Here is a 51,199-nt window from a genome sequence, read left to right on the forward strand (position 1 = left end):
AAACTATACTTTGCATCGTAGTGACCTCCTATTGTCATTGGGTAAGGGCTTTTATTGTTCTGACAAACGATATTATGCCTCCGAATCCCAGGCCTGACAATCTAGGAGGTCACTTCATATTATCTAAATTCAGAGCCAGGCGCTCGCTTTGCTCACTGGCCCGTCTCTGAATTTGCCGCGATCAGCACAGCGAACCAAGCACAACCCGCTTGTTTCACTGTGCTGATTGTTTCACGGCCTGACCGTCTGGTTGGCCCCACGCACCTGCGCAACACCAGTCCTACATCGTTTGTTTCAGGATAATGTATCGGTCGGCGTCAAAATTGGAACGTTCTGGGCGAATGGCGTCAGTAAGGGTGAAGTGCTGCAACAATGTTGGATGGCTGAGGCCTGCACGGATTAGCAATTTTCTTGCCCGAAACCGTGAACTGAATATATTTCGTATCGATATTGGCTCAGTGACGACAAGGTCTTTGGCGATGTAATTAATGAAACCAGGGTCGATTGTGGCCTGAAAATTAAGTAGGTTAATTTCATTCCCTAGGGTCAAGCAAGTGAGCGCTTGAATCCGCTTAGTGCGTTGCCGCTTAGGCAGTTGACTAGTATACTAAATACCAGACAGCCGTTGCGCCGTGCAGCGGATCAAGACGAGAAGGGGTTAACACCACATGACTATTCATTTATCCAAACGCTTGGCGGCCATCGCCGGCTTCGTTGAACCGCAAGCGCGCATCGCCGATATCGGCACCGACCATGCCTACATTCCGATTTACTTGGCACAAACTGACGTCATTGAATTTGCTGTGGCCAGCGACATCGGCGCCGGGCCTTGTCAAATTGCGCGGCAAAACATTGCCGCGCACGATGTTGCTGATCGCATCGTGGTGCGCCAAGCCGATGGATTAGCCGGTATTCAAGCCGACGACGACTTGGATACCATCATCATTGCCGGCATGGGCGGGCAGTTAATGGTGGAGATCTTAGAAGCTGGGATGGATCGTCTGGATGGTACCGAAAGCTTGATTCTGGCACCAAATCGCGACGATTACACCGTGCGCGCTTGGTTGGCCCAACATGAATTTGGAATTCTGGATGAAGCACTGTTAGAAGATGAAGGCCATGTGTACCCGATCATTGTAGCTGGGCAAACCCGGCCGGAAGTGCCTTATACTGAAGCGGATTTGGTGTTGGGCCCGGTATTGCGCAAACAACGCAGTGAATTATTCTTGCGCGAACTTGACCGCGCCATTGCCACGGCCAAGCGCGTGGTGGCCGGTTTGCAACAAGCCAAAACCCAAGATGCAGCTAAACTGGCGCAAGAACAAGCGCACTTAACCCTGCTTGAGGAGGCGCGCGATGCAAGGTAGCGAGCTGATTGCGCGGTTTGAAACTTTTGCCCCGAGATCCTTGGCGGTGCCAGGGGATCCAATCGGTGTGCAAATCGGAGATCCTGCTCGTGACGTGCACAAGGTGTTGGTGACGCTGGATGTGCGGCCAGAAGTCGTGCAAGAAGCGATCGCTGGCGGGTATGATATGATCTTCGCGCATCATCCGGCGGTGTTTCGCCCGGTGCGCAATCTGAACACGCAAGACCCGCAAATCGCCATGTACGCCGCCTGCCTCAAGCATGACTTATTGGTGTATGCCGCCCACACCAACCTTGATACTGCCGTGGGCGGGATGAATGATTGGTTGGCTGAGGCCTTGGGCTTGGGTCAGGTGCGGCCATTTATTGAAGCTGGCGATGAAGCGCACATGGGCCGCATCGGCAGCTTGCCTGCGCCAGTGGCGTTGCAAGATTATGTGCAACAAGTCAAGCGCATTTTTCACTTGCAAGGTTTGCGGGTGATCGCCAATGATCTCAACCGTTCGGTGCAAAAGGTTGCGGTATTAGGCGGCGACGGCGGCAAGTTCTTCAAAGACGCCAAGTTAGCTGGTGCCGATGTGTATGTGACAGGCGACGTGTATTATCATGTCGGCCATGACATGTTGGCGGCTGACATGCCGGTGATCGACCCAGGCCACCACATCGAAAGTATCATGAAAGCCAAAGTTGCAGACTTGCTGACGCAGTGGTTTGGGGCCAGCTTGCAGGTGCAAGCTTCGGCGTTAAACACAGACCCTTATACCTTCATGTAAAAGGAGCGCATCATGACGAAAGCCTTGATCTTAAAAGTCACCATTGAACACCGGCGGCCGCTGACTTGGCGGCGGCTGGCTGTGGCGCCTGAAACCACTTATACGCAGCTGCATCAGATCATTCAAGCGGCTTTTGGCTGGGAAAATCGGCATCTTTATGCGTTCTATCCGGCATGGGATCGCAGTTTGGTTTATGAAGATGTGCAAGCAGACGATGAAGCATTTGGCCTTGATGCCCGCCGCTATCAAGTGCTGCCTGATCTCAAGCAAGGCACCATCCTTTATGAATATGATTTCGGCGCGTCTTGGGAACATCGCATCAAATTAGAAGCGACCAAAGAACTGCCTTTGCAGCTGCCGCAGTGCCTGGATTTGCGTGGTGGGGGATTTTATGAAGACAGCGATGACCCCATCAAAGATGAAGTGACTGTCGAGTCGATCAACCAAGACCTGGCAGATCTGAAGCTAAGCCAACCGGCAGCGCAAGCGCCGATCAGCCCGGAAAATCAGGCCATCCAGCAACAGTTGGAAAGCGTCGTGACTACCCAGCTGAAACAAGCCTGGACGCTGTATCGTCGCTCGCCTCAACGTGCGGAAGTCGCTGCTTACCCGGATAGTTTCATCATGGCGATTTTGGGGATGTTTGCTTCGGTGGCCATGCGCGGCAAGCCAGCAGCCAGCTGGAGCATGAAGCAAATCGAAGCGGGGCTTGTTGAAGCGCTAACATATTTTAAAGCAGACGAAGATACCCAAGCGGCGACGCTGATGATCGTCGGTGATTTCTTGTATGTCAGTGCGTCAAACAAGCTGCTGCCAGTTACGCCAGCGGCACTAGAGCCGTTGTATGGCAGGTTGGTTCAACAGTTTGATTTAATTGATGACGACGATGATGATGATTTCAGTGATGATCCAGCCGGTGACACCGCCTTGGCTGAATATGGTGAAGCTATCAACGCATTCTTGACCAGTCTGCAATGGACCAAACTGCGCGGGTATGATCGACAATTGGCTGCCGATTTGCTGCTGGGTTTTATCGCGAACTTGTATGAGCAAACCGGCCGCTTGATTGCAGAATGGCAGCCGGCAGACATTGACGCGGCGTTCTTGGATCTCTATCCGCGCCAGATCCTGCTGCAAGAAGCCGAGTGGCCGATGGTGCCTAAGCTGTTAGATGCGTTCATTGCTTATCTGCAAGTGCAACATGCCTTGCCGGCAAAAGTCGCCAAGCGCCTGCGCGCAACGATCAAAGCCGACACACCGCAGATGTTAGCCATGAATGCGGATCACAACAATTGGGCGGCTAACAAGCAACTCGCCCAACAAATGCAAGACGACGGTGTGGATCTCAATGATGATGCGGCGATCCAAGCCTATGTCACCGCGCATCCAAGCCTTGGTATTGGCAGCGACTCACCATATGTGCCGCCAATCACGGCTAAAGCGCATGTGGCTCAAGTCGCAGACAAAACTTGGCGGCAGGCAACTGCTACTCGCGTGCACAACAACGCTGCAGATGTGATGCATAAACTGCCATTAGGTGAGTTGCATCCGGCAGTGGACATGGTATGCGACTTTGTCGACGACATGTATGCCACGACTTTGCAGACGCCATTGCAATGGCAGCCAGCAGCACTCGCAAAAGCTTGGCAGGCGCATCTTGACTTGCTGCAAGCAGACGCGCGCCGCCAGCATACCCAATGGCTGGCAGCTTATTGTACGGCGTTAGGGGCATATACGTCATTAAGCCAGAACCAAGCCGGCAAGCTTGTTGCCGCGGTGCACCAAGCGTTTAATGCCACACCGCGTCAAGCTGCGGCTGAAAGTCGTGCCACTAAGTCAAATGTTGTGCCGTTTCGTAAGCGTACGCGCAGCTGAAGCGAGTTGATACCCGACGTGTTTGATGCGTGGGGTATTTTTTCACCCCAAAGCGCAGCGAGGCGATTTTAGCGAATCAGTTAGCCTAGCCAGCAGGCTTGAGGCGCTGTTTGCCTCGAGTTTGCTGGCGTAGCTAACTGGATTCGCGTTGCCTCGCGCAGCTGGACGAAAAAACCAAAGCGCAGCGAGGCGGTTTTAGCGAATCAGTTAGCCTAGCCAGCGGGCTTGAGGCGCTGTTTGCCTCGAGTTTGCTGGCGTAGCTAACTGGATTCGCGTTGCCTCGCGTAGCTGGACGAAAAAAGCGCAGCAAAGCGATTTAGCGAAGCAGTTAGCGCAACCCGCAAGTTCGACCAACGAATGCCACAGTTTGACCACTTGGCCAAAATCGGCGGCAGGTAGATAATGACCAAGAAAGAAGGGACGACATATGCAACAACAACGCGGCGTGGTGATGCTGGCTGTATTTATTGCAACGTTTATGACTTCGGTGGAAGTGACGATCGTGACCACGGCTTTGCCGGCGATCATCGCTGCTTTACACGGGCTGGCATATCAAAGCTGGATCATGGCTGCATACTTATTGACAACGGCGATCACCACGCCCATCTATGGCAAGCTTTGTGACGCGTATGGCCGCAAAGGCATTTTCACTTGGGGCGTGGCGGTATTTACGCTGGGGTCGTTTGCCAGCGGGTTGGCGCCAAGCATTGGCTGGTTGATCTTGGCGCGCGCGGTGCAAGGCATCGGTGCCGGGGCCGTGATGCCGCTGACTTTTACCATCATTGCCGATTTCTTTGATTACACCAAGCGCGCACGGATGTTGGCCTTTAACAACACCGCTTGGGGGTTATCGGCATTGATTGGCCCGCTATTAGGTGGCTTTTTGGTGGATCGCTTGTCTTGGCATTGGGTATTTTTCGTGAATGTACCGTTAGGCGCGATCGTGTTGGTCTTGATTAGCTTGGGCTATCATCAAACTTGGCAACAGCGGCCGATCCAACTCGACTATCCCGGAATCGCCTGGCTGGCAGCCACGCTGCTATCAGGCTTGTTGGCGGTGCAGTGGCTGCAATCACGACCGCTTGCCGCAGCCGGGTTGGCGGTGGTGGCAGCAATCAGTTTGCGGTTATTCGTGCGCCAAGAACACCGCGCCAAAGATCCGCTGATCGCACCAAGCTTGGTGAAAACCCCTGGCTTTGCCACGCAGATCTTAACCGCGGCGATTTTAAGCGGCGTCTTGATCGCCTATCAAGTGTATTTTCCCATTTGGCTGCAAGGGCTCTATCATCTTGCCGCGACGCAAGCGGGTTTGGCCGTGTCGTCAAGTTCCGTGATGTGGCTGATGGCGAGCTTTTGTGTCGGGACGATCCTAGCACGCTTTAGTCCTAGGCGCACGACGCTGTTGGTGGTGGCGATCCAGTGGCTGTTTTATGCCGCATTGGTCGTTTCCGGCCGCGCGTTTCCAGCATGGGGTTTCTATGTGGTGGCGGCGGTCAACGGCGCTGGGATGGGAATCGTGATTTCGATGAACACGATTTTGGCCCAGCAGCTGGCGCCTAAGCGCTGGCTTGGGGCGGCGACGGCATTGTTTACGCTCGGGCGCAGCTTGGGCCAGACGGTGATGACTGGCGTGTATGGTGCGGTATTAAATCTCGTATTGAATGCCCGCCGCGGCCAGGTCAGCTTTGCGACATTAAATTCAGCCGTGGCCGGTCATGCAGTGCCACAAGCCGCTTCAGGGGTCTTGCTAAGCGGCTTGCATGCGGTGTTTCTCGGCGTTTTGGCGTTATTGATCGTGGTGTGGGTGCTGAATTTCGTTGACCATCCCACAAAAAAACGCTTAGCCCGACGAAGCAGGACTAAGCGCAGTTGATCATAAGTTGGCATCGGTGTTGAAATTCAGCGGCGAAAAGCCGGTGCTTTCAACCAGTAAGCGCATGGTGAAAGCTTGCCAGGCTTGACTGGCCAAGGTGGCCGCTTCAGCAGAAGCTTCAGTTGCCAAAGTCGCAAGCGCCGCGGCATCAAGTTCGCTGCTTGCGGCATCAGTGCGCGCAATCAGGCTAAGCAATTGTTGATGGGTGGCTTGTTGGACGTCAGCTAAAGCGCGGGCATAATGGTTATAATGCGCATCCACCAACACGCCAGCCAGCTTGTACTGCCAATAAGCCGAATCCAAACTGGCCGGCAAGCCGCCTTTGGCATAGCTGTCAGGAAACGCGCTGGCCCCGGCGAAGAATGGGACAAATTGGCTTTCTGCCGCAATCCCCATGGCCAGCCAATGGATATCGGCAATGGCTTGCGGCAATTTGGGCCGCAATTGCAGCACATGGGCTTCTTGCGTTTTGGCCAAGCTGATCGGGCGATAGCGCCTTGGCTGGCTGGCAGTTGGGTCAGCTGGATCGTAAGGGGTTTCTTGATAATGGCTGCCGAGTACCGCGAAGGCGTCATCGACAAACAAGGGCCGATCAGCTTGTTGGTTGAATGGCAAAGCGCTTGATTCAGGATCTTGCTTGACACTTGGCGTCAAGCGGCGCTGGCCGTCCCACACGCGCGGTGTGTTGTAGGTGCGATCAAAGGCTGAATCAGTGCCGAAGATCTGGCGGAAGTTAAACGGTGTGCCAACCTGCCACAAGTCGTGGCTTGCGGCAAATTCTTGCAAGTCAGGGCTAAACATGAAGTCTGGCGAGTCAAAAGCGACTTCTTGAATCGCCAATTGATTGGCCACCACCGCGTAGCCGTCATCTGGAATGCGTTGGGCGACAAAGCGGTGGCCGGTGGCGATTTCCATATACCACGCTTCATTATGGTCGGCAAACAAGACGCCATTGGCTTCACCGGTGCCGTATTTGGCGATCAAATCGCCTAAGCGCTGGACGCCTTGGCGCGCTGAAGTCACATAAGGCAACACGACTGTCACCATGGCTTCTTCAAAGATCCCGCTGGCGACAAACGGGTCATGGGCCAACACCCGCGCGTTGGCATAAGCACTTTCAGTGGCACTCATGGCCACGCCGGCTTCGTTGATGCCGGCTTCTTCAAAGACGCCGTATTGATCTGTCCACTCAGGCGTGGCGGTGTAAGCTAAGGCGTGGGTGGGCAAATCGATGCTCACCCCAGAATCTTTAGAAACAAAAGGCGTTTGAACAGTTTGGGCGGGGTGTTTGATCAAGTGCTTAGGCCAAGCGCTTTTGGCGTCTTCGTTTCTGCCGATCATCACCGAGCCATCGGCACTGGCGCGCTTGCCGATCAAGATACTGGTACAAGAACTGCGATTTTGCAAAGCGATCCCTCCATTTGGCTTTATTATAGCGTATAACAGGTTGGCTTGCCTGGTTCAAAAAGTTGCACAGATGTGAGATAATAAGGCCAAGCGGTTTGCAGCGCCAAACCAGACTCGACACAAGGAGAATTTATTATGCCATTAGTACACATTGACTTGATCGAAGGCCGCAGCGCAGAACAGTTGCGCGGTATGGTCAAAGACGTCACCGATGCCATTGCCAAAAACACCGGCGCCCCCAAGGAACATATCCACGTGGTGCTTAACGAAATGGCCAAAGAACATTATGCCGTTGGCGGCGTACTCAAAAGCGACGAACAGTAATCAGCCTAGGAGGCGGTAGCATGGCTCAAGAAACGCAAAGTGCCTATTATGACCAGATGAAAACCAAGATCCTTGAAGCGTTGGAAACCGTCATCGATCCGGAACTGGGCATCGATTTGATCAACTTGGGCTTGATTTATGGCGTTGATCTTGATGAAGACGGCAATTGCTCAGTTGAAATGACCTTGACCACCATGGGCTGCCCGTTGACAGATATCTTGGATGAAGACATTCACCGTGCCTTGTTAGGCATCGACGGCATTAAGTCCGTTGAGATCCACTTGGTGTGGTACCCGGCATGGGGCCCTGAACGGATGAGCCGCTATGCCAGAATGGCATTAGGGATCCACTAAACCGCCCTTGGGCGGTTTTTGCGTGATGAGGGGAGAATCGATTGGATTATTGGCAGACCTTGACTACCTTAGATGCGCGCTTGGCGCTGAACGGCGTCCATCAACAAGTCACCGCCATGGCGGCGTGGCGCCAGGCGCTGGGTGAATCTCTGGTGCCTAAGCAGCCGTTAATGCGGCTGGGCGTGGATGAAAGCTTGTATCTTGAGGGCCTGCTGCAAGGCATTACCCCTAAGGACTTGCACACCGTTGACGCATTGTTGCGCAACTTTCGCCAGTATTGTGCTTATCACTTCGGGATGTGGGCGGCGGTCAATCAACAACTGTTTGCGACTTGGACGCGGCTGTTTGGTCCGCTGCGTTATTTAGAAGTCGCTGCTGGCAATGGTTATGTGTCTGCTGGGTTGCAAGCTGCCGGCAATGCGGTGATCACCACCGATCCGCTTTCTTGGACCAAAGAAAACGCCACCGGCCGCAAGCCGCTGGTGCCAGTTTTGCCATACACCGCCACGACAGCGTTATGGCGCTACGGGTCGCAAGTTGATGCGGTGGTGATGGCTTGGAGCCCGGACCGAGATCCTAACGATGCGCATTTTCTGCAGGTGTTGCGGCAACATTATCCCAACTTGTTGTTTTTTGTGATCGGCGAGCGCAATGGGGCGACTAACAGCCGCTTGTTTTGGTCGCAGGCGCAATTTGTGCCTGAGCGCCGTTTGTTGGCGTTAAATCGGGCTTTTCCCCAGTATGACGCGATCAATGAGCGGATCTATTTAATGCGCTGAGAGGATTATAGCGATGAAGAAATTATTCCTGATCGATCTGTTGATGCTGGCCTTGGTGATCGTCGCCGGGCTGACTTGGTCGATCCATGATCAATCAGAATATGCCGATCGCTTGGATCACTATGGGTTAAGCGAAACCACGGTGCGCGTCAAAACCGCGACTGCCATGACACCGGCCCAAGCGGCGCAAGCGTTGAGCAGCACCAAGCTGCAAGATGTCCAAGTGCAAATCCAAAGCGGGTCTACCGTTTATTTGTGGGGCAAAGGCAATTATGCCAGCTTGCCGTTAACGTCTGGCAGCTGGTTTTCTGATGCCGATTTGGCTTCGCCGCTGCCTACAGCTGTGGTTGGGCAAGCATTAGAAGCCAAGCTGCACCTTGGCAGCAATCAGCGCTATTTGCCGCTTGGGACCAACTATATTCCTGTGTTGGGAGTCGTGGCCAGCCGTCAAGCCAAGGCGTTAGATCAGGTGACTTTCATCAACGCCGCTTCAGCCAAAGCCGGCCCTGCCTTAAAGAATGTGCGGGTCTTGGCTGACGGGCCGCAAATCGACGAGCAGCTTGGCTTGTTGACTCGCGCGCTTAAAGCCAAGCAAACCACGCCTTATACTTTCTCCACCAGCACGCAGCGCGGCGATTGGTGGACGCGCAATCGGACTTTGGTGTTGGCAGGGGTGGCATTGGTGATCGCCGCTTTGACTTTAGGCTTCTTGGCGGCGCATATCGCCCCGCTGCAAGCCGCTGGCGGCTTGGATCCGGCGATGCAAGACACTTTCTTGCAAGGCTGGTGGCGTTCTGCCGTGGCCCAAGCCGCAGTGGCGACTGCCATTGGCGCCGCAGTGGCTTGGTGGCAGTTTTATTTCACCAATGTGCTTGAGATGTTAGGTTTTGCCGTTGCTTTATTGGCGGTTTATGGGGTGTTTGGCTTTATCAGCTTAGCCCGCCGCTTCAAACAAGAAAGGATAACCAACTGATGCAGCTTCCAGAAGGCTTTGCAGCCAAGTATCAACAATTATTAGGCCCAGACGCGGCGGCGTTTTTGGCGACTTATGACCAACCGGCGCATGCGGGGTTTCGCACCAACCCGTTGCGTCCAGCCGTGCCCACGCTTGACGGCGAGGCGGTGCCTTGGAGTCAATGGGGCCATTATGGCAAAGTTGCCGGCAACAGCATTGATCATGTTTCCGGTTATGTTTACAGCCAAGAGCCCAGTGCGCAATTCGTGGCCACGGTGCTTGCGCCTGAGCCTGGCGAAGTGGTGTTGGATCTGTGCGCTGCGCCTGGTGGCAAAACGACGCACATCGCCAGTTTCATGCAAGGCCAAGGGGTGGTGGTGACCAACGAGATCAACCGCAGCCGCGCCAAAGTCTTGGCTTCTAATGTCGAGCGCTTCGGCGTGACCAACGCTTTGATCACCAATAACGACCCGGCCAGTTTGGCCAAGGCTTGGCCGGAACAATTCGATCGCATCTTGGTGGATGCGCCGTGTTCTGGCGAAGGCATGTTTCGCAAAGACCCTGACGCCACGGCGTATTGGACGCCGGATTACCCAGCCGCTTGTGCCAAGCGCCAACGCGAGATCTTAACTGAAGCCGTCAAGATGTTGCGGCCAGGCGGCACCTTGGTGTATTCGACATGTACCTTTGCGCCAGAAGAAGACGAGCAAATCGCCAGCTGGGCCAATCGTGAATTGCCGCTGGACTTGGTGCCAATCGCCAAAATCGCCGGCATCGCCGATGGCCGGCCAGCCTGGGCAAATGACGATCCTGCCGTGGCCATGACCGCGCGTTTATGGCCGCAGAATTTGGCTGGGGAAGGCCATTATGTTGCGCGTTTTGTCAAAGCAGGGGATGCGCCGATTCGCCAAACGCACCCGGCGATCAGCCGCTTATCCGTTGAGCAACGCCGCGACTTCACGAATTTCGTTCAAACCAGTTTGACTGCGGTGCCGACTGGGGAATTATTGGCTGTCAAAGACCAGCTTTATGCTGTTCCTGCCGGCTGTCCAGATTGGCGCCAGGTCCGCGTGGTGCGCGCCGGCGTGCATTTGGGCACTTTCAAGAAGAATCGCTTTGAAGCCAGCCACAGCCTGGCCACAGCGCTTGCGCCAAGCGCGTTTCAAACTGTGGTACCAGTCAGCGCTGACGAATACGCCAGCTATCGCCATGGCGAATTGCTGCACCGCGACTTGCCAGGCAAGCAATATGTCTTGTTGACCCACGCCGATAAAGGCTTTGCGATCGGCAAACTGGTGAATCACACGATCAAAAACGTGTATCCTAAAGGACTGCGCATATAACCACACAAATAGGACCTGCTCATTGAGCAGGCCCTATTTGTGTGGTTATGGCATGGTCAAGCCGCGCTGCTTGGCGTAATTGATCAATTCTGCACTGTAAATCACTGGCACGTCGCGCAATGCGGTGAGGTCTTTGGCACCCAGCATGGCCAACAAGCGCGGCAAGGCGGCTTGCCACGCCTGCAAGCGCGCAATGGCTTGGGCTTCGCCGTCTTGGATCAGCCAGTGCAGCACCAATCCGCTGATGCCCACCGCCGTTGCTCCTAGGCGCAAGGCTTTAAGCACATCAAGCGGGGTGCGGATGCCGCCGGTGGCAAAAATCGTCGCTTGAGCCCCTGAAGCTTCCAGCAAGGATTCTACTGTCGTTTGACCAAAATCGGCCAGATCTGCAAACACGCTGGGATCTGTGGTGCGGGCATTCTCAATTTGGCCAAAGCTGGTGCCGCCATGGCCGCCGATATCGATGTAGCCAACGCCGCGTTTCACCAAGGCGGCAATGGCTGATTTGGTAAAGCCGTTGCCGACTTCTTTGACGACGACTGGCACGCTTAAGTGAGCGGCCAGCTGCTGAATTTGATCAAGCCAGATAAAGGCGCGGTCGCCTTCTGGCATGACAGTTTCTTGCACGGCGTTGAGATGAAGCTCCAAGGCGTTGGCGTCAAGCATCTTGATCGCCGTTTGCGCTTGGGTCAGCGTGGCATTGGCGCCGAGATTGGCGAAGATGAAGCCGCTGGGGTCATTATCCCGCAAGCCGGTGAAAGTCGCGGCCAACTCCGGCTCGCGCAAAGCCACAGATTGAGAGCCGCTGGCGATGGCCACGCCGCAAGCGGCAGCGATGCGGCCTAAGGCTTGATTATATTGCCCGGTTTGCTTTGAGCCGCCAGTCATGGCGTTGATATAAATCGGCCATCGCCAGTCGAAGACGCCAGGGGCGACATTCACTTCTGCCACAGTGGTTTCCGGCAGCGGATTGTGAATGAAGCGCACCTGCTCAAAGCCAGCTTGGGCATGCGGCTGAAAATACTTCTCTGCTAAGAACACATGCTCATCTTTGCGATGGGATTGAATCGATTCAGACATCGGCTTCCTCCTTGAGCACCTGCGCACCAGGCCCTGGCAACGCCACTAACACGCGATTTGGGAAAGCAGCTGCTAAAGCTGCTTGGACTTTAGCCGCGGCTTCTTGGGTGGTTAAGACCTTGACATTAGGCCCGGCATCCATTGTGGCATAAGCCGGCAAGCCGCTTTGCCGCAGTTGGCGCACGATCGCCCAAGCCTGCAAGGTTTCTGGCTGCCAGTAGGTAAAAGCCGGGTCGCTGGCTAAGATGGCCGCGTGCATTTGCATGCTGCTTTGTTCGGTGAGGTGACCGACTTGTGCCATGTCGCCGGCTGCCAGTGCCGCCACCATTTGGCCGGCCGCTTCTTGGTTGTGGCTGACCCAAGCTGGATAATAAGGGGAAGTCGCCACGGTGTTGGCCATTAAAGCGCGTGAAGACACGCTTTTGGCGGCTTTTGAAATCATCACCACCACCATGGCCAAGGCCAATGGCGTGGCCGGCAAGGCTTGAGCATAAGACGTTGCGTCATCAACGCCGCGATGCCAAATCGCCAAACCCCCATAAATGCTGCGGGTGGCTGACCCTGAACCGCGCCGCGCCAACCGCGACAGCGCTTGAGGCGCCAGTTGCAAGCCGGCGGCGCGACTGGCGGCCAAAGCCAAAGCGGCATACGCCGAGGCGGAACTGGCCAATCCAGCCGCAGTGGGCACGTGATTATTAGAACTGATCTTAGCAAAGGCGGCAATGCCGGCTTGTTTGCGCACTTGATCCATGAAGCGGCTGACTTTGCCGGCTGGCTGGACTTGGCCGTTTAAACTAAAGACATCAGCAGTTAAACTGGCATCAAAGCCCACAGTGGTGTCGGTATAGAAATCAGCCAGCGTCAACGAAACACTGTCAGTATATGGCAGCATCAGCTGCGGGTCTTTCTTGCCCCAGTATTTGATCAAGGCGATATTGGTGTGAGCGCGAGCGGTGATCGTTTGCATTAATGTCCTCCTGTTGAAAAGTCATATTGCCAAGTGGCAGCGGCACCGGCAGCTTGTAAGGCCAAGCGGATCTGTTGGGCCTGGGCAGCCGAATCGGCTAAAGCGATCATACACCCGCCTAAACCAGATCCGGTCAGCTTTGCGCCTAATGCGCCGGCAGCCATGGCGGCTTGGATCAAATGATCCAATTGGGCATTAGATACCCCTAAGGCGCGAAGTTGTACTTGCGCTTTGGTCAATTGGGCCCCTAATGCCGGCAAGTCGTCTGCCAATAGGGCGGCTTTGGCTAAGGCGACAGCTTGGCCGATGGCTTTGATTTGTGCATCAACAGTGGCAGGATCTTGCGCCCGGCGCGTGGCCACTGCTTGGACAGCTTCTTTGGTTTGACCCATGATGCCGGTGTCAGCGATCACCAAGCTGCCGTTGGTGGGAAACACGATTGGCACAATTGGGGTGGTTTTGGTAAACCACAGCGGGGTGTCAGCGCTGGTGGTGGCCGCGTCTAAGCCGCTGGGATTGCCGTGGATCGCCTTTTCTGAACGCGCCGTCCATTGCAACAAGGTGCGCTGGGTAAGCGCCGTATCAAACGCCGCATAGAAGGCCCGCACCACCGCTGTGGCAGTGGCTGCTGAGCTGCCCATGCCGCGCTCTGGCGGCAAGGCGCTGACGATACGCAAGGTGAAGCCGGCTTGTTCAGCGTGAAAATACGCCAACAGTGCAGCGATCAAATCGGCGATCCCGGCAAAATCCGTGGCGGCTGCTGCTTGCAAGGGGCCTTGGTAGAATTTGGAATCGATCATTTGCTGTTTTCGGGGGTTGACGATGATGGTGGCGGTCAGCTTGATGGCTTTGACTGGCAAGGCAATGGCCGGCTGGCCATAAACCACCGCGTGTTCGCCGATCAAGATGATCTTGGCGCAACTGGAACCAGATGCGGAATGCATTGAAAAAACGCTCCTTTTAGACGCTAATAATTATCTTAACTATACCGTAACCTAGCGGCGAGCGCATGGGATTTTGTGATAGACTGACAGTATCTTAAACACTGCGGAGGCTGCTATGCCATTACAATTTATCTTAGGTGCTGCAAGCGCCGACCATAAACTTGCTGTTACGCAAGCCATCAAGGCCACTTTACAAGCCGATGCGCAAGCTGAGGTTTTCTATTTGGTGCCGAATCACTTGAAGTTTGAAGCCGAAGTCAGCTTATTGCAGGCGTTGCGCGATGATTCGCCGATTGTGGCGCAAAGTCGGGTGCAGACGTTCTCATTCACGCGCTTGGCTTGGTATTATCTCAAAGACACGCCGCTTTACGCCCAGCCGCGCTTAGACACAGCAGCCAATGCCATGCTCACTGCTCGGCTGGTGGCAGAGCATGTCCAAGAATTGCGCTTGTTTGCCGGCTTGGCGCATTCGGCAGGTTTCATCACCAAGTTAGCCGCGCAGTTAAGTGAGTTGCTAGCAGGCAAAATCGACGCGCAAACGCTGGCTGCTGCGGCAGATCAATTGCCTGGCAATGACCGCCATCGCGCCAAATTACAAGACTTGGTCGTGATGCTGGATGCTTATGAAGAAGCGGTGGGGCCTTTTGCCACCAATGCCAGCTTGTTGGCGGCGTTAAGCAATCACTTGCTAGAAGCCGACTTAAGCCACACCTATTTCTATTTAAACCACTTCAACGACTTGGCCGCCAGTGAAATGGCGTTGGTGGCCACGATGATGCAGCGCGGGGCCAAGCTGGTGGTGTGCTTGACGATGCCTGATGAAACCCCGCAACAAGCACCGAGTTTATTCATCCCCGCGCAGCGTTTGCATCGCCGCTTATTGCAGTCAGCTAAACAGCTGCATGTTGCGGTGCAACCCGCTGTGTTTGCGCCGCAACGCGCGGGTTTGTCGCCGAGTATGCACACCGTGGAGCGCTTCTTTGTCGCCGACACCCAAATGGCGCAGCTAGACGCCAGCGGCATGGCAGTTGATCAAATCACCTTGGCCCAAGCGGATTCCGTTTATTCGGAATTACGGCATGTGGCCCAAGCCATCAACGCTGGCGTCCATGCCGGCGGGCGCTATCGGGATTACTTGGTGATTGCGCGGCACTTGGATCCATATGCGGATCTGATCGCGCCGGTGTTTGCCCAATATCAAATCCCAGTGTTTACCGATCGTGAACACCCCATGCAGCAACATCCTTTAGTGGCGCTGTTGGAAAGCCTATTTGCCATTAAGCGGCATCATTATCAATATAACGACGTGATGCGCTTCTTGCGCACCGGCTTGGTGGTGCCTGAAAGCATGACGCAAGACGCTTATCAAGACGCGGTGGATGTGTGCGATAACCACCTGTTGCGTACCGGCATCACCGGCAGCTATTGGACCAACGGCAAGCCTTGGCAGTATTTGAGAAGGCGCGTGCAAGACGACACGATCGATCGCGATGTTGACAAAACCGCGCAGATCAATGCGATCCGCGAATTTGTTTCGGCCTGCTTGCCGCCGTTATTTGCCCAACTTGATGAAGCTGCCACTGGAGCTGATGCCGCCAAAGCGCTATATGCTTGGCTTGACGGTCAACACGTGGTGGCGCGTTTGGATGAATGGCGCCAAGCGGCAATCGACCGCGGCGATTTGACTGACAGCCATGCCGGCGAACAAGCCTGGCAGACGCTGATCGATTTGCTGGATCATTTTGTCACGATCTTAGGCCAGGCGCCTTGTGATCTGCAACAATTCAGCGATTTGCTGGAAGCCGGGTTTGCCAGTGCCACTTACACCCAGATCCCTTCGACCTTGGATCAAGTGGTGGTGTCAGAAACGGCCTTGACGCGCTTGAGCAAATTCAAGCATGTCTTTGTCATCGGCGCCACCAGCTTGGTGATGCCTGATGTGCTAAGTGATAGCGGGTTGTTGTCGGCTGAAGACCGCGAGCAATTGCAAGCTTTATTGCCGGATTCGGCGTGGCTGGCGGTGTCCGGTCCGCAATCAGCGTTAAGCGACCCGTTTATCAATTATGTGGGGATGTTAGCCGCCAGTACCAGCTTGACCATGAGCTATCCGGCCTTTGGCGAGCGGGAATTACACCCGTCGCCTTATTTCACGCGCATGCAACAAGCTTTGCACCTGACACCAGTAGCTTGGGGCCCGACGACGCTTTGTGCCAGTGTCAAAACTTTAGCCGGCAGCCCGCGGGCCTTCTTGGCAGATCTAGTGGCGGTGATGCGCCAAAGCAAAGACGCCAAGTTGCCGTTAAGCCCTGCTTGGCAAGCCGTCGCCGCCCAGCTTAAACAAAGTCCTTTGGCACCTTTAGCCGCCCGCTTGATCGCCAGTGTCGATTACACCAACGCCGTTGGGCACTTGGCGCCAAGTTTGGCGCAAGCGCTGTATGGCAAGCACTTGAATGTGTCGGTGTCGCGCTTGGAAACCTTCTGGAAGAATCCTTATGAGTATTTCTTAAAATACGGCTTGCGCTTGCAGCCGCGGCCGGAATTTGCCTTGACGCCGGCTGATACCGGCAGTTTGTATCATGCTACGCTTGATCAAGTGTTTACCAAACTGTTAGATCAAGGCCAGCAGCTGGCTGACGTGGACCGCAGCGCCATTGCGCCGTTAGTGCAAGAAGTGCTGGCACAACTAGCCCAAGCGCCAGGCTTTGAGATCTTAACGACGTCACAGCAAATGCAATATGTCCGCCGCAAAGCCGCTTTAATGCTCAATGATGTGTTAGTGGCGATCCATGACCAGCAGCATCGCGGGCAATTCCGCACCAAAGCCACCGAAGTCGCTTTTGGCGCCGGCCGTGATCAACATGCGCTGCCGGCGCTGGTGTTGCCGCTGGCAGGTCAGCAAAGCGTCACTGTGCGCGGCAAAATCGACCGCTTAGACACGGCTTTAGTTGATGGTGAAGAATATTTCCTGATCGTCGATTACAAATCCAGCCAGCGCCGCTTCAAGCCAGTGGAAGCTTATTATGGGGTGGCGTTGCAGCTGTTAACGTATATCGACGCCGCCCAGCATGGTTTGGCTCAACAAGGCGAAACTGCCCAAGCCGCAGGGGCATTGTACATGCAGCTCAAGCGCCCGGCAGTGAATTATGCGCCTAGTTTGGATGTTGCCCAAGAGCGCTTTAAAGCCTTCAAGTTATACGGCGTGTTGGTGCTGCCAGAAGATCTTGATCAAGCCCAAAGCGTCGCTTCCGTCTTTGACAGCAGCTTGTTGACTGAAGCCGGCGCCAGTCCGGTGGTGCAAATCGGCACCACCAGCAAAGGGGCTTTTGCCAAAACCAGCACCAAGACCATCACGCCAGAAGAATTGACGCTGTATTTGGCGCATAATCGCCAAGAGATCACCAAAGCCGCCCAAGCGATTTTGACTGGGGAAATTGCCTTGGCCCCGATCCAGTTTGGCCAAGAAGCCACCACGATCACCAACTCTGATTATCAAAGCATCATGTGCTTTGACCCAGCCACCGGCTTTGACCGCTATCGGCGCGTGGAAGCTTTGGATCAAGCCGCCATCATCGCCAAGCTCAAGGAGGAACACGATGCCTAAGTATACCGAAAATCAACAACGCGCCATCACCCATGGCGGCCATGATGTGCTGGTTTCTGCCAGTGCCGGATCTGGGAAAACCACGGTGTTAGTCCAGCGCATCATGCATCAACTCACTGCCAAGGTACCGCTGGCCAAGATGTTGATCGTGACTTTTACCACGGCGGCAACAGCTGATATGAAACTTAAGATCCAAAAGAAACTCAAACAAGCCATTGATGCGCGGCCAGAAGATGACATCCGCCGCTTTATGGTGACGCAATTGGCCTTGTCTAATGCAGCGCCGATCATGACGCTGGATGCCTTTTGCTTGCAAGTGGTGCAGCAATATTATTACGCCATTGACTTGGATCCTGGCTTTCGCATGCTTAGCGATGTCGTTGAGCGCAGCTTATTAGCCGAGAATGTTTGGGCAGACTTAGCCGAAGTGCTTTACGCCGGCGAGCACGCCCAGGCTTTCACTGCCTTAGCCGACAATTTCAGCCAAGGCGTCGATGACCGGGGATTGGCAGAAACGGTGTTTGCTTTAGTTGATTACGCCAATACCACCACCGACCCCAAAGCGTGGCTGCAAGCTTTGGCAAAGCCTTATGCGCCGGCAAACTTCGCGGCAGACTTTGCCGCCAGGATTTGGCCGCCGCTTCAGCGCGGGATCATGGCGCTGATCGGCCAGCTTCAGGCGCTTAAAACCCCGCTTGATCCCGCCGATATTGGGCTTAACGCTGCCATGATGGCCATAGATGAAACCATTGGCGGCTTGCAGGCTGCTGTTGAATTAACGGCGCCAGATTATGCGACGGTGTTTAACACCTTAGCCAATGTGACTTGGCCAACTTGGCCGCGCACCAAAGCCCAAGACCCAGACGCTGTGGCGTTGAAATCCGCAACCAACGATCAGCGCAAAGCCTTGCAAAAGCAGTTTGAAGCGCAGCTGCTGGCGCAGGTCAATATTGCCCCGGCGGATCTGGCAACAGCGCTTGAACACGCGTATCCCATGATGCAAACCTTGCAAATGGTATGTGAAGAATTCCGCTTGGCCTTTGACGCAGAAAAACAAGCGCGTCATGTGCAAGACTTCGGGGATGTGGCGCATCACGCCTTGACGATTTTGAAGACCTTAGATCCGCAAACCAATCGACCGATCGCCGAGAATTTCCAAGCCGGCTTTGACCAAGTGTTTGTCGATGAATACCAAGACATCAATCCGCTGCAAGAAGCGCTGCTGGATGAAATCAGCCAACCAGACCCAGGCAACCGCTTTATGGTCGGCGATATCAAGCAAAGTATTTACGGTTTCCGCTTGGCTGATCCGACGTTGTTCTTAAACAAATACAAGCGCTTTGGCGACCCCGCTGTCAGCGGCGAACGGTTGGTGTTAGCCGAGAACTTCCGCTCATCGCGCAATGTCTTGGACTTTACGAATTTGGTGTTTTCGCAAATCATGGATGAAGCGGTGGGGGACATGGCATATGACAAAGATGCCCAGCTTAAGCGCGCCACCTTCATGGCCCCGCCTGACTTTGCGCCAACCACCGAATTGCTGTTAAATGTCGCGCCGGACTTGGATCCTGAAGCAGCAGAAGAAAGTGATGATGACCTAGACAAAACCGTGCTTGAAACCCGCTTGGTGATCAAGCGGATCAAAGCACTGTTAGCCGATGAATCAGCATATATTTATACCGGCCAAGATCAAGCTGGCAATTGGCAGAAACACCGCATCCGCTACCGCGATATCACCTTGTTGGTACGCAGCCGCAGTCAAAACATCACCATTCAAAGCGAATTCTCCCGCGCCAATGTGCCCATCAAGGTGTTAGACGCCCAGAATTACTTCAAAACCACCGAACTCATGACCATGTTGGCGTTGTTGCGCTTGATCGACAACCCGCGCCAAGAAGTGGCTTTAGTGGCGGTATTGCGCTCACCGTTAGTGGGGCTGTCTGCAGACAGCTTGGCCTTGATCCGGTTGGCTAAGCCTGAAGCCAGCTTTGATGATGCTTGGCGCGAATTCTTAACGCAGCCTGCCACCACCGATTTGCAAGCAGCCACGCTGCAACAAGCACAGGCTTTTGCTGAACAGTTGGCGCAGTTGCGGGTTTTTGCGCGGGAACATGAATTGGTAGATTTGATTTGGCATATTTATGATGTCTTTGGGTATTTGGATTTTGTCGGCGGCCTGCCTGGTGGCAAGCAGCGTCAAGCCAACTTGCGCGCTTTAGCCAGCCGTGCGGCCAGTTATGAAGCCGGGGGCTTTCAAGGTTTATTTGCCTTCATTCACTTCATTGAACTCATGCAAAAGCGCGACAAAGACCTCGCCACCCCAGTCACTGTCGACCCGGATGCCGATGCGGTGTCCTTGATGACCATTCATGGCAGCAAAGGCTTGGAGTTCCCGGTGGTGTTTCTGGTAGGCGCCGACAAGCGCTTCAACCTGCAAGATCTCAATCAACGCCAGATCCTCAGCCAACAAGGTGCTGGGATCCAGTGGCTGGATCCGCAAACGCAAGTCAATTACGCTTTGCCGCAATACAACCAAGCGCGCGCCTTGAAACAGCGGCAACTGCTGGCAGAAGAAATGCGCTTGTTGTATGTGGCTTTGACGCGGGCGGAACAATATTTGTTTGTGGTCGCTAACGTCCAAGATGTTGACCAAGTCTTCTTGAAGTGGGCCCAGGCCCAAGAAACCAGCGGCCAAGTGCTGCCAGAAAGTCTGCGCGCCAGTGCCCGTTCTTATTTGGATTGGATCGCCATGGCGTTGGTACGCCATCCGGACTTTGAAAGCCAACAAGTGATCCAAAGCTTCGGCGCCAAAGTGGCAGTACATACCACCGTGGCGGATACCCAAACTGCCCAACTTGCTGCTGCGCCAATGACCCAACCGGCGTTAGATTTGGATCTTGATGACTGGTTTGCTTGGCAATATCCTTACCAGCGCGCCACTGCCACCACCGGCTTTCAAAGTGTGACTGAAATCAAGCGCGCCCAGAATGAAGACCCGGACAACACCGAATTGGTCCGTGCCAATCGCTTAGGCAGCCGCTATACCAGCGATTTTGCTCAACCACAATTTCTCACCACAGCCCAAACTGAATCCGCCACCGCCATTGGGACGGCCACGCATTTGGTGTTGCAGCGCATCGATTGGACCTTGCCGGCGCAAGCGGCGATCAGCCAAGCCAAAGCGAAGCTTGTGGCAGGCGGCCAGCTTAGCCAAGCGGTGGCTGAGCGCATTGATGACGCACATTTGGTCGCCTTTTGCACAGGGCCGTTGGGGCAGTTGATCAAGACTTATGCGCCGAGTTTAAAGCGTGAAGTGGCGTTTTCACTGTTGCTGCCGGCTAAGCGGGTGTTTAAAGATATGGACGATCCGGATGCCGACATCTTGGTGCATGGGATCATCGACGGCTACATCGACACGCCTGAAGGGTTAGTGGTGTTTGATTACAAAACCGACCACGTCAGCGATGCCCAAGCGCTGCTTGCGCGCTACACCACGCAGCTGCAATTATACGCAGAAGCGCTGGCGCATTTGCAAAGCCGGCCGATCGCCAAGCGCTACTTGGTGGCCTTGGCAGTCAACGAACTGGCAGAGGTAGCCAAGGGGCCGGATGAATAGTAGAATGAGAAGCAGATTGTAATGAAACGAGTGAGCAAATGAATCCCGACACCATTTACGCGGTGCTAGATCTCGAAACCACTGGCACCAGTGTGACCAATGGTGACCGCATCATCCAAATCGGCTGTGCGTTCTTGCAGCATGGGCAAGTCATTGACACCTACAGCCAACTGATCAACCCCAACCGCGATGTGCCAGCGGCCATCAGCGCGTTGACGCATATCCATGCTGCAGACCTGGTGGCGGCACCATATTTTGAAGCGGTTGCCCCAGCGCTTTATACGCGCTTGCAAGAAACGGTGATCGTCGCACATAACGTGAATTTCGATTATCCTTTTCTCAGTGCGGAATTTGAACGCGTGGGCTTTGCGGCGCTGACCAATCCGGCAGTTGATACAGTCGAACTTGCGCAGATCCTGCTGCCAACGGCTGAAAGCTTTCGCTTGAAAGACTTGACCCAACGCTTGCACATTGACCATGCCCATCCGCATCGCGCCGATTCAGACGCGGTATCCACAGCCAATTTATTAATGGCGTTGACCAAACGTTTCCAGGCTTTGCCTAGTGTAACGCAAGCGCGCTTAGTGCATTTAGGCGACCACTTGACCCGCCAAACTGCGGCATTTCTAACGGCGCATGAACGAAGCGGCGTGCCGGTTGGCCAAGCACAAGTGGTGGTTGACGACTTGGTGCTGCAGCAATTGCCAACGGCGTCTAAAGCCGAAGCCGCCCCGCGCTATTATCCGCTGACAGACAAGGCCAAGCGGGCCTTGCTGGCACCAAATTACACCTTGCGCCGCGGCCAAGCCAAGCTGATGGATGCGTTGTATCACAATGCCACTGTGGCCAAAGCCCCGATGATGATCGAAGCCGGCACCGGCTTGGGCAAGACACTGGCTTATTTGTTGAGTTATGCTTATGTATGCGACGCCGATCACCAATTGGTTGTTGCCACGACCACCACAGTGTTGCAAGCGCAGTTGGTGCAACAGGTGCAAGCCGTGGCTGCGCTAATGGCCAAGCCGCTGCCTTGTGTGGTGGTGCAAAGCCCGCGGCATTATCTCAACCTCGATGCTTTTGTGGCCAGCTTGGCGATGCCAGAAGCCGATCGTCTCACGCGGCTGTTGCAAATGAAATTGGTGGTGTGGCTTTGTGAAACCACCACCGGCGACTTGGCTGAGCTGCATTTGACCAATTATAAAGCCCCGTTATTTGCCCGCATCCGCGCCAGTGAAACGCCAGGGGCATTTGGCGAATATGACTTCATTGCCCGACTCAAACAAGCCAAGCAACAAGCCACGGTGATCATTACCAACCATGCTTATTTGGCCCATCATGCTGAGGCGTTAAGTCAAGGCCGGCCGTATTTGATCGTTGATGAAGCGCATCGCTTCGCCGATAATGTCGCAGGAGCCAATTCGCAAACCTTGCCTTTGGCCAAGCTGCGCCAGCTGTTGCAGCACTTGGTGAAGCTGGTGGCGCATCCGGATAAACATGACCTGACCAAAGCCTATGCTGATAACGCCTTGAAACGCTATCAATTGCAAAGCCTCAAAGCCACCGTCGCCAGTGCGATCGGCACCATTGAAGCCTTGCAGCTGATGGTTTATAAACGCTACATTGGCCATGGTACCAGCGGCCGCATGGCCCAAGCTTTGCCAGCAGGGGATGCAGCCTGGGCCAAGGCCAGCTTGCAAGCGCCAATTGACAAGCTGCGCCGCCAGCTTGATGCTGTCGGCGGGGTTTGTGATCAGCTGATCGCCGATTTTCAAGCGCACAAGGCGCATTTTGGCAAAGCTGATGGGAGCTTGTTTCAAGCCTTGATGGCCATTGTTGCCACCTTGCATCAGCGCAGCAATGACTGTGGGGACTTCGCGACACTGCAGCTCAGCGACCAAGCCGCCGGGATCATGCAGCTGACGCTGAGCAATGGCTTGGATCCTTTGGCCTTGTCTGTGGAGTGGGAACGCTTTGCGGCCCCTAAGCACAGTGCTGCAGTGCTGCAGCGCTTCACAGCACCGGTATTGTTGTCGGCGACTTTGATGGTGCAGCGCAGCTTTGCTTATGCCTTAACGCAAGTCGGCTTGCCGGAAGCTTCTGCCACCTTGCAGATCCGCAGTCCGTTTCATTATAAAGAACAAGCCCAAGTCTTCGTTGATCCGCAAGCGCCGCTGCCCAATGGTGAAAGCGACGTGTATTATGATTATTTGGCCAAAGCCATTCAAGTTTTGGCTGGCGGGCCGCACCAAACCTTGGTGTTGTTTACGTCATTATCAGCGATCCAAGCGGTTTATGCGCGCTTGAATAACACCGCCCTGGCCAATCACAAAGAAGTCCTGGCCCAAGGGGTCAACGGCTCTGCAGCCAAGTTGGCCAAGCGTTTCTTATTAGGGGATAACAGCTTAGTGTTAGGGGCAGCGAGCTTTTTTGAAGGGATCGATTATCCAGCCAAGCTGTTGGAAATGGTGATCTTGACGCGCCTGCCTTTTGCCTCACCGACGCAGCCGCTTAATGCCGCCAAAGCCGCTTATATCACTGCACATGGCGGCGATCCGTTTGCGCAAAGCGCCTTGCCGGAAGCGACTTTGCGCCTGCGGCAAGGCTTTGGCCGCTTGATTCGCACCAGTGAAGACCGCGGGGTGTTTGTGTGCTTGGATCCGCGCTTGGTGTCGACCAAATACGGCCGCCAAATGCAACACGCCTTGCCTAATCTTAAACCCATGCAGCTTGCGTTAAGCGACATCGCCGCGTACAGCCAAGCATGGTTATCGCATCGCCCATTACAATTGAAGAAGGAGGGAGCTCATGCGTCGCGCTAATCGTAATAACTGGCACAAAACCGCTTGGGTCGTGGCTGGATTGGCTTTGATCGTGATCGTGTTAGGCATTTATGCCCGCGCCTTGCGCCCATTGCATCAAGTGCGCACCCAAGCCATCAACATCGCCGAAAAGCAAGCCAAAGTCACGACGGTTTCGCATTTCTATTGGGATCGCCAGCGTGAATCCTACCTGACTGTGGCAGGTACCACCAAAGCCAACAAGCCGGTGTATGTGGTGATCCGCCAAGCCAGCGGCCATGTTTCAGTGGTCGACCAGAAAGCCGGCATTACCGCCCAACAAGCCGCGCAAAAGGCCATTGATACCTATGCACCCAAGAAAATCGTCTCAGTGGGGTTAAGCATTCGGGCAAAGAAATTTGTTTGGGATGTTGGCTACCGCGCAAAGTCTGGTAAACTAGGCTATGTGACCTATGATTTTAAGAGTGGCGATTCAGTGTTCGCTGTTTTTAACCTGTAGTAACTAATTGGGAGTGAGAGAATATGCATTTAGCAAAGCGCATCATCAACGTGGCCCCCAGTGCCACATTAGCCGTATCAAACCTCACCAAGCAAATGAAGGCCCGTGGGGAAGATGTGATCGATTTATCCATTGGCCAGCCGGACTTTGAAACGCCTAAGCACATCGAACAAGCCGCCATTGAAGCGATCAACAATAATTTAACCAGCTTCTACACCCCGGCTTCAGGGATCTTGCCGTTGCGTGAGGCGATTTCCGCCCATATTGAGCAGCAAACGGCGGTGCATTATGATCCCAAGCAAATCGTGGTGACCACCGGGGCGAAATTCGCGTTGTATGCGCTGATGCAAGTGTTGATCGACCCAGGCGAAGAAGTGCTGGTGCCGATCCCAGGGTGGGTCAGCTATGTTGAACAGATCCGCTTAGCCGGCGGGGTACCGCGCGAAGTCGTGGCGCATGCCAACTTCAAGGTGACCGTCGATGAGCTGGAAGCGCAACGCACCAAGAAGACGCGCGCGGTGATCATTAATTCGCCGCAAAATCCTACCGGTGCTGTCTACACTCGCCAAGAGCTGACTTTGATCGGCAATTGGGCATTGAAGCATGATATCTTGGTGATCGCCGATGATATTTACCGCGATTTGATCTATAACGGCACCACTTATGCGTCGATGATCGAAATCGATCCGCAAATCACCGCCAACACCGTGCTGATTTCCGGCGTGTCCAAGACTTACGCCATGACCGGCTGGCGCATTGGCTATATGGCTGGCCCGGATAAGATCATCACCGCTGTGGCGACGATGTTAGGCCATGCCACTGGCAACGCAACTGCCGTGGCGCAATATGCCGCCTTGGCTGCGTTAACGGAAACCCAAGCGCCGGTGGAAACCATGCGCCAAGCCTTTGAAGAACGGCTGAATGCCGTGTACGATCGCTTAGTCAAGATCCCAGGCTTTGTGCTGGACACCAAGCCGCAAGGGGCCTTCTACTTATTCCCGAATGTGCGCCGCGCTGCGCAATTGACCAACTACAGTTCCGTTGACGATTTCGTTGGGGCACTGCTTGAAGAAACCGGCGTTGCGCTGGTGCCAGGCCGCGCCTTTGGCATGCCGGAGCACGCGCGCTTAAGCTATTCCAAAGACATGGCCAGCTTGATGGAAGCGTTAGATCGCATCGAAGCTTTCGTCGGCAACAACTGATTATTTAGACAGGAGAATTTACACCACATGACTACCTCAATTCGTATCAAAGACGCCCGCCAACACGTTGATGAAGAAGTGACCATCAACGCCTGGCTGACTGACAAACGCTCCAGCGGCAAGATCGCCTTCTTGCAGCTGCGTGACGGTTCGGCATATTTTCAAGGCGTGGTCTTGAAAAACGCCGTGTCTGAAGAGATTTTTGCCACTGCCAAAGAATTGCGTCAAGAAACCAGCATGACCATTACTGGTGTGATCCATGAAGATAAGCGCAGCCATTTTGGCTACGAAATCGAAGTTCATGACATCACCGTGATCGGCGATTCTGAAGACTACCCAATCACGCCTAAAGAACACGGCATCGAGTTCTTGTTGGATCACCGTCATTTATGGCTGCGTTCCAAGCGTCAATTTGCGATCCAAAAGATCAGAAACGAAATCATTCGCGCCACTTATGAATTCTTCAACAACGAAGGCTTCATCAAGATGGATGCGCCGATCTTGACTGGTTCGGCTCCTGAAGGCACTACCGAATTGTTCGAAACTGAATATTTCGATAAACCCGCTTACCTCAGTCAATCTGGCCAGTTATACGCTGAAGCCGGCGCCATGGCTTATGGCAAAGTCTTCACCTTCGGCCCGGTATTCCGTGCTGAAAAAAGTAAGACCCGCCGCCATTTGACGGAATTCTGGATGATCGAACCAGAAATGGCCTTCACCCATCAAGCCGAAAGCCTAGAAGTGCAAGAACGCTACATCGCTTTCTTGGTTCAAAACGTGATCGACCACTGCGAATACGAATTGAAGCTGATCGATCGTGATGTGGATCAACTTAAGAAGTACACCAAGCTGCCTTATCCGCGCATTCGCTACGATGAAGCCATTGACATGTTGCAAAAAGCCGACTTTGATGTAAAGTGGGGCGATGACTTCGGTTCACCGGAAGAAACATACTTATCCGATCAATTCGAACAACCTGTCTTCATCTTAAACTACCCCAAGAGCATCAAGCCTTTCTACATGCTGCCAGAAGAAGGCCGCGACGATACTTATGTCTGCGCCGACTTGTTGGCGCCTGAAGGTTATGGCGAAATCATCGGCGGGTCTGAGCGTGAAGTCGACTATGCCAAGCTTAAAGCGGCCATTGAGAAGAAGGGCCTGGATCTAAGCGAATACGAATGGTACTTGGATCTGCGCAAATACGGCAGTGTGCCGCATTCAGGCTTTGGTTTAGGCTTAGAGCGCGCGTTAACTTGGATCTGTCATTTGGATCATTTGCGTGAAACCATTCCGTTCCCACGCATGATCAACCGCATCAAGCCGTAATGGCATAAGGCCTGCGAAACCTCTGGTTTCACAGGCCTTTGGTCTAGGGAGGAAGTTATGTCTGACGCATTGAACAGTTTCATGCAAACGTCGCAAATCAGCTTCAGCGACGCGGTGTTTGCCCATTATGCCCAAAGCGATTTGACGCACAGCGAATTGATCGTTTACTTATTCTTATCGCGCTGGGGCCAACAACACCAAGAAGCCCCAGCGCCAGATGCCTTAGCCCAAGCCGTCAAAATGACCCCGGCAGCGGTATATCAAACCATCAACAGCCTGCTAAAGAAACAAGCCGTGGCATTGGTTTCCGTGCAAGATAACGCCGGGCACAGTGTTGATCAATATGACGTGACGCCGCTGTTGCGCCGGCTGTTGGCAGCGCCGCAAACGACGGTGGTCAACACGCAGCAGCCTGATGATGATGTCACGGTGTTTAATCAAATCGAAATCGAATTTGGCCGGCCGCTGTCGCCAATCGAACAACAAACGATCAGCGACTGGTTGAACATTGACCACTATGACCCGGCCATCATCTTGTTGGCGTTGCGCGAAGCGGTGATCAATCAGAAATATTCGCTGCGCTATATCGACCGCATCCTGATTGCTTGGGAGAAGCAGCACCTGACCACGCCGCAACAAGTGCGCGATTATCAAGAACGCCGCAACCGACTGTAGGAGGGGGACTGGATGACAGACGAGCAAGCCCGCGAATTCTTATTTGCCGTGGTGGCCAAGTATCCCAACGCCCAACCGACTTTGGTGGCGCATAATCCTTTTGAGATCTTGGTGGCAGTGATGTTATCAGCCCAAACTACTGATGTGGCAGTCAATGCCGTCACGCCGGCGCTTTTTGCCGCATATCCAGACGCGGCCCACATGGCCCAAGCCACGCCGGAAACCTTGGCGACATACATCGACCGCTTGGGCTTATATCGCAACAAGGCCCGCTATTTGCAAGCCTTAAGTGCCAAATTGGTGGCTGACTTCAACGGCGTGGTGCCTAAGACTTATCCAGAATTATGCAGCCTGCCTGGCGTGGGTCGCAAAACCGCCACAGTGGTGCGCACCGATGCTTTCAACATTCCAGGCATCGCCGTAGACACCCATGTCAGCCGCATCATTAAAGGTTTCGGCATTGCAGCGGCTACAGCCACGCCAGATCAGATCCAAGCGCGCCTGCAAGCGTTGATGCCGCCGGAAACTTGGATCACCTTGCATCGCGCTTTGATCCAAGTTGGCCGCCAGTGGCTCACTGCCAGAAACCCACAACTGCCGCCAGAGTGGCAGCGTTTTGCGCCGTATTACGCGCCGCTGCATCATTGAGAAAATTAACGATGCTCGGCAAGACCCATCAAGCTGCCTTTGAAAGGAGAATTTCTGATGACAGATCAAATCGTTGCTTCAACGCGCCATGCCAAGCGCGAATCGTGGGACCATTATTTCATGAAGCTGGCTGGCAACGTCGCCGAACGCTCCACCTGCGAACGCGCCACGGTTGGCGCAGTGTTGGTCAAAGACCACCGCATCATCGCCACTGGCTATAACGGCAGCATCTCAGGCGACCCGCATTGCGATGATGCCGGGCATTTAATGCGCGACGGCCACTGCATTCGCACCTTGCATGCGGAAATGAACGCCATTTTGCAATGTGCCTTAAACGGCGTCTCAACCCGCGACGCCACGGTATATGTGACTTTCTTTCCGTGTTTGAACTGCACCAAGGCCTTGATCCAAGCCGGCGTCAGTCAAATCTTCTATCGCAATGACTACCGCAATGATGAATACGCGGTGAGTTTGTTGCAGAATCATCATGTGCCAGTGACCAAACTGGCTGACTAAATGACGTGAAATAACGGCCAAGGATCGTGGTGAAATCCACTATTCTTGGCCGTCATTTCAGTTAACGAAGGACTAGTGAGGCAAAGCCGCGAGGGGCAAGCGGCGGCAAATTCAAAGACAGGCAAGGTGAGCAAAGCGAGCGCCTGGCTGTGAATTTAGGCGTAAACCACGCGTACTTTGCGTGGTTGAAGCCGGCCGCACAGCCTGCGCCGCCGCTTGCCCCACACGGCGCATCACTAGTCCGGCAGCAGCGCACACAAAGAAGCCTCGGTTTGTCACCGAGGCTTCTTTGTGTGCAAGTTTATTGTTTCTGGCTGGTTGATGCTGCGCTGCTTTGCGGCGGGGCACTTGAGGCGCTTGCCGCAGAGCTTTGGGCGGCACTAGACTCCGTGGCGGCACTTGAGCTTTGCGAGAAGCTTTCAATGCTGCTGGAACTTGCACTGGAAGCACTGCTGCTTTGGCTTTCGCTGCTTGCACTGCTGGATGAGCTTTCAACACTGCTGCTGGAACTTGCGCTGGACGAAGCAGCCACTGACGTCTTAGACGATGGGCCATAGCCTTTGACATATAACTCGCGGGTGGTGCCGCTGGTATTGCCAGTCACGGCAGTCCCTGGGTTGGTGCCTTTGAGGATATGCTCCACTAAGACGGAGCTTGGCTTAGTCCAATCTGTGTTTTTCAAGTTGGCGTGTTCGTATTCATAAGTCATCAGATCTTTGTAGATCTTCTGGGCAATTTCTTGTTCGGTGTAATTCAACCCGGCATAAGTTGGGGTATCATAGCCGGTCCATACCGAGATCACGCGATGCTTGGTGTAGCCGGTGAACCAAGAGTCCTTGGAGATCCCTTTGGCAGATAACGCCGGGTTCTTGGCTAATTCCGCATCGGTGTAATCAGTCGTCCCGGTTTTGCCGGCTTCGTGCAAGCCGGTTGCCGCAGCACTACCGGTACCGTCAGGATCCGTCAATACGCCTTTAAGCATGTCGGTGATCATATAAGCGGTGCTGGACTTCATGGCGCGGCTGCCAGTGGCGTCAAACGCTGTGGTGGTCCCGTCAGGCTGGACGACTTTAGAGACATAATACGGCTTGTAATAAGTCCCGCCATTGGCAAAGGCCCCATACGCGCCGGCCTCTTCTTCGGTGGTGACAGAAGCGCCGATCCCAGAAGACAAGAACTGCTCATTCTTGGCTAAGGTGATGCCTAAGCCTTTCAAGAAATTGGTGGCACGGGTCATCCCCACCGCTTCCAAGGTGCGCACCGCCGGAATGTTACGCGAGCCGACCAGCGCCTTGCGCATGGTGATGGTGCCTTGATATTGCTTGTCCCAATCGTACAGCTGCTTATTGGTCCCGGCGTAAGTGTAAGGCGTGTCGTTTTGCAATTGATAGGTGGAATAGTTCAAATATTCAATGGCTGGACCATAATCCATCATCGGCTTCATTGTCGACCCGTTAGAGCGGGCGTTGCGCGTGGCGCGGTTGAAGCCTAACTGGACATTGCCAGTCTTGCGGCCGCCGATTTGGGCGATGACCTTACCGGAATTCGGATCAGTCATGGTGACAGCTGTTTGCAGCTTGTCAGAAGGGAAGTTGATGTAATCACTGGTGTTGACGATGTTATACAGGCGCTTTTGCGCGTCAAGGTCGATATTGGTGTACACCTTGAGATTTGCCGTGTAAGGGTTGACGTGAAGCTTTTGTTTGATTTCTGCCACGACGCTGGTGATGTAAGAATCAACCATCTTGTTGTTGCTGTTGGAAATCGTCGGCGACTTCTGTTTGACCAAGCCGCTGGTGACTGGTGTGGCTTTAGCCGTTGCGGCTTGTGCTTTGGTGATCTTCTTGTTGGCCACCATGGCGTCTAAGACGGTATCGCGCCGCGCTTTGGCCGCTTCTGGGTGGGTGTAAGGGTTGTAGGCGGCAGGCAGCTGCAGCATGCCGGCTAACAAGGCCGTTTGCGGCAGGGTCAATTGGCTCAAGGACTTGCTGTAGTAATATTTCGCAGCGGTACCGATGCCGTATTGGTTGTTATCCATCCAAACGATGTTGACATAGTATTCCAAGATCTGTGATTTGGAATACTTCTGGGCCACTTGCATGGCCAGCCACGCTTCTTGTGCCTTGCGCTTTAAGGTTTGATCGCTGGCTTTAGTAGAGAACATCGCCAGCTTGATCAATTCTTGCGTCAAGGTAGAGCCGCCTTGCAAACCGTCAGAACGACCGGTGACGTTGTTAACGAAGGCACCGGCAATGCGGATCGGGTCGATCCCGAACTTTTCTTGATAGAAGCGGCGGTCTTCGATTGAGATGACCGCGTCTTTAAGGGTTTGCGGGATTTCTTTGTCGGTGACATAGGTGCGATTCTCAACGCCAAGCGTGGCGAATTCCTTACCACTGGCAGTCAATAAACTGGTGCTGCCGCCGGTTTTGAGGTCGTTTTCCGTAACCGTTGGGGCGTCTTTGGCGTACCAAGCAAATAGCGCTAAGCCCGCCAACAAAACTGTGACAAAAGCGATCGCCAACCATTTTAAGATGCGCACCCAGAGTTTGGCATGCCGCTTGGGCGAGCGTTTCTTCGCCTGCTTGCGGTTCGCCATCCGTGATGGGGCTTGTTTACTCATGCGAGATTCCTACCTTTGTTTGAATTAGCCAATCGACGCCTTTGAGATAAGGGATCGGCGGTTGTAATTTGGGGTGCAGTTCAAAGCCATTGGCGCTGATCTCGCTTAACGGGATCGATTTGCGCCCGCCATTTTGGGCGACTTGCCAGTAAGTAATTAAATTGCTGGCAGGGTAAACGAACAAGCGCTGCAAAGTCACGAAGCGCATCACCACAAAGCAGATCCCAGCTTGATTCAGGCATTCGCCAAAATGGCGGATCTGGTGCGGGTGAAAGTTCTTCAAGGGAAAGCTTTGCTTGTTCTTGGTTTCCTTGGCTTCAAAATCCAAGTAATACCCGCGATACACGCCGTTATAGTCGGTGGTGGAAGGCGTCTTGAAATAGGCTTCTTTGATCACGGCTTGGCTGCGCTGAGGATAATCGACTTTCACGATTTGAATCGGCGTAGGTTTCTTATACACCACTGCCGTATTCGTCTGGCGATAATAATCGTTTGACACATTGAGCTCTTGTTCCAGCGTCATCCCGCGCCCGCCATATGTGACTGGGGCGCTTTGAGATTGCGCAACTTGCATGTAGGGCTTACCATTAGGGTAATGAATTGCCATGCGATCACACTCCTAGGCAACATTATACAACATTTACTGGCGATCCCGAACCCAGGCGGAGGTATTATGCTAGAACGGATCTGGATAAGCGGTTATCGCGCTTATGAACTCAGTGTCTTCGGCGATCAAGACCCGAAGTTAACAGTGATTAAATATAGTTTAAAAAATGCGCTCTTGCCCATGCTTGATGCTGGTTTGCAATGGATAATCACCGGCGGGCAGCTTGGCGTGGAGCAATGGGCGGCAGAAGTGGCGCTTCTTCTTAAAGCTGATTACCCGGCGTTGCAAGTGGCAATGATGGTGCCTTATGCTGATTTTGGGCAGCAATGGAATGAAGCCAATCAAGCCAAACTGGCAAAATTGAAAACCAGTGTGGATTTCTTTGCGGCAACTTCCAACACCCCATATCAGTCGCCTAGTCAATTATCAGGATACAACCGTTTCATGAGTCAGCATACTGACGGGGCGTTATTTTTATATGATGATGAGTTCCCCGGCAAAGCCGAATTCGGTTATCGCCAAGCGCTTGCAGAAGGTCAGCGCCGCGAATATTCGGTGTCGACAATCGGCATGGATGACTTGCAGGACGCGGCGCGCGAGCTGCAAGATGACCAAGATTGACCTAGAATAATCAAAAAAAGATGCACAACGCAATCAGCTATGGTATGCTTATTACATCCTGTGCTGTAATGATGAGGTGTTCGATAATGGATAACAAGAACGAGTCTACTTTCAAGATCCAATATGGCCCGAAAGATATCTTGGACAAGAATTTCAAGAACAAGGTTCGTGGCTATGACCCAGATGAGGTCGATGAATTTCTCGATGGCATCATCCGGGACTATGAAAGTTTCGTTGCCGAGATCGATCGCTTAAACGAAGAAAACAGCCGCCTGTTCAGCCGTGTTGACGAGCTGACCAAGCAGTTGTCCGTTTCCAAGAATGTCGCGGCCCAAACGCCGCAGCAACCAAGCGGCAATGTCACTAACTATGACATTTTGAAGCGCTTGTCGAACTTGGAGCGGCATGTCTTTGGCAGCAAGTTGTCTGATGGGACGGATACGACCCCTAAGAACAACAACAACGGGATCGACCAATATTAGTTAATCACTTGTAAACCTTGAGTAATCGCGCCAGGCCTATGTCTGGTGAGGAAAGTCCATGCCCGCACAAGCTGCGATGCTTGTAGTGTTCGTGCCAGGCCCAATAAGCCTGGGTACCATTAATTTGGTAACGGCGGTGGCAACTGCTAAAGCTTCGGCCATGCAGTTGCGCCTGAAAGTGCCACAGAGACGACGCCGACTGGAAACAGCCGGATTGGAACGGGTAAACCCCGCGAGCGAGTAACCCAAACTTTGGTAGGGGCGCAGGAGCTAGGTAACTGAACTGATGCTCCCAACAGCGAAAGCTGAGATAGATGATTACTGAAGGGCTGCTTGCCTGAAAGCAGTCTGGAACAAAACATGGCTTATAGAGGTTTACAAGCAGGCACGACCCGGAGCAATCCGGGTCGTTTTTTGTATACCAGAGCGGAGCAAAGCGCACTTAGCGATGTGTATAAGACAGCCTGAGTCGATGGCGTTCTTTGCCATTGGCTCGGGATGGCTTATACGCGATCGCGTTGCTTTGCGCAGCTCGACGAAGACCACAGCGTAAGATGCTTGGTTTTAGGCAAGGCTCCGGCCTGGTGAGGCTTCGGTGGGTGGGGACCGCGAGACGGTGCAGGCGGTGCGGCCGGCTTCAACCGCGCTGAAATTCGCGCGTTTTACGCCTAAATTCAAAGCCAGGCGCTCGCTGCGCTCACCTTGCCTGTCTTTGAATTTGCCGCGATCAGCACAAGAAGCCAAGCACAACCCGCATGTCTTCTTGTGCTGATCGTTTCACGGCCTGACCGTCTCGCGGTCCCCGCCCACCTGCGCCTCACCAGGCCTACTGTATTCGAGTTAGGATAATTCATTGGCTAGGTCAAATAATCCCGTGCCAAAGTTTCTGTGATTCATGAAGTATCCGATAAATCGTCAGCTCGGTCTTCAAGTCCAGGACAGCCACAAGGTTAGAAGGTTTGTGGTACATCTTCATGAACGCAGTAATCGCGTACGCAATCCGGTTTGATAGAGACTGCGTACATTTGCAACGCACAATCACACTATTTTTCTCGTTGCTGTCGTCAAACACTTGCGACATGCGTATAATGGAAGTATCAAACATTCAAGGGAGTTTTTATGCAATATCAATTAGTCGCGCACATGGCCGCTGGATTAGAAGCGCTAGTGGCGCGGGAATTACAGAATTTGGGTTATGAAACCCGCAATGAAAACGGGAAGGTTTATTTTCAAGGCGATGAAACCGCGATCGCTAAGGCCAATGTCTGGCTGCGCACTGCCGATCGGGTGAAGATCGTGTTGGGCCAGTTCAAGGCCACCACCTTCGATGACTTGTTCGAAGGGGTCAAGGCCTTGCCTTGGGATCATTATTTGCCAATGGACGCTGCTTTCCCAGTTGCTGGGCGGGCAGTGCGTTCGGTGCTGCATTCTGAACCAGACGTGCAATCCATCACCAAAAAGGCGATTGTCGAAAAACTTGCGACGGTTTATCATCGCCATGGCCGCCTGCCAGAAACCGGCGCCACTTATCCGCTGGAAGTGTCGATCTTAAAAGATATCGCCACATTGACCATCGATACCACCGGGCAGAGTTTATTTAAGCGCGGCTATCGGGTGGCTAAAGGGGACGCGCCGCTGAAGGAAAACTTTGCCGCAGCCTTGGTGATGTTGACCAACTGGCATCCAGACATGCCTTTTGTCGACCCAACCACTGGTTCTGGGACCTTGCCGATCGAAGCGGCGTTGATCGGGCATAACATTGCGCCTGGGCTGCAGCGGCATTTTGCTTTCGAAGAATTCCGCTTCATCGATGCGGCTGTGTTGCAGCAAGTTAAAGACGAAGCGATGGATCAAGCGGATTGGGATGTGGAGCTCGATATCTCCGGCTACGATATCAATCAGGAAATGATCGAAATCGCCCGCGAGAACGCCAAGCAAGCCGGGTTGTTAAACGATATCACCTTCAAGCAGCTGGCAGTTAAAGATTTCACCACCGACAAGCCGCGCGGGGTGCTGGTGGCCAACCCGCCTTATGGTAAGCGATTAGGCGAACTTGACGCTGCACGCAAGCTGTATCGGGAAATGGGCCAAACCTACGCCGCCATGCCTGGCTGGAGCAAGTATATCTTAACTGCCGACCTGGGCTTTGAGAAAGCCTATGGCAGCAAAGCCACGAAGCGCCGCAAGCTGTATAACGGGGCATTACGGACGGACTTCTTCCAATATTGGGCAAGCCGGTCCGGAAAGTAGGACTTATAAACGTTGATATACCGGCATTCGTAGCACTACAAATTTGTAAATTCATGAATTAGCCCCGAATTAGCCCCCGGTAGCAAGAGCAAACAAAAGCTAGCCCCAAAAAGAGACCCTCACCAACGATATTTCATGTTGGTGAGGGTCTTTGGCTTGTTATTTATAAGTGCCGTCGGGATGACGCTCACGACCGCGCTTTTTAACTTTGGTCAAACCGTTTAGCGCATCTACGGCTTTCTCAGCCTGTGCTTGCTCGTAGTTCTTGAGCAAGTGGGAATAGACGTTCAACGTCGTCGTGATATTTTTATGACCAAGGCGACGGGAGATGTACGGCACTGCTACACCAGAGGCCAGCAAAAAGCTTGCGTGTGTGTGGCGTAGACCGTGAAAGGAGATCTGGTCATCAGGATCGATTGCAACTCGGCTTTGAAGACGATGTAGCGACTTGTTGACCATGCTGTTGGTAGGCACCAGCAGATGATAGTCACGAAAGACTAAGTTCAGCGGATCGGTGTAGCCGCACTCTTTATAGAAGGCGGCTTGCTCTTTTTGCCACTTATGGAGGATCTTTACCAGCTCAAGACTGATGTCGATGGTACGGACAGACTGGTCAGTTTTGGTCTTGGTGAAAGTCTTCTTCGTACCACTCCAACACCTGTCAATCGTCAGAAGGCGGTCTTTGAAGTTGATACGGTCCCAAGTCAGACCGGCTACCTCAGAGAAACGTGCACCAGTCATCAGACCCGTCAAAATCATGTACTTGTAGTTAGACGGCTTGAAGGTTGCATCCCGATTGGAATCCCGCAGACAGGCCTGGATGACCAGCTGCATGTCGGCGGTATCAAGAAACTTCTTCATCGTCTCTGCACGCGTCTGACGATAGCCGGGATTGGTCACATCATGGGTCCAGTCGTAAAAGATGATCTGCTCTTCCATCGCGTGTACAACCATCATGCGAACTCGAATAATCAGATGTAAGACGGAATCGAAAGACCTGGGTTTTTGAGTTCCATCTTTAAGCACTCGTCCTTCTGCGTATGCGTTCAAGAACCTTTGGAAGTCGTCTTTTGTCATGTCGGCAAGCTTCTTGTTAGTGCCGAAATATGATTCCAAGTTGTCGATGATGTAGTCGTAGCCAGCGCGTGTGTGTTCAGTGAGGTATGGCTGCTTATATAAGTCGAACCACTCGTGCCAAAAGTCAACCAAGGTGACATTCAGTTTAGAACCGTCAGCACCACGGGTAAACTTCCGTTTCACTTCGGCCATAGCATTGGCTGCGGCTTTTTGTGAGATGAAACCTCCCTTAGTCAGCTCACGTCTCTTACCATCTTTGTCCGTGTATCGAAAGCGATATTCCCATTTGCCATAGCGCTGTCTCACGCCTTGAATTTTTCTTGCCATTCAGAAAACTTCTTTCTTGTCGAGCACAAAAGCCCGTTACTTGGGTTACCCCCACGTAGGAGTCTTGCAGCGGGCCGATGAAAGATTTCCGCCCGTAGCAAGATGACGACAAGAATAAGAATGGTAAGAAGAATGATCCGAGGCTCGCCCGGTGCCAGCGGCAGCGCCGCGGGTTGAGGTTTGAGATTCGAATTAGTTCAGCATCGAGGTGACAAGAGAACGTAGCGTTCGTCGTTGCTCTGGGTCTAGTTGCTGGATCAAGTCGGCTAGTTCTTCAACGTCTGGATCACGTTTGCCGCGTTTCTGGGGCTTTGGGCGGGCGAGTTGGTCAGCGAGGCGAGTGGCTTGAGCTAGGCTCTTTTGGAGTGCTTCAAACTGATCCCGTCGCGATAGTGGCTTCGTCTTAAAATACCCAGGGTCGTCGAGGCTACCCAATAGGTAGTCGGTATTGACGTCCAGCGCTTTGGCGATAGCCGCAACGGAAGAGTGACGCGGCTTTGCATCAGGTTTATCCCAAGCGTAGATCGCGCTGCGGGATAGGCCCGCGGCCTCCGCCAGATCCTGTAAGGATATGCGTTTGGCTTTGGCCTGTTTACTGATACGATCAAATACAAGTGACACTGGATCACCTCCTTTCATGTTGCAAGTATGCAGCACACATTCCATTTTGTCAATTAAAAATGTACATTTACTTGAATATTAGTGTTTATTAGTGTACATTATAGACACAGATAAGCCGCTACGACCGATCTAAGGCGCATCTGCTTCTGAATACACGTATAAGAGGTGTCAGAAATGGACACGATCGAGATTCAACCCAAAATCACTATTGAGTTACCAGCTGACAAAATTTTGGTAGACCGTAAGGAATACGATGAGCTTAAAGCACAGGCCGATATGCAAGGCTGGTGGACGCTTGCGGATGTTAGTGAGCGCTACAAACGGCGAAAAAGCTGGTTCGTAGACAATATCCTGACTAAGCCAACTTTTGAGGCACAACTCCGCCGTAAAATCGTCATGTACGATGGCGATGGTGGCAGAGGCTATTTGTTCGAACCACATTCTTTTTCTGAGTGGATGCAGGCGCATTTTAAGGACATTGCCGATGAGGTCGGGCGATAAATCAAAAAAAATAAGCCCGTCAGTCAACATGCTGATGGGCTTACTATCTTATGCTGAGATCGGTTTAGCGTGAAATTGAATTAGTCTTTCAGCCTCGTGAGGGTTCACCAAGAAGCGCCAATCAACCAGATCGAATTCAAAGTACCAGCGAATAATGGCTTTATTATGACGTTCGACAAAAGTCCTTGCATCAGTGATGAGCTGGTCGTGCTGCCACTGAGACACAATCAGCAAACAGGCCATTAAATTGAAATTGGGTGGGATCGACACTACGACTTTAGGTAGTGGAATCATCCGATCAGGTACCGGCCATGTAGCTGAGGGTGTGAGGTTATACGTACTTAGAGCCTCATCCAGTTTCTTGCAAGCTAGCGGCGTCGTTATACGCGAATCGTCAGTTGTCTTAAAATAGCGCATGAGGGCAGGTTCTGAGTAGTTCTGGGCCAAGTAGTCAGTTAGATCTTTAGCAGAAACACCTGCGTCAATTGTTCGGTGGCGGGATTCATGATTCATGAGTGTACCTCCTATTCTACAGTTGGAAACATGTTTGACGGTAAATTCAAATGCAACATCGAGAGAAAGGCTATCCAACAGTAGGATAGGGAAAATATCAACGAAAAGTCTTTCCTACTGTTGGAAAGAGACGCACCAGAATGCAAGAAATAGTATGTGGACGGAGGTTTTGCCCTATGGCAGATGAAGAACTAACATTAAAGCAAGCAGTCGAGTACCTCATGGAGCACAAAATTAGTACCTCATATGAAGTGACCAGACGATCCATGACGGAAGACAAACCAATCAAACTCACACCGGACGTGCATGGTGAGTTGCCTAAAGGGCAAAAGCCGCAACTTCACGGTACGTTTCTATCGCGTGCTCAGGGTTGGCGCGTCACTAAGGCTGATTTGGACGCCTATATAAGGCTATATGAAACAGTTCCGGCACTTAGGCGGCGGCTGCATCACTCGCCGCTCTACACCCAGGAGAAAACGTATTTAAAGGCTACGCGCAAGGTTGATGGTGCCAAAACAGTCGGTTTGATGTATGAAGCTCGGTTATTCCGGGTGCTCCAGCACGACGGTTTTGAAGCCGCTACGACGTTGCAGGCTACCTCGCTTAGTGACCCTCAGAAGGTCTGCAACGCCTCAGGGAAGGCCTCAGTGCGCGCGTGTGGCCGTTGGCTGTACTTAATGGAGGCCGGTGTGATCATCGACGCCGTTGCGTTTGGCGGGCCGCTGGTTTCCAGTAATCTGATGGTTGATGGCAAGGAAAAAGCGCTTATTAAGGTACTGAACGCGTACAGCAAAGACAAACGCAAGGTTAAGTCGGATATCAGCTATCTTGATTCTGCCAGTGGCAACTGGACGCTACCGGAGGCTGTTAACCGTATTAATGGCGGCGAAAAGGCTATCCAACAGTAGGATAGGGAAATCATCGTCAAAAAGTGTATCCTACTGTTGGATAGGGAACACATCAGCGAAAAGTGTATCCTACTGTTGGATAGCCTCCACGCCAGAAAAGAAGCCCTCAGCCGTGATTTTACGCGGTTGGGGGCTTTGGCTTAGAAGTAGGTGACCTCGATTAGATCCTCGGCCGGGTCTGTGGCTTGGTTGGTGCTGGTCATCAAGACGATGCCAAAGGATCTATGCGCCCATTCTTGCAGGGCATCACGATCGGCAACGTCCGCTTCGGTCAGCTCTTTACCAGATTGTGGCTCCGTGATGCCCTTGGCAAAATATTCGCGGCATTCTTTAAGGCTCAATGTGGCTTTTTTCATGGTTAAATCCTCCTCGTATAGTAAAAGTGTCTATCCAACAGTAGGATACGAAATAATGCGGCAAAAAGCGTATCCTACTGTTGGATAGGAAATGTGGTGTTACTGGCGATTAAAACGCGTCGTCAAGCAATCAAGACGACAGCCGGGGTAGATTTCACGCGGGCAGTAGGGCCTATGAAGCTCGCGATGCGAATGGCCTCTTGTTGGGAAGTGAAGGTGAGGCGCGTTGTGGCGTCAGTTGTCCACTCAGGTACCGCGTGTCCGATACCCCGCGAATCATCTTGCTTGATGACGGCGGCCAAAAAGTCGCTCGTAGAATAGTTTTGAATGTAAAACTTTAGATCTTTGATTGTTTGCATAGGCATTTCCTCCTTTACACGTATGGGTCTCGGCGGTAGCCCGGCGGCAGCGCCGCTACCCGCCGTAGCAGCCTGTGCAGCCTATGCATATGTCAGTTTGAAATTTGCAATATGGTATCTGCTCAATATGAAAACACAACCCAATTTAGCGAAATTATGTTAAGAAGTGAGCATTCTCATTTTCAGCCCGATTATTGCAAATCGTTCTTGCGATTTTGGCGTTTGTTCTTGCGATTTAGCCGTTTGTTCTTGCGATTTAGCCGTTTGTTCTTGCGATTTTGGGCACTTTTAAGCATTCGTTCTTGCGATTTTTCAATTCGTTCTTGCGATTTTTTGAAAAGTGAATGAATGAGCAATCACACGTTTTTGCCTAAATAGCGCAATGTACTGTGCAAGACGTAATTTTAGGGGAACCACAAATCGCAATAACGAATGCTCAAAAAATCGCAAGAACGAGGACCGATGGGGAGCTTCCAAAAATGTGTATCCCAGAGGTGCCAAGGGTTTCGCGTACGCATACGTGTATAAGAAGTACCAGTGGTATCATTGAACAGTAATCGTAAATCGTTATTGCGATTTAGGTAAATAATTAGTTATTTTGCCCTATACGCAACTTTGGCCGTGCACACGGGAGTACACTTGCAATTCGTTCTTGCGATTTGATGAGAAAAATTTTGATTACATACACAATAGTCGTTGTCAAAATTGTATAATGTGTGTAATGAAAACGAGGTGATCAGGTATGAGTCTATCTAGAAGAAACCTCTTCCTTGACGACGAAGACTATGGAAAGCTTAAAGCTGAGGCTAAGAAACGTAAGACCAGTTTGGGCATTTATGTACGTTTCGTTCTTGCTTGTGTGCTACATGACGATGCGGTGAAGCAGTTGGTTGCGGATCGGTGGCAGCAGTACGACGTTTGGCGCAAGGACCAGCCACACAGGTCAAATGCGGCTGATTTTTATCGGATTGAAGGTGATCGTAATGGCAAAGCGCAAAATTCTTAAGCGGTGTATCTTTTCCGTAAATATAAAGGCAGGCGGGATTAGCCGGGAGGACTTAACTACTCGACTTGTTAATGCTCGTCATATCAAAGATTGGATTTTTATTCTCCATGACCGTGATATCAACGCATTAGACGAGGATGTGCCCGCTCATTACTACGTTGCGATTAGGCTTGATGGCGCCTATCCTCCAACTTCGGTTGCCAATTGGCTGCAGTGTGATGTGACAGCAGTTCAAAAGAGTGTTTCAAGTGTTGCTGGACATAGTCTGCACAATGAGCAAATCGCGAAAACTTGGCAGTTTCCACTCATGCTGGCTTATGCAACCCACGGTAATGATAGGGCCAAGACGCCGTATGATGATTCAGAGGTCGTCGCCAGCCCTGGTTTTGGCTGGCAAGGATGTCGAAAAGCTGTTGATATATATGTAGAAAAGCTATCAGCCAAGAAAGATACTATCCTTGAAGATCTACGAGCCGGCAAAACAACACTCGGTGAAGTTCTTGAACACCAACGTGCGGGGTGGATCAAAAGTAACGCACGAAATCTCATGCCTTACACTGATGACCTACCAGTACTGTATGTCACGGGTAGCAACGCAACGGAACCAATACTGCCGGGCTCTAATATCAAAGCAATTGACAGTTTGTATAGCTTGAGTGGTGTTTTAAGGCAAACAGACCGTAGTTTAAAACTTGCAGACCAAATCGATGATGCTAAAACTGCCGTTTTTCACGCGCAAGACAAAGAGGCAAAAGAACAAGCGCATTCGGTTTTAGTCGGTTTAGAGGTCGAGCGAACCGCACTTTTTGATGGCCAAGGGGTCAGCGTTACGCGAATCCAGGCCGCACAAAAAGCGACGCTAGATAGATTGCACGATCTATCTACAGAAGCCGCTACCCGTGGTTTTGCGCATCGCCTGGCGGAACAAGTAGGAACTACGTACGTTGTCAACCAACCTGAAGATTTTGGTAGTTATAATTTGGAACCTGTTCTGCTGGTAAATCTGGATCAGCTTTGGATGACGAAAGCCGACATCGATGCACTGTGTCAACGCGTTTATAGAGGTCGAGCTTTTCCATGGCTAAAGCTTGTCGTCTTTTACACGTCATGTGCAATGTCATGGTCACTGCTAAATGCGACTTTAAGGCTTACCAAGCTTACGACAAAGACAATCAAACGGACGGAATTCGCCAGCTTTCTTAAGCCGGATTTCAAAGTTGTTGAAGTCTGGTTGCACCCAATTATCAACGATGATAGCGGGTCGCCAACAGTCAAGAATACAAATTGGTTTGCAGGGCTTGAGCCGCTAGATGATGATGCATCAGAGTCACTGCGGAGTTTATACCAATCGCTTGAGCCACTCACTGATTCAGCCAGCTTTAATGATGAAGTGTGGGAACAACTTGGGGTAACTACTACGCCGGCATGCGTTGCGTATCTAAAGCATCTGGGTGATCAAGAACTGAGCTTCAAAAACTTTAGAGAGATTAGTGACTCTGCCAATAAGTCAACAGGCGAGGGCAGCGTAACAGCCATCAGCGCTTTCTTGCATTCCCTGGTCGGTGGTATTGAAATCGGCGATGACGATTTTGAAGAAGATGTAGAAGACGAGGAGTCCATCTTTGAGAAGTTGTCCTCAGAAGATAAGCCTGTGTCAATGGCTGAAGTCCAAGATAAAAAAGCAGAGCAAGCCAAGCCGAGTGAAGTTGAAGATCCGCCAATTGTGAAATTTAATCGTTTGTTAGCGGAATTTAATGATGAGGCTTTGAAGTTGGATGGTCTGCAACTTGATGATGACATGTTTAGCTCCATTGTCGCCGTCATGAATGAGACGGTATTATCAATCTGGACCGTCTTTCGGGGCAACCCAACTATCGGTTTTATGAGCTATGGTGACTTACCGCGTGAGACCGTTTGCGATCGATTACAGCGCGGCACCGATAATCCAATGGCTCATCAAGAGGTTGAAAGTACCGTTCGGACACTTATTGCCCAAGCTAAGGTCTATCATCTGGCCGAAGAAGATGGCCGGTCAAAGTATTTGTTGGATAGGTATGGATATCAGATGTCAGATGACTACTGGCAAGGCGAGCTGTGGCTTGACTTTAAGGTGCTGGATTTGACGCATCGGGGAACCACTCATGATGATAAGCTGGCAGAAATCCAGCGGCGAAAAGCGCAAGGCCACGATATCGAAAAATGGTTGGGCGAGACGTACGAGGAGCTACGAGATCGACTCGCTTTACAAAAAAACACGGCGTCTGAAGTGTCACAGCCCGTTGTGACTGACGCCTCTAGCACTAAGGATGAGGTGTTTGCTAGTGCGGTGCATGAAGACCCCGTGGACAAAATAATTAGTTCAGCGGCCAAGAAGCTTCATGCACCAATTGATACAAATGGCGTTGACGAGCTAAAGCAAACTTATCAGAGTCAAATGGATCTAGATACAAAAATTGATAGACTACGTCGAACAGGGTTGACTCATAATCAATTGTCTGACGAGACTGATGATCCACTGGAGAAGAAAAAGCTCAAGGTAGTGTACCTTGTATCTCGAGATCTGGTAAAGCTATTGCAAGACGAAAGCGAACATTAAGGGATTGAGAAAGCGGCAGTGCGGTCTGCCGCTATTTTTGTGCGAAAAAAAACCAGACAGGGCGTCTGGCTGATGATTGAGATAGCGGTATATTAGTGCCTAAGCACTAGCGGTTAAGTTCATTATACCAAAAAATTGATACCATTAGGGTATTTCGCCAACGATTGCGCAAACAAAATGAGTTAGTTGGTCTCTTATTCTTTAACAATGCTGCCAAATGGATCGACGACATTTCCGTCATCATTGAAGGCCTCACCGTCTTGCAGTCGATAGCCGTCTGCTTGTGGGGTGCCAGCTTTTGGGTGCTCTTCATAAAGGCGTTGCAAGTCACCGTCTGCATCGTGGATTTCGCCGCCATGCTGTGTCCAGCCATTGGCAACTTCACTAGGTGAGAGTGCTGAAGTATCTGATTCTGCATGATCTACGGCTTCATCTTCACTGGCGGTATTTCCAGAAGTTGTGTCGGCTTGTGATGCCTCGGAATTAGTGATGCTATCACTTGATTGGTCATCTTGGTCGTCTTCAGTATTCACATTTTGCGTATCCGCGACTTCATTGGCCGCCGGCGCATTATCAGAAGCAACATCTGATTCAGACTTTTCAGTTTTGGCTTGAAAGTCGTGTGTTGCGAAATCCTTAATTGTAACTAGTGGGAAGTGCTCGTTAACCATCTCGTTAAAGTCTTTTATATCTTGTTCACTGGTCAAGGCCATACGTGCACCTTTTAGCATCATGCTAAAGTTACTGACACGTGCTTCGAGTGCTTCCCGTGCTTTCTTGTCGGCGCGCTTGATGGGCTCACGATCTTTACGGAATTTCTTGAGCTTTTTTTGTAGGTCATCGATGGCTTTGTCGGCATGACTTAGCTTACTGCCGATGGTGATGACCGCATCCGCTTCTGGTGCAAATTCGTTATAGCCTTTACTGTACATCTTTGCGATCTTTTCTAATTTTTGCTTATCCACTGATATTCACTCCAATCGTTATTCTTACAGCACTGATTATACTATGTGAGAACGATCAATGGGTGCTTTCAATGTAAAAATATGCAAAATACTCCAATGATATTCATAATTTGGGTAAGTGGGGCATTTGGTGTGACTTGCCTTGTGTTTTGTTGCTGTATATCTTGGTGTGCTTTGGACTTTGCACTTTAAACCCAGATTTGTGTTTTGCTGTTTTGTTGGCGTAAATAGCATTTGTCTAGTCTGATGTGCATAAATATACGTAATTTTCTGGCGTTTTACCCAATTTACTGTTTTATCACTTGGGGTTTTGCTTTTGGGTGTTTTGTGTTTCTTTATTTTGGCCGTGCCGGTGTCGCAAGGCGGCATCCGGGAAGCTGTGACGGGAGGCGAATGCAGTTCATCAGGCGGTGTTAGTGGCCGGTGATAGTCGCTCGTGGTCTCACAAGGCTTAGATTTCGATTTCTGGTTTTGGCACCTTGTCATTTCCACGGGCCAGATACACCGGCAGACATCACCGCCGCTCTTTCTGCATTTGGGGCACCGTCACATGGTTGACGATGCCTTCATTTGACCTTGTTGGCATACCAGTCAAGGAATCTTGATTGGTTGCCCTGATGGTTTTGACTTTAATGGGTTTCATAATTGAACGCGAGTAATTCGAGTGATCAATTATGAAATTCAGGGCAGGCGCATTTTGACTGCCAGCGATGAAGATGGTACCGGCGAAAGTCCGGTATCAGCTGAGTCGTGCAGCCGGCGTGCTGTGAGCTTGCGAGCAGCGACGGAGGCTGACGGGTAAGCTCACCTACAGCGGCGATTTTGCCGCGTGGTGAGGTTGCCCGAGCGCCCAGGTTTTCCGGGCGGCGTGATCTGGTGAAGCCAGATCACCAGGAGGCCTAAACCGCTGTGAGCGGTAGGCCGGGCGACGTCGCAAAGCGGCGCATCGCCGAAAGAGTCCAGAGAAAACAGGGAGGCGGAGCCGAGCTGTTGTCTTTGGGGACCCGCCCGGAGGACGTGAGCGGAGCGAAACGTCTGACAGGGGGACGGGTTCGCTCACTTTTCTTTTTTTCTGATGCTGTGATGGAGTGAACCCGTGTTTACTTGTATTGGGATGTTTTTGACTTTTGCACCGCCGGATTGCCACTTATGGTCATTGTTGATCTGATATACTGAAGTTGTTGAGTAGTAATGTGAATAATTTGAACATTACTTCTGTGATTTGAAATGTAAAAAGTATATATGCTGAGAATGTTTTGGCACTGTTCTTTGATCACAAGTGTAAGGGCGAGTAATTCGAGCGCTTACGCCAAGTCATGAATGCAGATGTGTAAGGTCTTGAATTGGTTTTTGAGTATTTGGGTGTAAGGGCGAGTAATTTGAGCGCTTACGCTGTACTGTGATTTGGAATTTGATGTTTGCCAAGTGAAGTGCTTGTCACGAAAGATTTTGAATTGGAAGTGTTTAATGTGGACGTTTTAGATGAACAGACAACTGACAAAGCTGTTAGTGAAATTAAAGTGGTTAGTGTGGTGAGCACCCCGGCAAAGCCAAGGCGTGAACATCTTCCTTTTAGTCTTGAGGGTTTTAATCACTGTTGGCGCACTGACCGCGTGGAAATGCCTTTAGGGGCTCTCCCAAAGCCCGGTACGCATGCTGTACTGCCTGGTAAGCGGATCACGATTCGGATTGATGCCGCGGACAGGGCGGTTTTGGAGGCAAATGCGGAACTTTATGGACTGAGTTTGGGTGCTTATGTAAAGGCGAAAGCACGCGGTGTGCACCTCCAACAGCCACTGCTAACGGCCGCTGAGCGTAATCGTCTAGCTTTGCAAATTAGCCACTTGCAAGGCGATTCGCGCCAACTGGCGCATGCCATCAACTCATTGCAATACGCTCGAGGCCCCATTGATGCCGCCACGCAAGAACAGCTCATTGCCGGTTTTGAAGAAATGCGTGAAGGATACTTGCAATTGAAACATTTTTTGATGACGAATGGCGATACAAAACCGGTTTCCAAGGATTAAGGGTGATTTATCGCTTTTTTTGAAAGAATGTGATCACTATGGCCGTATGGGCACTACCACAAAATACGGACTCACTTGCGCGGGTCGTTCGATACGTCAAGCGCAAGAAGCTTAAAAACGACACGGTTGACTGGTTGATTGAGCATCACGCTGACCCTGAAGTCATTGAGTCAGCCAAAGGCTCGCGCGCTATTTTTATAGAAGGTATTAATTGCGATCCAGCTTACGCGTTGCAGGAAATGAACGACTTGAATAAGATGTACGGCCAGGTCAAAGCCAAAAATCAGGGCTTGATCACGATTTTGTCTTTCGATCTTGGCGAGTCCTCTGCACTACGAGCCGCCGATATCCGAAAGTCCTTGTTGTACGCCAAACATCTTTTGGCGATGGCCTTTCCAGACAATCAGACTTTGCTGGTTGCGCAAGTCGATGGTAAAACGCATCATGTTCACGTGCATGGCGTCACCAACAAGACGCTCATGTCCACTGGCAAAAAAATCCATTTTGAGCGTGGCGGCGTGCTTGAGAAGCTTAAAGAGCTCAACGATAGCGAATGCCAAGTCGGTGATTATAATTACAATTTCGATTACAAGCATTCGGTTTACTCTGATGATCGTGTAACCGGTCGCGAGGAGCGCGCCAAGGCTAACGGCCAGTGGAACACTAGGCTATATGTAAAGAGCCGTATCGACGACGCGATGATGGCTGATGATATTACTTCTATGGAAGACTTGCAAGAATTCCTTGGTAAAGTCGACGAAGATGGCTACACCATCACGATGAAAACCGGTAAGGATAAGCATGTCACGTATGTTGTGACGGATACCACTACTGGTAAAGATCGCATCAGCAAGCGTGGTCAGCGGATCATCGATCCCAAGACGGGCAAGCCTAAGCGGTCGTACACAACGTTCCGTGCCAAGGAGACTGCACTCGGTGTGGATTTCTGGGCCGAGACGATGAACACATACTTGAAGAAAAAGGAGCGAAACTATGAGTTACAAGCAAAAAATCGACTCAGACAGCAAGACCTTGCAGAACGAATCATCGAGCGAGCCGTTGCCGACAGTGCACCTCAACAAAACACAATTGACTCAGATCGTGACCCAAGTGACGACCCAGTTGCTCAAGAGCCCGGCCATGACGAAACTGATTACAGCGCAAGTGATGGATCAATTGAACTCCGAGGCGATGACGGAGAAGATCCAGTCAACGATTCAGAAGACGGTGAACCACTCACTATCGCAGCCGCAATTGAGGCAAGCGATGAGCAAGAGCGTGCAGACCGAGATCGCCAACAAACTCAGACTAGACGACATCAAGACCCTGACACAACACTTACGGACACAGCGCGAGGGTCTGATCAAGGAGCTGGACGGGCAGAGCGTCGGTCTGAGCCAGGATATCGATCGGCTGGCAATGATCCGGACTGGCGCTCAGACGACCATCAGCTCACTCAGACAAGCACTGGATCGGTTCGAACCGCTGGACGCGGAGATCAAGCAGATGATGACGTATGGCCCGCTGTTGAACCAGACCGTGGAAGACGCAAAGTCGGTCTTGGAGCAGATGTCTTCTCAAGCGGACACGCTAGAAAAGCTCATTGGCCAGCTCCAGAACACAGATCTGCCTTCTCAAAGTTGATTGCGCCAGCAAAGCAGGTTACTGCAAAACTAAAAACTGCACTTCATAGTTTTGAAGAAGGTCTTGCCAGAGCCCGTGAGCGTGCAGCACAAGTTGCACAACAAGCCATGCAGCTCATCAAGCACAAGCAACAACGTGATGAGAAAATGCGTTATCGTGATACCGAGGTTCCCGATTCGGAGCGTGATGCTGTTGATGAAGAGATAGCGTATTATACGCGCCAAGATAGCTGGCAAGTCTTGAGCGACAAGCGTAAATCTCTACGTGAGCGCTATGACGTGATTCGTGATGCACACGGGCAACCACCCGTTACTGATGAGGAGTATCAACAAGTTTATGCAAAGCACGTTGCATGGAGCAGGACGAAACGGCCTTTTAAGCTAACTACGAAACCCGACGAGCTTGGGCCTGTGCCCACAGGTGAGTATGCAAAAATTACTGTCCAGTACCGAGTTACACATGGCGCATGCCCTGATGTGAGCGACGAACAGATTGCCAAAGAAGAGAATACCAAACGTCGCGCAGCGCGATTTGCAGCTCAAAAAGCCTTCCAAGAAGCCCTTGTTGGTCCGGATGCCATGGCCGGCGGGGGTTCAACCGGCGGTCAGCCCGCGCGTGTCCCTGGTGCCAAGGATTCACCGGCCAAGGCCGCGGCATCGCCTGAAAAAAGCGGTGTGGAGCCTGCACCGGAGCATAGCGCCGTGAAGACTCCGGAACAACGTGCGCCGTCTGAAATTCCGGGCGAGTAACAAAAAAATAATCCCGACCAATGACGCTTATGTTATGGGGTACTATCCAAAATCTGGCTCTATTTCAAAAGCATCAATCGGCTTGGTTGGGCTAATTGCATTAGCTATCAGCGGCTTTGCCATGACATACAAACGCAAGCATAGTTAGAAAAAAAAGACGTCTCCACCTGTGGTCGGTGGGGGCGCCTTTTACTATTAAACTGACGGTAGTTCTGTGGTCGGTGGGGGCGCCTTTTACTATTAAACTGACGGTAGTTGCCGGAACAGCTTATCGAGGGGTTCACGTATTGCATCTTGAGTCCCTACCATTTGCACGGAAATGGTCGAATACAGATCAATGATGGGTAAGCTAATTCTCGGCGAGAAGTAGTCCGTGTCAGAAGGAAATCTTCTGGTGATCGATTCTAAAGTCTGTAAGGTGTTCGTCTTCTCAGGGTTATCTCCTAAAATGGTAGCCTGCATCATAAGAAGTCGCCTAATAAGCGTTGTCGCTTGCTTTTTTGATAGGACATCTTGTTTTCGCAATTTTGGAACCCACAGCTTTGCTTCTAATCGGAGAATCACGCGTAACGCGATAAAATCAGGAGATTTCTTGTGGGTACCCCTTTTACCACGGACATTGATACTTCGTGTTGTGTTGAATGCGTTGTAAACATATAGCCATTGTTTATCATAATCATGGGACTTAGCCAAGTTCGGATCCGAGTTCGTCAGGTCGAGGATGTGGCCGCCAACATGCTTGATTTTGTAACGCTCTTCTCGGCCGCGTTTGGCTGTCCTCGACGTATATTTTTCCAGCTGTTCGTCAAAATGGTTCTTGATCAGGTCGATATGCGTTTTTTCCTCATCTGAGAGCGTCGTCTTTGGTTTTGGCATCCCGGCTTTTATCACGGACATGTTATTTCCATTTTTGTGCGTTGTAGCCGTTATCTGCTTAAAGCTTGCATTCAGTGACAACAAATGGTTTTTGTCAGTATGAAATAATGGCAAGTCGGATTGTTGAAAATCGGCTAGTTTTGTCCCAAAATGGCTCGTTGGATCTACCAGTTGGTGTCGAATCGCAAAGTTGTAACTGTCTTGGGGGAATCGTTCGCCGCGTTTGTATCGGTATAGAATCTCGTCCATGTAGATCTGAATTTCGTTGACATGATCTTGAATTTCTAGAGCAATTGCTAACGGAATACCTGCATATTCAGCAAAATGTGTCGATCCCAGTAGCAAGTGTTGCTTAGGATTTATTACTGATTCAAGCTCGAATTGATATTTTAACTTGCGACCGCACTCACAGTACTGGTAGCCATGATGATTGCCGGTTTTTTTGCGCATTTCCCATCCGTAGTCGATGTTCACGCTAATTAGTCGCCATTTACTGGACATTTGAAATGATCGTGTCAGCAATTCGGAGCTAACGCGGGCCATTGTATAGGTATTGAAGACTTCTTTTTGTTTAGGTGTAAGTTGCGTCCAGACCTGTGATCGTTCAAGTGCAGGCAGTGTATAAATTTGCATTTGCGGCATCCTTATTGTTTAAGTAGTTGAATATAAGTATGCCTGAATATTGTAAACGCTGCAACGGGTAAGTTTTGGGTTTTGACGATTGCCGAAATAATCTAATACAATTGCCGTAATATCGCGGTTTATCGCGTATAGCCAACAGTCATTTGGTATAATATATTTCGACGAGTGTGTTTGTTCAATAGGCCACACATCCAGCTAGATAAACCATCCTGGATTATTCATAGAATTTCAAAAAAGCAGCGCAATCCCATGATTCACACGGGACTGCGCTGCTTTGGTGTTTCACCCATTGGGTGCGCCTATATGCTAAGGTTAAGTCGACAAAAACCATCACGAAAGCGAGGCTTCACACCATCTCAACTTTAACCAGCTTATCCCTGCAATGCAATACCAATGTGACTGTGACCGCCGACGGCGGTCAACTTTCAAATGACGCCGGGCTCGTTTTGTTCCAAGAGTTTCTTCATCGTATCAACTTTAGGCAACTTGCCAATCAGTGCCTCAAGTTACCAGACCAACGACGATTCTG

Annotated in this window: 40 protein-coding genes and 1 other RNA gene; 28 read left to right on the forward strand and 13 right to left on the reverse strand. The window is 51.8% G+C overall.

Annotation, left to right across the window (positions count from 1 at the left end):
* The first annotated feature begins 668 nt into the window (after window positions 1-668).
* From ACGG90_RS11795 to ACGG90_RS11810, 4 genes are all read left to right on the forward strand, one after another.
* The gene (locus ACGG90_RS11795; RefSeq protein WP_390409645.1) at window positions 669-1,367 is read left to right on the forward strand and encodes a tRNA (adenine(22)-N(1))-methyltransferase; all 699 of its coding nucleotides are present in this window, start codon (window positions 669-671) and stop codon (window positions 1,365-1,367) included.
* Complete coding sequence (locus ACGG90_RS11800; protein ID WP_390409647.1) at window positions 1,357-2,139, forward strand: Nif3-like dinuclear metal center hexameric protein; 783 nt, start codon at window positions 1,357-1,359, stop codon at window positions 2,137-2,139. Before ACGG90_RS11795 ends, ACGG90_RS11800 begins: the two co-directional genes overlap by 11 nt.
* A gap of 12 nt (window positions 2,140-2,151) precedes the next feature.
* Window positions 2,152-4,014 (forward strand): plasmid pRiA4b ORF-3 family protein, encoded by a 1,863-nt coding sequence (locus ACGG90_RS11805; RefSeq protein WP_390409648.1) that lies wholly within the window; start codon window positions 2,152-2,154, stop codon window positions 4,012-4,014.
* A 427-nt stretch (window positions 4,015-4,441) separates the two neighbouring features.
* The gene (locus ACGG90_RS11810; protein ID WP_390409650.1) at window positions 4,442-5,887 is read left to right on the forward strand and encodes an MFS transporter; all 1,446 of its coding nucleotides are present in this window, start codon (window positions 4,442-4,444) and stop codon (window positions 5,885-5,887) included.
* On the opposite strand, the gene ACGG90_RS11815 is transcribed toward ACGG90_RS11810, so the two are convergent.
* Complete coding sequence (locus ACGG90_RS11815; RefSeq protein ID WP_390409652.1) at window positions 5,888-7,294, reverse strand: C69 family dipeptidase; 1,407 nt, start codon at window positions 7,292-7,294, stop codon at window positions 5,888-5,890.
* Window positions 7,295-7,429: 135 nt separating this feature from the next.
* Between ACGG90_RS11815 and ACGG90_RS11820 the strand changes: the two genes are divergently transcribed.
* Genes ACGG90_RS11820 through ACGG90_RS11840 form a run of 5 tightly spaced genes read left to right on the forward strand, consistent with a single transcriptional unit; the run spans window position 7,430 to window position 11,048 of the window.
* The gene (locus ACGG90_RS11820; protein WP_390409654.1) at window positions 7,430-7,618 is read left to right on the forward strand and encodes a 2-hydroxymuconate tautomerase; all 189 of its coding nucleotides are present in this window, start codon (window positions 7,430-7,432) and stop codon (window positions 7,616-7,618) included.
* A gap of 20 nt (window positions 7,619-7,638) precedes the next feature.
* A complete protein-coding gene (locus ACGG90_RS11825) occupies window positions 7,639-7,971 on the forward strand; it encodes a metal-sulfur cluster assembly factor (protein ID WP_390409656.1) in 333 nt (110 codons plus the stop codon).
* A 41-nt stretch (window positions 7,972-8,012) separates the two neighbouring features.
* Window positions 8,013-8,750, forward strand: coding sequence for an SAM-dependent methyltransferase (locus tag ACGG90_RS11830; RefSeq protein WP_390409658.1), 738 nt, complete (start codon window positions 8,013-8,015; stop codon window positions 8,748-8,750).
* Window positions 8,751-8,763: 13 nt separating this feature from the next.
* Window positions 8,764-9,723: a hypothetical protein gene (locus tag ACGG90_RS11835; RefSeq protein ID WP_390409660.1), complete on the forward strand. Its 960-nt coding sequence runs from the start codon at window positions 8,764-8,766 to the stop codon at window positions 9,721-9,723.
* Entirely contained in the window at window positions 9,723-11,048 is a 1,326-nt protein-coding gene (locus ACGG90_RS11840; RefSeq protein WP_390409662.1) for an RsmF rRNA methyltransferase first C-terminal domain-containing protein, read from the forward strand. The genes ACGG90_RS11835 and ACGG90_RS11840 overlap by 1 nt, the downstream gene beginning before the upstream one ends.
* A gap of 45 nt (window positions 11,049-11,093) precedes the next feature.
* Here the strand turns inward: ACGG90_RS11840 and fni are convergent, their stop codons facing one another.
* The 3 genes from fni to mvk are packed head-to-tail and all read right to left on the reverse strand — an operon-like array spanning window position 11,094 to window position 14,039.
* Window positions 11,094-12,128: a type 2 isopentenyl-diphosphate Delta-isomerase gene (fni, locus tag ACGG90_RS11845; protein WP_390409664.1), complete on the reverse strand. Its 1,035-nt coding sequence runs from the start codon at window positions 12,126-12,128 to the stop codon at window positions 11,094-11,096.
* A complete protein-coding gene (gene mvaD / locus ACGG90_RS11850; RefSeq protein ID WP_390409666.1) occupies window positions 12,121-13,095 on the reverse strand; it encodes a diphosphomevalonate decarboxylase in 975 nt (324 codons plus the stop codon). The genes fni and mvaD overlap by 8 nt, the downstream gene beginning before the upstream one ends.
* On the reverse strand, window positions 13,095-14,039 hold the full coding sequence (gene mvk / locus ACGG90_RS11855) for a mevalonate kinase (RefSeq protein WP_390409668.1): 945 nt from the start codon (window positions 14,037-14,039) through the stop codon (window positions 13,095-13,097). The genes mvaD and mvk overlap by 1 nt, the downstream gene beginning before the upstream one ends.
* Before the next feature lie 115 nt (window positions 14,040-14,154).
* On the opposite strand from mvk, the gene ACGG90_RS11860 reads away from it, so the two are divergent.
* Genes ACGG90_RS11860 through ACGG90_RS11900 form a run of 9 tightly spaced genes read left to right on the forward strand, consistent with a single transcriptional unit; the run spans window position 14,155 to window position 28,920 of the window.
* Window positions 14,155-17,640, forward strand: a complete 3,486-nt coding sequence (locus tag ACGG90_RS11860) for a PD-(D/E)XK nuclease family protein (RefSeq protein ID WP_390409670.1) — start codon at window positions 14,155-14,157, stop codon at window positions 17,638-17,640.
* On the forward strand, window positions 17,633-21,256 hold the full coding sequence (addA, locus tag ACGG90_RS11865) for a helicase-exonuclease AddAB subunit AddA (protein ID WP_390409672.1): 3,624 nt from the start codon (window positions 17,633-17,635) through the stop codon (window positions 21,254-21,256). The genes ACGG90_RS11860 and addA overlap by 8 nt, the downstream gene beginning before the upstream one ends.
* A gap of 38 nt (window positions 21,257-21,294) precedes the next feature.
* Window positions 21,295-24,075, forward strand: coding sequence for a helicase C-terminal domain-containing protein (locus ACGG90_RS11870; RefSeq protein WP_390409674.1), 2,781 nt, complete (start codon window positions 21,295-21,297; stop codon window positions 24,073-24,075).
* Window positions 24,062-24,553, forward strand: a complete 492-nt coding sequence (locus ACGG90_RS11875; protein ID WP_390409675.1) for a cell wall elongation regulator TseB-like domain-containing protein — start codon at window positions 24,062-24,064, stop codon at window positions 24,551-24,553. Before ACGG90_RS11870 ends, ACGG90_RS11875 begins: the two co-directional genes overlap by 14 nt.
* 23 nt (window positions 24,554-24,576) lie before the next feature.
* Window positions 24,577-25,755, forward strand: coding sequence for a pyridoxal phosphate-dependent aminotransferase (locus ACGG90_RS11880; protein WP_390409677.1), 1,179 nt, complete (start codon window positions 24,577-24,579; stop codon window positions 25,753-25,755).
* A 27-nt stretch (window positions 25,756-25,782) separates the two neighbouring features.
* Window positions 25,783-27,081: an asparagine--tRNA ligase gene (gene asnS / locus ACGG90_RS11885; protein ID WP_390409679.1), complete on the forward strand. Its 1,299-nt coding sequence runs from the start codon at window positions 25,783-25,785 to the stop codon at window positions 27,079-27,081.
* Between the two features lie 57 nt (window positions 27,082-27,138).
* Window positions 27,139-27,756, forward strand: a complete 618-nt coding sequence (locus tag ACGG90_RS11890) for a DnaD domain-containing protein (RefSeq protein ID WP_390409681.1) — start codon at window positions 27,139-27,141, stop codon at window positions 27,754-27,756.
* 12 nt (window positions 27,757-27,768) lie between these two features.
* Window positions 27,769-28,404: an endonuclease III domain-containing protein gene (locus tag ACGG90_RS11895; protein WP_390409683.1), complete on the forward strand. Its 636-nt coding sequence runs from the start codon at window positions 27,769-27,771 to the stop codon at window positions 28,402-28,404.
* A gap of 57 nt (window positions 28,405-28,461) precedes the next feature.
* Entirely contained in the window at window positions 28,462-28,920 is a 459-nt protein-coding gene (locus ACGG90_RS11900; protein ID WP_390409685.1) for a deoxycytidylate deaminase, read from the forward strand.
* Between the two features lie 301 nt (window positions 28,921-29,221).
* Here the strand turns inward: ACGG90_RS11900 and ACGG90_RS11905 are convergent, their stop codons facing one another.
* Both ACGG90_RS11905 and recU read right to left on the reverse strand, forming a co-directional pair.
* Window positions 29,222-31,543: a transglycosylase domain-containing protein gene (locus ACGG90_RS11905; protein WP_390409687.1), complete on the reverse strand. Its 2,322-nt coding sequence runs from the start codon at window positions 31,541-31,543 to the stop codon at window positions 29,222-29,224.
* A complete protein-coding gene (gene recU, locus ACGG90_RS11910) occupies window positions 31,536-32,150 on the reverse strand; it encodes a Holliday junction resolvase RecU (RefSeq protein WP_390409689.1) in 615 nt (204 codons plus the stop codon). Before recU ends, ACGG90_RS11905 begins: the two co-directional genes overlap by 8 nt.
* A gap of 63 nt (window positions 32,151-32,213) precedes the next feature.
* On the opposite strand from recU, the gene ACGG90_RS11915 reads away from it, so the two are divergent.
* From ACGG90_RS11915 to ACGG90_RS11930, 4 genes are all read left to right on the forward strand, one after another.
* Entirely contained in the window at window positions 32,214-32,771 is a 558-nt protein-coding gene (locus ACGG90_RS11915; protein ID WP_390409720.1) for a DUF1273 domain-containing protein, read from the forward strand.
* Window positions 32,772-32,857: 86 nt separating this feature from the next.
* On the forward strand, window positions 32,858-33,253 hold the full coding sequence (gene gpsB / locus ACGG90_RS11920; RefSeq protein ID WP_390409691.1) for a cell division regulator GpsB: 396 nt from the start codon (window positions 32,858-32,860) through the stop codon (window positions 33,251-33,253).
* A 13-nt stretch (window positions 33,254-33,266) separates the two neighbouring features.
* Window positions 33,267-33,626: RNase P RNA component class B (rnpB, locus tag ACGG90_RS11925), an RNA gene on the forward strand.
* Window positions 33,627-34,372: 746 nt separating this feature from the next.
* Complete coding sequence (locus ACGG90_RS11930) at window positions 34,373-35,503, forward strand: THUMP domain-containing class I SAM-dependent RNA methyltransferase (protein WP_390409693.1); 1,131 nt, start codon at window positions 34,373-34,375, stop codon at window positions 35,501-35,503.
* A gap of 159 nt (window positions 35,504-35,662) precedes the next feature.
* Here ACGG90_RS11930 and ACGG90_RS11935 read toward each other — a convergent pair whose 3' ends face one another.
* The gene (locus tag ACGG90_RS11935) at window positions 35,663-36,907 is read right to left on the reverse strand and encodes a site-specific integrase (protein ID WP_390409695.1); all 1,245 of its coding nucleotides are present in this window, start codon (window positions 36,905-36,907) and stop codon (window positions 35,663-35,665) included.
* Between the two features lie 192 nt (window positions 36,908-37,099).
* On the reverse strand, window positions 37,100-37,528 hold the full coding sequence (locus tag ACGG90_RS11940) for a helix-turn-helix domain-containing protein (protein ID WP_390409697.1): 429 nt from the start codon (window positions 37,526-37,528) through the stop codon (window positions 37,100-37,102).
* A 174-nt stretch (window positions 37,529-37,702) separates the two neighbouring features.
* Between ACGG90_RS11940 and ACGG90_RS11945 the strand changes: the two genes are divergently transcribed.
* Window positions 37,703-38,029: a DUF771 domain-containing protein gene (locus ACGG90_RS11945; RefSeq protein ID WP_390409699.1), complete on the forward strand. Its 327-nt coding sequence runs from the start codon at window positions 37,703-37,705 to the stop codon at window positions 38,027-38,029.
* Between the two features lie 48 nt (window positions 38,030-38,077).
* On the opposite strand, the gene ACGG90_RS11950 is transcribed toward ACGG90_RS11945, so the two are convergent.
* The gene (locus tag ACGG90_RS11950; RefSeq protein ID WP_390409701.1) at window positions 38,078-38,542 is read right to left on the reverse strand and encodes a hypothetical protein; all 465 of its coding nucleotides are present in this window, start codon (window positions 38,540-38,542) and stop codon (window positions 38,078-38,080) included.
* 176 nt (window positions 38,543-38,718) lie between these two features.
* Here ACGG90_RS11950 and ACGG90_RS11955 point away from each other — a divergent pair, with 176 nt between their 5' ends.
* Window positions 38,719-39,450, forward strand: coding sequence for a hypothetical protein (locus tag ACGG90_RS11955; RefSeq protein WP_390409703.1), 732 nt, complete (start codon window positions 38,719-38,721; stop codon window positions 39,448-39,450).
* 140 nt (window positions 39,451-39,590) lie between these two features.
* Here the strand turns inward: ACGG90_RS11955 and ACGG90_RS11960 are convergent, their stop codons facing one another.
* Together ACGG90_RS11960 and ACGG90_RS11965 are read right to left on the reverse strand one after the other, a co-directional pair.
* Window positions 39,591-39,806, reverse strand: coding sequence for a hypothetical protein (locus ACGG90_RS11960; protein WP_390409705.1), 216 nt, complete (start codon window positions 39,804-39,806; stop codon window positions 39,591-39,593).
* A 122-nt stretch (window positions 39,807-39,928) separates the two neighbouring features.
* On the reverse strand, window positions 39,929-40,165 hold the full coding sequence (locus tag ACGG90_RS11965) for a hypothetical protein (protein ID WP_390409707.1): 237 nt from the start codon (window positions 40,163-40,165) through the stop codon (window positions 39,929-39,931).
* Window positions 40,166-40,907: 742 nt separating this feature from the next.
* On the opposite strand from ACGG90_RS11965, the gene ACGG90_RS11970 reads away from it, so the two are divergent.
* Window positions 40,908-41,171, forward strand: coding sequence for a hypothetical protein (locus tag ACGG90_RS11970; protein WP_390409709.1), 264 nt, complete (start codon window positions 40,908-40,910; stop codon window positions 41,169-41,171).
* On the forward strand, window positions 41,149-43,767 hold the full coding sequence (locus tag ACGG90_RS11975) for a Rep family protein (protein WP_390409711.1): 2,619 nt from the start codon (window positions 41,149-41,151) through the stop codon (window positions 43,765-43,767). The genes ACGG90_RS11970 and ACGG90_RS11975 overlap by 23 nt, the downstream gene beginning before the upstream one ends.
* Window positions 43,768-43,961: 194 nt before the next feature.
* Here ACGG90_RS11975 and ACGG90_RS11980 read toward each other — a convergent pair whose 3' ends face one another.
* Window positions 43,962-44,732, reverse strand: a complete 771-nt coding sequence (locus ACGG90_RS11980) for a hypothetical protein (RefSeq protein ID WP_390409713.1) — start codon at window positions 44,730-44,732, stop codon at window positions 43,962-43,964.
* A 1,418-nt stretch (window positions 44,733-46,150) separates the two neighbouring features.
* On the opposite strand from ACGG90_RS11980, the gene ACGG90_RS11985 reads away from it, so the two are divergent.
* Window positions 46,151-46,759: a hypothetical protein gene (locus ACGG90_RS11985; RefSeq protein WP_390409715.1), complete on the forward strand. Its 609-nt coding sequence runs from the start codon at window positions 46,151-46,153 to the stop codon at window positions 46,757-46,759.
* Between the two features lie 38 nt (window positions 46,760-46,797).
* A complete protein-coding gene (locus ACGG90_RS11990) occupies window positions 46,798-49,152 on the forward strand; it encodes a relaxase/mobilization nuclease domain-containing protein (RefSeq protein ID WP_390409717.1) in 2,355 nt (784 codons plus the stop codon).
* A 240-nt stretch (window positions 49,153-49,392) separates the two neighbouring features.
* On the opposite strand, the gene ACGG90_RS11995 is transcribed toward ACGG90_RS11990, so the two are convergent.
* Window positions 49,393-50,661, reverse strand: a complete 1,269-nt coding sequence (locus ACGG90_RS11995) for a hypothetical protein (RefSeq protein WP_390409719.1) — start codon at window positions 50,659-50,661, stop codon at window positions 49,393-49,395.
* Window positions 50,662-51,199: the final 538 nt, after the last annotated feature.

It is taken from the genome of Lacticaseibacillus jixiensis, assembly GCF_042847315.1.
Taxonomy (GTDB): Bacteria; Bacillota; Bacilli; order Lactobacillales; family Lactobacillaceae; genus Lacticaseibacillus; species Lacticaseibacillus jixiensis.

Excerpts from the sequence above, each read along its gene's own strand:
- ACGG90_RS11795 (WP_390409645.1), top strand. The coding sequence starts at position 669 with ATGACTATTCATTTATCCAAACGCTTGGCGGCCATCGCCGGCTTCGTT.
- ACGG90_RS11800 (WP_390409647.1), top strand. The coding sequence starts at position 1,357 with ATGCAAGGTAGCGAGCTGATTGCGCGGTTTGAAACTTTTGCCCCGAGA.
- ACGG90_RS11805 (WP_390409648.1), top strand. The coding sequence starts at position 2,152 with ATGACGAAAGCCTTGATCTTAAAAGTCACCATTGAACACCGGCGGCCG.
- ACGG90_RS11810 (WP_390409650.1), top strand. The coding sequence starts at position 4,442 with ATGCAACAACAACGCGGCGTGGTGATGCTGGCTGTATTTATTGCAACG.
- ACGG90_RS11820 (WP_390409654.1), top strand. The coding sequence starts at position 7,430 with ATGCCATTAGTACACATTGACTTGATCGAAGGCCGCAGCGCAGAACAG.
- ACGG90_RS11825 (WP_390409656.1), top strand. The coding sequence starts at position 7,639 with ATGGCTCAAGAAACGCAAAGTGCCTATTATGACCAGATGAAAACCAAG.
- ACGG90_RS11835 (WP_390409660.1), top strand. The coding sequence starts at position 8,764 with ATGAAGAAATTATTCCTGATCGATCTGTTGATGCTGGCCTTGGTGATC.
- ACGG90_RS11840 (WP_390409662.1), top strand. The coding sequence starts at position 9,723 with ATGCAGCTTCCAGAAGGCTTTGCAGCCAAGTATCAACAATTATTAGGC.
- fni (WP_390409664.1), bottom strand. The coding sequence starts at position 12,128 with ATGTCTGAATCGATTCAATCCCATCGCAAAGATGAGCATGTGTTCTTA.
- mvaD (WP_390409666.1), bottom strand. The coding sequence starts at position 13,095 with ATGCAAACGATCACCGCTCGCGCTCACACCAATATCGCCTTGATCAAA.
- mvk (WP_390409668.1), bottom strand. The coding sequence starts at position 14,039 with ATGCATTCCGCATCTGGTTCCAGTTGCGCCAAGATCATCTTGATCGGC.
- ACGG90_RS11860 (WP_390409670.1), top strand. The coding sequence starts at position 14,155 with ATGCCATTACAATTTATCTTAGGTGCTGCAAGCGCCGACCATAAACTT.
- addA (WP_390409672.1), top strand. The coding sequence starts at position 17,633 with ATGCCTAAGTATACCGAAAATCAACAACGCGCCATCACCCATGGCGGC.
- ACGG90_RS11870 (WP_390409674.1), top strand. The coding sequence starts at position 21,295 with ATGAATCCCGACACCATTTACGCGGTGCTAGATCTCGAAACCACTGGC.
- ACGG90_RS11875 (WP_390409675.1), top strand. The coding sequence starts at position 24,062 with ATGCGTCGCGCTAATCGTAATAACTGGCACAAAACCGCTTGGGTCGTG.
- ACGG90_RS11880 (WP_390409677.1), top strand. The coding sequence starts at position 24,577 with ATGCATTTAGCAAAGCGCATCATCAACGTGGCCCCCAGTGCCACATTA.
- asnS (WP_390409679.1), top strand. The coding sequence starts at position 25,783 with ATGACTACCTCAATTCGTATCAAAGACGCCCGCCAACACGTTGATGAA.
- ACGG90_RS11890 (WP_390409681.1), top strand. The coding sequence starts at position 27,139 with ATGTCTGACGCATTGAACAGTTTCATGCAAACGTCGCAAATCAGCTTC.
- ACGG90_RS11895 (WP_390409683.1), top strand. The coding sequence starts at position 27,769 with ATGACAGACGAGCAAGCCCGCGAATTCTTATTTGCCGTGGTGGCCAAG.
- ACGG90_RS11900 (WP_390409685.1), top strand. The coding sequence starts at position 28,462 with ATGACAGATCAAATCGTTGCTTCAACGCGCCATGCCAAGCGCGAATCG.
- ACGG90_RS11905 (WP_390409687.1), bottom strand. The coding sequence starts at position 31,543 with ATGAGTAAACAAGCCCCATCACGGATGGCGAACCGCAAGCAGGCGAAG.
- recU (WP_390409689.1), bottom strand. The coding sequence starts at position 32,150 with ATGGCAATTCATTACCCTAATGGTAAGCCCTACATGCAAGTTGCGCAA.
- gpsB (WP_390409691.1), top strand. The coding sequence starts at position 32,858 with ATGGATAACAAGAACGAGTCTACTTTCAAGATCCAATATGGCCCGAAA.
- ACGG90_RS11930 (WP_390409693.1), top strand. The coding sequence starts at position 34,373 with ATGCAATATCAATTAGTCGCGCACATGGCCGCTGGATTAGAAGCGCTA.
- ACGG90_RS11935 (WP_390409695.1), bottom strand. The coding sequence starts at position 36,907 with ATGGCAAGAAAAATTCAAGGCGTGAGACAGCGCTATGGCAAATGGGAA.
- ACGG90_RS11945 (WP_390409699.1), top strand. The coding sequence starts at position 37,703 with ATGGACACGATCGAGATTCAACCCAAAATCACTATTGAGTTACCAGCT.
- ACGG90_RS11950 (WP_390409701.1), bottom strand. The coding sequence starts at position 38,542 with ATGAATCATGAATCCCGCCACCGAACAATTGACGCAGGTGTTTCTGCT.
- ACGG90_RS11955 (WP_390409703.1), top strand. The coding sequence starts at position 38,719 with ATGGCAGATGAAGAACTAACATTAAAGCAAGCAGTCGAGTACCTCATG.
- ACGG90_RS11960 (WP_390409705.1), bottom strand. The coding sequence starts at position 39,806 with ATGAAAAAAGCCACATTGAGCCTTAAAGAATGCCGCGAATATTTTGCC.
- ACGG90_RS11965 (WP_390409707.1), bottom strand. The coding sequence starts at position 40,165 with ATGCAAACAATCAAAGATCTAAAGTTTTACATTCAAAACTATTCTACG.
- ACGG90_RS11970 (WP_390409709.1), top strand. The coding sequence starts at position 40,908 with ATGAGTCTATCTAGAAGAAACCTCTTCCTTGACGACGAAGACTATGGA.
- ACGG90_RS11975 (WP_390409711.1), top strand. The coding sequence starts at position 41,149 with ATGGCAAAGCGCAAAATTCTTAAGCGGTGTATCTTTTCCGTAAATATA.
- ACGG90_RS11990 (WP_390409717.1), top strand. The coding sequence starts at position 46,798 with ATGGCCGTATGGGCACTACCACAAAATACGGACTCACTTGCGCGGGTC.
- ACGG90_RS11995 (WP_390409719.1), bottom strand. The coding sequence starts at position 50,661 with ATGCAAATTTATACACTGCCTGCACTTGAACGATCACAGGTCTGGACG.